Origin of the sequence: Pseudomonas putida (assembly GCF_028682395.1) — a bacterium.
Lineage (GTDB): Bacteria > Pseudomonadota > Gammaproteobacteria > Pseudomonadales > Pseudomonadaceae > Aquipseudomonas > Aquipseudomonas putida_AB.
This window is the reverse complement of record NZ_JANHLC010000002.1, coordinates 226527-283123: the sequence shown is the minus strand read 5'-3', so window position 1 is coordinate 283123 and position 56597 is coordinate 226527. Positions and strand designations below refer to the sequence as shown.

Below are 56597 nucleotides of genomic sequence, written 5' to 3'. Positions count from 1 at the left end.
CGAGAGCTTCGACAAATCCGGTCCAGCCGCTTTCGCGGACGGACACAGACCAGGCAAAGAGAAAGAGGGCTTCGATATCGAAGATCACGAAGAGCATCGCGACCAGATAGAATTTGGCTGAGAGCCGCAAGCGGGCGCCACCTGTAGGTAGCATGCCGGACTCGAACGGTTCGTTTTTGCTGCGGCCCCAGGCTTTTGACCCGAGGAGGCTGGAGACACCGAGCATGAAGGCGCAGAGGCCGACAACGCCGAGAAGGAAAATGGCAAAGCCCCAGTTGTGGGCCATGAGTCCTGTCGCTTCGGGCATGCTGGTAATCCTTAACAGAGAGCAAAGGTCTCTGAGCTTGAAAAAGTAATAAAGCAGTGACGATATGTCGCAGCGCAATCAATCCCGGTGATTTTATGGGTAAACACCGAGCAAGTAAATTTTCTAGGGCGAAATTATTTATTGAAATAAGGACATAGGGTTCGCCAAAAGCCCTGTGGGTCAGGCCCTGCGGGCATTAGCGGGGCTTTTGTTAAATAACTTTTGTGGTTGTTGTAATGAATAAAGCTTGGTCTAAATGATAATCAGTATTGTTTGCGTTGGTTTTAATCCACCCATCGCAGGCGCATCGGGAAGTTGCCTTAATATAGTAGCTTGCGAACTAGTTGCCTGCCGCTTTTAACTGTTTTTTCCGCGCCCCGGGGTGCGTTGGGTCAACGCTTCGGCGCTTATCGTCGATCTGTTTGCAGGCGCCGTGCGCCTCATGGAATGCCGAGCGGGCAATCGCCAGGCTAAAAAAAACGCCCCGAACCAGTCGGGGCGTTAGTTTTTCAGGCGTTCCAGTGGTTGTTTACACGTCCTGGCGCGGCCTGTTGACGATCAATCAGTGGAACTGTTCTTCTTCGGTCGAGCCGGTCAGGGCGGTAACCGAGGACGAGCCACCCTGGATGACGGTGGTCATGTCGTCGAAGTAGCCGGTGCCTACTTCCTGCTGGTGCGCCACGAAGGTGTAGCCTTTGGCGGCGTCAGCGAATTCCTGCTCTTGCAGTTTCACGTAGGCGGTCATGTCGTTGCGGGCGTAGTCGTGCGCCAGGTTGAACATGCTGTGCCACATGTTGTGGATGCCCGCCAGGGTGATGAACTGGTGCTTGTAACCCATGGCCGACAGTTCGCGCTGGAACTTGGCGATGGTCGCGTCGTCCAGGTTTTTCTTCCAGTTGAAGGAAGGCGAGCAGTTGTAGGACAGCAGTTGGTCCGGGTATTCCTTCTTGATCGCTTCGGCGAAGCGACGAGCCTCGTCCAGGTCCGGCTTGGCGGTTTCGCACCAGATCAGGTCGGCATATGGCGCGTAAGCCAGGCCGCGAGCGATGGCTTGGTCCAGGCCGGCGCGCACTTTGTAGAAACCTTCCTGGGTACGGGTGCCAGTCACGAACGGCTGGTCGTACGGGTCGCAGTCGGAAGTCAGCAGGTCAGCAGCGTTGGCGTCGGTACGGGCCAGGATGATGGTCGGTACACCGGCAACGTCGGCAGCCAGACGAGCCGCGGTCAGCTTTTGTACGGCTTCCTGGGTTGGAACCAGTACCTTGCCGCCCATGTGGCCGCATTTCTTCACGGAAGCCAGCTGGTCTTCGAAGTGAACGCCGGCGGCGCCTGCTTCGATCATGCTCTTCATCAGCTCGTAGGCGTTCAGTACGCCGCCGAAACCGGCTTCGGCGTCAGCCACGATCGGTGCGAAGTAGTCGATGTAGCCTGCGTCGCCCGGGTTTTTACCGGCTTTCCACTGGATCTGGTCGGCACGACGGAACGAGTTGTTGATGCGCTTGACCACGGTCGGTACGGAATCGACTGGGTACAGCGATTGGTCAGGGTACATCGATTCGGCGGAGTTGTTGTCCGCAGCTACTTGCCAGCCGGACAGGTAGATCGCCTGGATGCCAGCCTTGACTTGTTGTACAGCCTGGCCGCCGGTCAGGGCGCCCATGCAGTTGACGAAATCTTTCTCTGGGCGGAAAGCCGGCTTGGCGCCCTGGGTCACCAGGTTCCAGAGCTTCTCGGCACCCATGCGGGCCAGAGTGTGCTCAGGTTGAACCGAACCACGCAGACGAACGACGTCGGCAGCGGAGTAGGTGCGAGTCACGCCTTTCCAGCGCGGGTTTTCAGCCCAGTCTTTTTCAAGGGCTGCAATTTGCTGTTCGCGTGTCAGTGCCATGGAGATAAACCTCGTCGCATAGGTCTTGGGTGGAAAATTCCTTGCTCCGCCCCGTGCGCCTGATTTGAAAGGGCTGCACATTGGGTTGCTCGCTGACCAGAAGCTGGGTGGTCAAGTCGGTTTGGCGGGGTGGGCGACGGTTGAACGATGGGCTCGAGAATGGAAGAGCAGGTAAGGGCGAATCTGTCGGGCGCAGCCGGGCGTCGTGGGCCTGGTTGACGAACTGCAGAAGTATTGCCGGACTACCTAATTACGCTTCCGTCCCTCGGGACAACTTCGTTCCAGTCGCAACCTCGTCAAACGGCCTTGTGGGCTGTACAGACACGGATCGGCTCAGTTGGGTAGCTTAGAGACGGTCCGAAGGCCCTTGCCAGGGCCCCTGATTAGCGGGAGCGGGGCCATCATGCCTCCGCTTTTTTGCCTCGTCAAATGTTTTGTAGTGCTTTTTTTATGGCACTACATCTTTGGTCTAATACGACTCATCAGTCAGTTCTGGGCTTGCTAGTCCAGCGTCTCGACTTTGACCCGCAAGGTCATGTCATCGCGGCCCTGGGTCGAGTAGCGCTGGGCGATCCCCTGCTGGTCAGCCTGGTTCTGGCGATTGACGCCGGCCAGGGTGATCCACTCGCCAAGGCGTCCGCTGACTTTTGTGTCGGTACTTTGCACGTTCACTACATCCGGGCGTTCCTGGCTCATGCGGTCGCGGTTGGTGGTGATGCTCAGGTGCACGATATCGCCGGTCACGCTGGCAGTGACGTAGAAACCCTGGGTGACGTTGCGGTATTGGGTCTGGTTGATCGGACGACCATAGGCGTCGAGCTGGGTGCTGGTCAGTGGCACGCTCTGGCCGACCTGGATCAGTGCCGGCGAGCCTTCGCTGGCCTGGACCTGCTGGATACCGCCATCGCGGCTGTCGGTGCTGCGGTTGATGATGCGTGTCTGCGCGCGACCATCGACGCCACCGTTGCCGGCACTGATCGAGCCATTGACGCTGTAACCGCGTTGGTCCTGGGTAGTGTTCTCGCTGGTATCGACGGTGATCAGCAGGCGCTTGGGGGCGGTGTCCAGTTGTGTGAGCAGGGTGCGCAGCTCGTCGATTTTTGCCGGCTCGGCGTTGACGATCAGTTGGTTGCCATAGGCGCTGACGCTGCCGTCCTTGCCGAGAAAAGACTGGGCTACGGGCAGCAGGTCGCTGCTGGTGCGGTAGTGCAGGGGCAGGATCTGGGTGGCGGCACTGGCGCTGAAGCTGCATGCCGCCAGCAGGCCGATCAGGAAGGTGCGTAGGGACATGTCCGTTATCTCCGTATTCGAGGTTATGAGTGTGCCAGTTTCTCGGCAGCATGGCAGGGCAAGTTGAATCCCGGATGGCAAAACGCCCCAAGGGCGTAAGCCGTTGGGGCGTCAGGATTGCCAGTGTTTTCGGGATGGGCCCGAACCCTGGCTTCAGGCGGCGTCGCGGACCATGTCGACGTGAGGGATGCCGGCCTCGAGAAACTCCTCGCTGACGATCCGAAAGCCCAGTCGCTCATAGAACGGCGTGGCGTGTACCTGGGCACTGAGCATCTGCTGTTTCAGGCCGCGCTTCTGGGCTTCATCGATAACGGCCTGCATCAGCGCATCGCCGACTTTGAGCCCGCGCCAATCCTTGAGGACCGAAACCCGGCCGATATGGCCGTCCGGCAACAGGCGTGCGGTGCCGATCGGGAAATCGCCCTCGAAAGCGAGAAAATGCACGGCGGTATCGTCGTCGGCGTCCCATTCCAGCTCGGGCGGCACCGACTGCTCAGCGATAAACACCGCCTCGCGGATGCGGCGCAATTCGGCATTGTCCTTGTGCCAGTCGGCGACTTCTACGTGGATTCTATTCATCGGCAAACCCCAGGCTTCCTTGCTTGACCAGCTCGCAGAGCAGGTTGCGTCCATCTTCGTCGGCCAACCATTGGCCGAGATTGTCGATATGCAGGGCGTCGGCCGCGCAGATCATTTTCAGCAGTTCGCGCAGCTTGCCCGGCAGCAGGCGGCTCTGGCCGCTGGCAAACAGCAGTAGATCGTCGTCGACTTCCGACCAGGCCAGGCGTGCACTTGGGTTGCGGATCAGGATGGCACCCTGTTGCAGGCCGTCGAGCAGGTCTTCTTCTTCGAGCTCGGGGCCGACCACGAGTTCCGGGTAGCGGGGCTCGGTCATGAACTGGCCAAACCAGGTCAGCAGCAGCCGTTCGTCGCTCATGTGCTCGGCGAGCAGCTTCTTGAGGCGATCGAGGGCGTCGTGCTGGATCTGGTGCGGGTCGCTGACCGGCTTGGCATCGGCGTCGGTGTAGCGCTCTTCGTTCGGCAGGAACTGGCAGAGGAAGTCGGTGAAGTGGGTCAGTACTTCAGCGGCACTTGGCGCGCGAAAGCCCACGGAGTAGGTCATGCATTCATCCACGGCGACGCCGCAGTGGGCCAGGCGCGGGGGCAGGTAGAGCATGTCGCCGGGCTCAAGGACCCATTCGGCCGTCTCTTCGAATTGCGCCAGGATGCGCAGGTCGGCATGCTCGATCAGCGGGCTGTCGGAGTCGCACATCTGGCCGATTTTCCAGTTGCGCTTGCCGTGCCCCTGCAACAGGAACACGTCGTAGTTATCGAAGTGCGGGCCCACGCTGCCGCCAGGCGCGGCGTAGCTGATCATCACATCGTCGATCCGCCAGCTGGGCAGAAAGCGGAAGTTCTCCAGCAGTTCGGCCACTTCCGGGACGAACTGATCGACGGCCTGGACCAGCAGGGTCCATTCGCTCTCCGGCAACTGGCTGAAGGCGTCTTCGGCGAAGGGGCCGCGACGCAGCTCCCAGGGGCGCTCGCCGTGTTCGATGATCAGGCGCGATTCGACTTCTTCTTCCAGGGCCAGGCCGGCCAGTTCGTCGGCATCGATCGGGCTTTCGAAGTCAGGGATGGCTTGACGGATCAGTAGCGGTTTCTTCTGCCAGTAGTCGCGCAGGAATTCTTGCGCAGTCAGGCCGCCCAGGAGTTGAAGAGGAGTGTCAGAATTCATGTGTAACCTATTGAAAAAAAGCATTTTTCAGACGGGAATAAAAACGCCCGGCGCGGCCGGGCGTCTTAGGGTGTGCGGTCGATCAGATGCGCTTGGCCTGTTCTACCGCGTTACCGATGTAGCTGGCCGGGGTGAGCTTCTTCAGCTCAGCCTTGGCTTCGGCCGGCATTTGCAGGCCATCGATAAAAGTCTGCAGCGCTTCGGGGCTGATGCCCTTGCCGCGAGTCAACTCTTTGAGTTTTTCGTAGGGGTTCTCGATGTTGTAGCGACGCATGACCGTCTGGATCGGCTCGGCCAGGACTTCCCAGCAGGCGTCCAGGTCGGCGGCGATGCGCTGCTCATTGAGTTCCAGCTTGCTGATGCCCTTGAGGCTGGCTTCATAGGCAATCACGCTATGGGCGAAGCCGACACCGAGGTTGCGCAGCACGGTGGAGTCGGTCAGGTCGCGCTGCCAGCGGGAGATCGGCAGTTTGCTGGCCAGGTGCTGGAACAGTGCGTTGGCGATGCCCAGATTGCCTTCGGAGTTTTCGAAGTCGATCGGGTTGACCTTGTGCGGCATGGTCGAGGAGCCGATTTCGCCGGCAATGGTGCGCTGCTTGAAGTAGCCCAGGGAGATGTAGCCCCAGATATCGCGATCGAAGTCGATCAGGATGGTGTTGAAGCGCGCAATGGCGTCGAACAGCTCCGCGATGTAGTCGTGGGGTTCGATCTGCGTGGTGTAAGGGTTGAAGCCCAGGCCCAGCTCGTCTTCGATAAAGGCGCGGGCATTGGCTTCCCAGTCGATCTGCGAGTAGGCCGACAGGTGGGCGTTGTAGTTGCCTACGGCGCCGTTGATCTTGCCCAGCAGTGGCACGGCGGCGACCTGGGCGATCTGGCGTTCGAGACGGTAGACGACGTTGGCCAGTTCCTTGCCCAGAGTGGTCGGCGAAGCCGGCTGGCCATGGGTGCGCGAGAGCATTGGCACGGCAGCGAAACGCTGGGCCAGTTCGCGGATTGATTCGGCAATCTGGCGCATCAGCGGCAGCAGCACGCCATCACGGCCTTCGCGCAGCATCAGGGCGTGGGACAGGTTGTTGATGTCCTCGCTGGTGCAGGCAAAGTGGATGAACTCGCTGACATTCGCCAGCTCGGGCAGCTTGGCGGCCTGCTCCTTGAGCAGGTACTCGACGGCTTTGACGTCGTGGTTGGTGGTGCGCTCGATCTCTTTGACGCGCTCGGCGTGTTCCAGAGAGAAGTTTTCGGCCAGGGTATTCAATACCGCATTGGCCTCGGCGGAGAATGCCGGTACTTCGGTGATCGCTTCATGAGCGGCCAGGCGCTGGAGCCAGCGCACTTCAACCATGACGCGAAAACGGATCAGGCCGTATTCGCTGAAAATAGGGCGCAGGGCCTGGGTTTTGCCGGCGTAGCGGCCGTCAACAGGGGAAACCGCAGTGAGCGAAGAGAGCTGCATGGGGTGTTCTCGGACAGTCGGGCAACGAAATGGGGCGCGTATCATACATGAAAAGAACCGCTGGTCCGTTGCCAACTGACCAGCGTCTTACGCGTTTGCAGCGGTTACAGCATCAGTGTTCGCTGCGCATCAGCGGGTACAGTTCCTTGAGCAGCTTGCGGCGGCTGAAGACCAGCTGCCAGCGATGGCCGCCCAATTGACGCCACAGGCGTGCCGAACGTATGCCGGCCAGCAGCAGGGCGCGAATTTTCGAGGCGTTGCTCGGTTGTTGCAGGTTGCGCATGTCGCCATGCACCTGGATACGTTGGCGCAGGGTGCTCAGGGTGTCCTGGTACAGCGCGCCACAGGCGGCGACCACGTTTTCATGGGCTGGGCCAAAGTGCTCGACCTGGGACTGGATCTGCGGCAGGCGTTTGCCGATCACCTCAAGCAGGTCGTCGCGCTTGGCCAACTGGCGCTCCAGGCCCAGCATCGACAGCGCGTAGCGCAGGGGTTCGCGCTGCAGCGTGCTCGGATCGCGCTCAAGGGCGCCAATCAGCGCCCGGTAACCTTCGCGCAGATTGAGATCATCGCCGCCGTAGACCTCCAGGGTGTCCTTGGGGTCGCGGATCAGCAGGCTGCCGAGCATGCAGGCCAGATCCGGTTCGCTGACCTGGCCGGTCTTGGCGATCTTGTCGACCAGCACTGCGGCGAGGAATACGCCGCCCAGTGCTGTCAGTTGTTCCTGGGTCGGGCTCATGGGCGCGAATCCTTGCTGTACCACGGCTCAGCCACTTCGATGACGCCACCGCCCAGGCAGATTTCGCCATCGTAGAACACCACGGACTGGCCGGGTGTTACGGCGCGCTGCGGCTCGTCAAACACCGCGCGATAGCCGTCAGCAGTCTTTTCCAGCGTGCAGGGCTGGTCGCTCTGGCGATAGCGAACCTTGGCGGTCAGGCGGCGCGGGCTGCTCAGGTCGACCGGGTTGACCCAGTAGATCTGCGAAGCGAGCAGGGCGCGGGAGAACAGCCATGGATGGTCGTTGCCCTGGCCGACGATCAGTTCGTTGTGTTCCAGGTCCTTGATCAGCACGTACCACGGCTCGTCGCTGGCGTCCTTGAGGCCGCCGATGCCCAGGCCCTGGCGCTGGCCAATGGTGTGGTACATCAGGCCGTGGTGACGGCCGATGACTTCGCCTTCGGTGGTCTTGATCTCGCCGGGCTGGGCCGGCAGGTACTGCTTGAGGAAGTCGCTGAAACGCCGCTCACCGATAAAGCAGATGCCGGTGGAGTCCTTCTTCTTCGCAGTCGCGAGATCGTGTTTCTCGGCGATGGCGCGCACCGCCGGCTTCTCCAACTCACCCACCGGGAACAGGGTCTTGGCAATCTGTTCGCCGCCGACGGCATGGAGGAAGTAGCTCTGGTCCTTGTTCGGGTCCAGGCCCTTGAGCAGTTCGGTGCGGCCGTCGATATCGCGGCGACGCACGTAGTGCCCAGTGGCGATCAGATCGGCGCCGAGCATCATCGCGTAGTCCAGGAAGGCCTTGAACTTGATTTCGCGGTTGCAGAGGATGTCCGGGTTGGGCGTGCGCCCGGCCTTGTATTCGGCCAGGAAGTGTTCGAACACATTGTCCCAGTACTCGGCGGCGAAGTTGGCGGTGTGCAGCTTAATGCCAATCTTGTCGCACACGGCCTGGGCGTCCGCCAGGTCGTCCATGGCGGTGCAGTATTCCGTTCCGTCGTCTTCTTCCCAGTTCTTCATGAACAGGCCTTCGACCTGGTACCCCTGCTCCATCAGCAGGAGGGCAGATACGGAAGAGTCCACGCCGCCGGACATGCCGACGATGACGCGCAGGTTTTCTGGGGCAGGGGAGGCTGGATCACGCATAGGGTTTCAATGAGTGTCTTTGAAAAAGGACGCGATTCTAGCAGGCCGCGGCCTTCAAGGCTAAAGAGAAGGGCGGATCAGTTCGAGGCTGTGCAGGCGACCGCTGGAATAATCGTCAAGGCATTGCCCGATCAGCTCGCTGCGCCAGTGTTCGCGCTGCGTCAGCAGTTCGTCGCGGGTCAGCCAGCGGGCTGCAATGATGCCGTCGTCCAGGGCGCGCTCGGGGTGGTGTTTGATTGGTTTGCCGGCAAAGCACACGCGCTGGTAGGTCACGCCATTGCTGGGGGCGGTGTACAGATAAATGCCGATAACCGCGGTCAGCTCGATGTCCCAGCCGGTTTCTTCAAGGGTCTCGCGGACGGCGGCGTCGAGCAGGCTCTCGTTGGGGTCGAGGTGGCCGGCGGGTTGGTTGAGCACGGCGCGGCCGTGTTTCAGTTCCTCGACGAACAGGAATCGGCCCTGGTCTTCGACAATTGTGGCGACGGTGATGTGGGGTTGCCATTCCATAAGGATTCCTCTTCGAATGCCTGCGTAGGTTGGGCTTGTCGGGACGGACAAGGCAATACCCGGCGGCGAGCGGCAGGCTCATACAGCGGGTCCATAAAAAACCCCGGAGCAAGTCCGGGGTTTTCGGTGTTGCCACGCCATCAGGCGTCAGCCGTTACTCAAGCCACCAGTGTCGCGATGGCGGCATTGAATACCTGGCTTGGGCGCATGACCTGGCGAGTCAGCTCGGGATTGGCCTGGTAGTAGCCGCCGATATCCACGGCCTTGCCCTGAACGGCGTTGAGCTCGGCGACGATGGTTGCTTCGTTCTCGGTCAGGGTGCTGGCCAGTGGGCTGAACTGCGCCTGCAGGGCAGCATCTTCGTTCTGCGCGGCCAGGGCTTGGGCCCAGTACAGCGCGAGGTAGAAGTGGCTGCCGCGGTTGTCGATATTGCCGACTTTGCGCGATGGCGATTTATTGTTATCCAGGAACTGGCCGGTGGCCTGGTCCAGGGTCTTGGCCAGCACCAGGGCTTTTGGGTTGCCGTAGGTGTTGCCCAGGTGCTCCAGGGAAGCGGCGAGGGCGAGGAACTCACCCAGCGAGTCCCAGCGCAGGAAGTTTTCTTCGAGCAGTTGCTGAACGTGCTTGGGCGCGGAGCCGCCGGCGCCGGTTTCGAACAGGCCGCCACCGTTCATCAGGGGCACGACCGAAAGCATTTTGGCGCTGGTGCCCAGTTCCATGATCGGGAACAGGTCGGTCAGGTAGTCGCGCAGTACGTTGCCGGTGACCGAAATGGTGTCCTGGCCCGCACGGATACGTTGCAGGGAGAAAGCCATTGCGTCGACAGGCGACATGATGCGGATGTCCAGGCCCGACGTGTCGTGGCCCTTGAGGTATTGCTGGACCTTCTCGATCACCACGCCATCGTGGGCGCGCATTGGGTCGAGCCAGAAAATCGCCGGGGTGTTGCTTGCACGAGCGCGGTTGACGGCCAGTTTGACCCAGTCCTGGACCGGGGCATCCTTGGTCTGGCACATGCGCCAGATATCGCCGGCTTCAACGTTCTGTTCCAGCAGCAGGCGGCCTTGGCCGTCGGTGACGCGGACAACGCCGTCGGCTTTGATCTGGAAGGTCTTGTCGTGCGAGCCGTACTCTTCGGCTTTTTTCGCCATCAGGCCGACGTTAGGTACGCTGCCCATGGTCGTCGGGTCGAAGGCGCCATGTTGCTTGCAATCCTGGATCACCGCCTGGTAGATGGTGGCGTAGCAACGATCCGGGATCACGGCCTTGGTGTCGTGCAGTTGGCCGTCGGTACCCCACATCTTGCCCGAATCGCGGATCATCGCCGGCATCGAGGCGTCGACGATAACGTCGCTCGGCACGTGCAGGTTGGTGATGCCCTTGTCGGAGTTGACCATGGCCAGCGCCGGGCGCACGGCGTAGACCGCCTGGATATCCGCTTCGATCTGCGCTTGCTGCTCGGCCGGAAGGGCCTTGATGCGTGCGTACAGGTCGCCGATGCCGTTGTTCAGGTTGAAGCCGATTTCGGCCAGGACGGCAGCGTGCTTGTCCAGGGCGTCTTTATAGAACTCGGCGACGATCTGGCCGAACATGATCGGGTCGGAGACTTTCATCATGGTGGCTTTCAGGTGGACTGAAAGCAGTACGCCTTGTTGCTTGGCGTCTTCGATCTGGGCGGCGATGAACTGGCGCAGGGCTTTCTTGCTCATGACGGCGCAATCGATGATCTCGCCGGCTTGCACGGCGGTCTTTGCCTTCAGGACGGTGCTGGTGCCGTCTTGAGCGATCAGTTCGATTTTGACGCTGTCGGCGCTTTCAATCAGTGCGGCTTTTTCGCTGCCGTAGAAGTCGCCGTCCTGCATGTGGGCGACGTGGGACTTGGAGTCCGAGCTCCAGGCGCCCATTTTGTGCGGGTGCTTGCGGGCATAGTTCTTGACCGACAGTGGAGCGCGGCGGTCCGAGTTGCCTTCGCGCAGTACCGGGTTCACGGCGCTGCCCTTGATCTTGTCGTAGCGTGCGCGGGTGTCTTTGTCGGCGTCGGTGGTCGGCGCTTCCGGGTAGTCCGGGAGGTCGAAGCCGTGGGCCTGCAGTTCCTGGATCGCGGCCTGGAGCTGTGGGACCGAGGCGCTGATGTTCGGCAGCTTGATGATATTGGCTTCAGGGGTCACGGCCAGTTCGCCCAGTTCGGCGAGGTGGTCCGCTACAGCGTGTGAGCCCAGTCGTTCAGGGAAGCTGGCGAGAATGCGGCCAGCCAGGGAGATGTCCCGGGTCTCGACGGCAATGTCGGCGCAAGCGGTGAACGCTTCGACGATAGGGAGCAGCGAATAGGTGGCGAGGGCTGGAGCTTCGTCGGTGAAGGTGTAGATGATCTTCGAACGGGTGGGCATATTCGGATTAACTCTCTTCTTTGCTGAGCGTGCTCAGAGTCTCGAGATGCGCAGGGTAGGCGCTTTCGTTCAACGTCATCCTTGAGCTGAAAGTCGAGGTTTCTTGGCGGTGATGTTGGGTGCATCAGTAGAGCGTCAAGCGGCCGGGCTACGATAGCGGCCCTGCCTTCTCAAGGCCTGAAGGCCTGTTGCAGACGGGTCGGTCCGCGTGACTCTTTGGTCACCGGAGCATTATACATAGGTCTTTGGTATTACGCCGAGGGTTGCGCTACTTCAGTGGTCATCCATTGGTCTATAAGGTCTCGGCGCCAGAGGCGCTGTACCATGGCACCTCCAGGCTGGATTTTGTCTGTTTCCCCGTTGCCTTCGAGCTTGTGGGCATTGAAGAATGCTGACCGGACGCAGATGAGTGGAACATGTGGTTTCCGTCCAGATTCAACTGGGTTACGCTCGAAGGCAGGCACGAAGTTCAATCCACACAACGGAGTTCAGCATGGGATACCAGAAGATTCAGGTTCCAGCAGTCGGCGACAAAATCACCGTCAACGCAGACCATTCTCTCAATGTTCCTAACAACCCGATCATTCCTTTCATCGAGGGTGATGGTATCGGTGTCGATATCAGTCCCGTCATGATCAAGGTTGTCGATGCTGCTGTGAAGAAGGCCTACGGCGGCGAGCGCAAAATCTCCTGGATGGAGGTTTACGCCGGCGAGAAGGCTACCCAGGTTTATGATCAGGACACTTGGCTGCCCCAGGAAACGCTGGACGCTGTCAAAGATTACGTCGTTTCCATCAAGGGCCCGCTGACCACGCCGGTCGGTGGCGGTATTCGTTCGCTGAACGTTGCCTTGCGCCAGCAACTGGACCTGTATGTGTGCCTGCGCCCCGTGCGCTGGTTTGAAGGCGTGCCAAGCCCGGTCAAGAAGCCAGGCGATGTCGACATGACCATCTTCCGTGAGAACTCCGAAGACATCTATGCCGGTATCGAGTGGAAAGCCGGTTCGCCGGAAGCGACCAAGGTCATCAAGTTCCTGAAAGAAGAAATGGGCGTCACCAAGATCCGTTTCGATCAGGATTGCGGTATTGGCGTCAAGCCGGTCTCCAAGGAAGGCACCAAGCGCCTGGCGCGCAAGGCGCTGCAGTATGTCGTCGATAACGATCGCGACTCGCTGACCATCGTGCACAAAGGCAACATCATGAAGTTCACCGAAGGTGCCTTCAAAGAGTGGGCCTACGAGATCGCTGCCGATGAGTTCGGTGCGACCTTGCTCGATGGCGGTCCTTGGATGCAGTTCAAGAACCCGAAAACCGGCAAGAATGTCATCGTCAAGGACGCCATCGCCGATGCGATGCTCCAGCAGATCCTGCTGCGTCCGGCAGAATACGATGTCATCGCGACCCTGAACCTCAACGGCGACTACCTGTCCGACGCCCTGGCGGCCGAAGTGGGCGGTATCGGTATCGCACCGGGTGCGAACCTGTCCGACACTGTGGCGATGTTCGAAGCGACCCATGGTACTGCGCCGAAATACGCCGGCAAGGACCAGGTCAACCCGGGTTCGCTGATCCTGTCTGCCGAGATGATGCTGCGTCACATGGGTTGGACCGAAGCGGCCGACCTGATTATCAAAGGCACCAACGGCGCTATCTCGGCCAAGACCGTGACCTATGACTTCGAACGCTTGATGGATGGCGCGACACTGCTGTCTTCGTCGGCGTTCGGCGATGCGCTGATCTCCCATATGTAAGCTGAGTCGCGCTAAAGCAAACCGCCCGGCTCAAGCGATTGAGGCCGGGCGGTTTGTCTTTGGGGTGTCGGAGGGGTCAGGCTGTGGCGTTGAGTGCATCGCTGGCGAGTGCCGGGCTGATGGCGCGGGCGAAGGAGATTTTCACCGCGTGCAGCCCTTTGGGGCCCTGGATCACCTCGAAAGCCACCGGCTGTCCTGCCTTGAGGGTCTTGTAGCCATCCATTTCGATGGCAGAGTAGTGGGCGAACAGGTCTTCATCCTTGCCATCTTCATTAATGAAGCCATACCCTTTGGCATTGTTGAACCACTTGACCTTACCGCTTAGCATGCTCATATCCCTCTGCAAAGGACTCCAACACTGGAGTATCATCCCGATCAACCGCGCGCCAGCCTAAAGTAGGGTTGACTGCACGGACCTTTTCACCCCCAAGTGGGCTCTATTGGTTGTAACACCGTTTTGCCGATAGTCAAGGTCATGGGGATGCCGAGTTGAAAACCGACCCAGGCGCCCCCACCACTGTATTCGCACAACTCACGAACCTTTCTCTCCATGCATGCAAATAGCCAGATTCGACTAACATTCAATCAGGATCGCCCGGATTTTCACGACGACGATTCCGCTGGCTTGGCCGTACAGGAAGCCAAGCCTGCTTTGCAGGCGCCGCCGATGTACAAGGTGATTTTGTTCAACGATGACTACACGCCAATGGATTTTGTCGTCGAGGTGCTCGAGGTGTTCTTCAACCTCAACCGTGAGCTGGCGACCAAGGTTATGCTGGCCGTTCATACAGAAGGACGGGCAGTATGCGGATTGTTTACCCGCGACATTGCCGAGACCAAGGCTATGCAGGTCAATCAGTACGCCCGTGAAAGCCAGCATCCGCTACTCTGTGAAATCGAGAAGGACGGTTAACGCCGACCACTTGGGTATGAGGTGAAGCCATGTTAAACCGCGAACTCGAAGTCACCCTCAATCTCGCCTTCAAGGAGGCGCGCTCCAAACGCCATGAGTTCATGACGGTCGAGCATCTCCTGTTGGCTCTTTTGGATAATGAGGCTGCCGCCACCGTTTTGCGTGCCTGCGGCGCAAACCTCGATAAGCTGCGGCACGATCTGCAGGAGTTTATCGACTCCACCACGCCACTGATTCCCGTCCACGATGAAGACCGCGAAACCCAGCCAACCCTGGGCTTTCAGCGCGTGCTGCAGCGTGCGGTGTTCCATGTACAGAGCTCCGGCAAGCGCGAAGTCACCGGTGCCAATGTGCTGGTCGCCATCTTCAGCGAGCAGGAAAGCCAGGCAGTATTCCTGCTTAAACAACAAAGCGTCGCGCGTATCGATGTGGTCAATTACATCGCTCATGGCATTTCCAAAGTGCCCGGGCATGGTGATCATTCCGAAGGCGAGCAGGAAATGCAGGATGAAGAGGGCGGCGAGTCGTCGGCCTCGAGCAATCCGCTGGATGCCTATGCCAGTAATTTGAACGAACTGGCGCGCCAGGGGCGGATCGACCCTCTGGTCGGGCGTGAAATGGAAGTCGAACGGGTTGCGCAGATCCTGGCTCGGCGGCGCAAGAACAACCCGTTGCTGGTCGGTGAGGCCGGTGTCGGTAAAACCGCCATCGCTGAAGGGCTGGCCAAGCGGATTGTCGATGGCCAGGTGCCCGATCTGTTGACCAATAGCGTGGTCTATTCACTGGACCTGGGCGCATTGCTGGCAGGTACCAAGTACCGCGGTGATTTCGAGAAACGTTTCAAGGCGCTGCTCGGCGAACTGAAAAAACGTCCGCAGGCCATCCTGTTTATCGATGAAATCCACACCATCATCGGCGCCGGTGCGGCCTCCGGTGGCGTCATGGATGCGTCGAACCTGCTTAAGCCGTTGCTGTCTTCGGGTGATATCCGCTGCATCGGCTCGACCACGTTCCAGGAGTTCCGCGGCATCTTCGAAAAGGACCGGGCCCTGGCGCGCCGCTTCCAGAAAGTTGATGTCTCCGAGCCTTCGGTCGAGGACACCATTGGCATCCTGCGGGGGCTCAAGGGGCGTTTCGAGCAGCATCACAATATCGAGTACAGCGACGAGGCATTGCGTGCCGCCGCCGAGCTTGCCTCGCGCTACATCAATGATCGGCATATGCCGGACAAGGCCATCGATGTGATCGATGAAGCGGGCGCCTACCAGCGTCTGCAGCCTGTCGAGAAGCGTGTCAAACGTATTGAAGTGCCACAGGTCGAGGATATCGTTGCGAAAATCGCCCGGATTCCGCCTAAGCACGTCAGCAGTTCCGACAAGGAACTGCTGCGTAATCTTGAGCGTGACCTGAAGCTCACTGTGTTCGGCCAGGATGCGGCGATCGATTCGCTGTCGACGGCCATCAAGCTGTCGCGGGCGGGGCTCAAATCGCCGGATAAACCCGTTGGTTCGTTCCTGTTCGCCGGCCCTACGGGTGTCGGCAAGACCGAAGCGGCACGGCAATTGGCCAAGGCGCTGGGTGTCGAGCTGATTCGCTTCGACATGTCCGAGTATATGGAGCGCCATACCGTCTCGCGCCTTATTGGCGCACCACCAGGGTATGTCGGTTTCGACCAGGGCGGGCTGCTGACCGAGGCGATCACCAAGCAACCGCACTGTGTCTTGCTGCTCGATGAAATCGAGAAGGCGCATCCGGAAGTCTTCAACCTGCTTTTGCAGGTCATGGACCACGGCACGCTGACCGACAACAACGGGCGCAAGGCGGATTTCCGCAATGTCATCGTCATCATGACCACCAATGCCGGTGCCGAAACGGCAGCGCGAGCTTCCATCGGGTTCTCCCATCAGGATCACTCTTCCGATGCGATGGAAGTGATCAAGAAGGCATTCACGCCGGAGTTCCGCAACCGTCTGGACACCATTATCCAGTTTGGTCGCCTCAGTCATGAGGTTATCAAGAGCGTGGTGGACAAGTTCCTTACCGAGCTTCAGGCGCAGTTGGAAGACAAGCGTGTGCAGCTTGAGGTAACGGACGCGGCGCGCAGTTGGCTGGCGGCTGGCGGTTATGACGAGGCCATGGGCGCGCGGCCGATGGCGCGGCTGATCCAGGACAAGATCAAGCGTCCGCTTGCAGAAGAGATTCTCTTCGGTGAACTGGCTGATCATGGTGGCGTCGTGCATATCGATATCAAGGACGGTGAGTTGACCTTTGATTTCGAAACGACGGCCGAGATGGCTTGAGCCATAGGGGATGAGTTTGCTCGCGATGCCGCAGGGCTCGCGAGCAAACTCGCTTCAGGCGCTAGGCTGCTCACATAAATGACACGCACACAAAAACGCCCGGCAATGCCGGGCGTTTTGTATTGACTTGATTAGCGAGCGCGGTAAGTGATGCGCCCTTTGCTCAAGTCATAGGGCGTCAGCTCGACGCGCACTTTGTCACCGGTAAGAATACGAATGTAGTTCTTGCGCATCTTGCCGGAGATATGCGCGGTTACGACGTGCCCATTTTCCAACTCCACGCGAAACATGGTGTTGGGCAGGGTGTCGACGACAGTGCCTTCCATTTCGAAGCTGTCTTCTTTCGACATGCAGTAAAGCCCTCGGTGTCCAGTGAATGGCCCGGTGCAACTGCGCCAGGCAAAAGCGGCGTGCATTGTGCCCGAAAAAGGGGTGTCAAGCCAAGAGCTTCTAGTTAAGAGTGACCCAGCGCTGGTTTATAAGCAGCTCAATCGGGCGATATTGGGTTTTATAATTCATTTTTTTGCAGTTTTTGATCCAGTATCCAAGGTAAACCGCATCCAGTTTCAGTCGTAGCGCCTCGCCAATCTGCCAGAGAATCGCGAAGCGCCCCAGGCTGCGGCGCTCTTCATCAGGATCGTAGAAGGTATAGACCGCCGAGAGGCCGTTGGGCAGCAGGTCGGTGACGGCAACGGCGACCAGGCGTTCGCCCAGGCGAAACTCGTAGAAGGTCGAGAATGGCAGGTCGCGAACCAGGAATGTCGAAAATTGCTCGCGACTGGGCGGGTACATGTCGCCGTCGGCATGGCGTTGTTCGATGTAGCGCTGATACAGGTCGAAATGCTCTTCACTGAATCCGGGCTTGGCGGCCCGGACCTGCAGGTCGCTATTGCGCTTGAGAATGCGCTTTTGCTGGCGGTTGGGCAGAAACTGGCCGACGGGGATCCGCGCCGGCACGCAGGCATTGCAGTTCTGGCAATGCGGCCGGTAAAGGTGGTCGCCGCTGCGGCGAAAGCCCATTTCTGACAAATCCGCATAGACGTGCACGTCCATCGGCTGGCTAGGGTCGAGGAACAGCGTAGTGGCCTGTTCTTCGGGCAGATAGCTGCAGGCGTGGGGTTGAGTGGCATAGAACTTCAAGCGCGCCAACTCGGTCATGATCGGCCCTCGGAATAAGCTTTGAATAAGTGTAAGCCAGGCTGGTAAAAGTCGCCTATCAAACCCAGGTAGCCGTATTGGGCAGGTCCAGGTGAGCCTTTAGATAGTCGGCGAATACTTTTCGGGGAATGGCTCGGGCGCCCAGGCTGTGCAGATGCTCGGTTGGCATCTGGCAGTCGATCAGCACGAAACCGGCGTTTTCCAGGTGCTCGACAAGCCTGGCGAAACCGAACTTGGACGCGTTGTCAGCGCGGCTGAACATGGATTCGCCGAAAAACAGCTGGCCCATGGCCAGGCCATACAGTCCGCCGACTAACTCACCTTGGTCCCAGACCTCGACCGAGTGGGCGTGCCCGCGCCGATGCAGTTCCAGGTAGGCGTCCTGCATGGCTTGGGTGATCCAGGTGCTGTCTGCATAGGGGCGGGGCTGGGCGCAGGCATGGATCACCGCGGCAAAGTCCTGGTCAAAGGTGACCTGGTAGCGCTGTTGGCGCAAAAGCTTGCCCAGGCTGCGGGAGATATGCAGTTCGTTGGGGAAGAGCACGGTGCGTGGGTCTGGAGACCACCAGAGAATCGGCTGGCCTTCGGCGAACCACGGGAAGCAGCCGTGCCGATAGGCCTGGACCAGCCGGTCGGCCGACAAGTCGCCACCCGCGGCGAGCAGGCCGTTGGGGTCGCGTAGGGCTTTTTCCAGTGGGGGGAAAGTCAAGCTGTTGCGATTCAACCAGGTCAGCATGGTAGTGGGGCTTGGCAGTGGGCGGGGCGAGGGGAATAACTAGAGATCCCTGCACCGGTGATCATGATCTGGGGAGGCGCTATGGAGCGCTGCGCTCACCCCCGCGGGAAAACTCGCCGTGCTTGCAACTACAGGGCGCAAGTGCGGTCGTAGACGGTCACTATTGCCAATCCTGCGACAGGTTTGCAAGTCAGTGCCCCGAAAGCTTGGTCAAGCTTGCAAAACACCGCATAAGCCTTTGTCACAAAAGAGAATGCATGCTCAAATTGAGGCGTACAAAAGGTGTTTTTGGCTATGCTACACCCTAGTCAACGCGGCGTGGCATGGTTCGGGCAAATCCGTACAATGGCACTCGCAAACCCTGGGGATTGTACAAGGTTGCGGTATTGGGCCTATGTTGCGCGTCAGAGCGCTTGTATAAAAATGTGTGTATGGCAGAGCCGGCTTGGCTGACCTGTTAATTTTCAACCGTCCGGTAGGGGCGGTATTGTGTAGTCAATCCATTGTTGGGCGCGCCTTTGGCGCAGGAAAAGAAGCGTTTTGAAGAAATCCACAGCAACATCCAAACCCGTCGTGCCACTTTGGCGCCAGCAACTGCACTACCGGCTCAAGGAAGGTGCGTTGATTGCCATTGGTGCACTGTGCCTGTTCCTGATGATGGCACTCCTGACCTATGGCAAGGACGATCCGGGCTGGAGCCACAACAGCAAGATTGACGACGTGCAGAATTTCGGCGGCCCTGCGGGCTCCTACAGCGCCGATATCCTGTTTATGGTGCTGGGTTATTTCGCCTATATTTTTCCGCTACTGCTGGCCATCAAGACCTACCAGATCTTCCGCCAGCGGCATGAGCCGTGGCAGTGGAGCGGCTGGCTGTTTTCCTGGCGCCTGATCGGCCTGGTCTTTCTGGTGCTGTCCGGTGCGGCCCTGGCTCATATCCATTTCCATACGCCGACCGGCCTGCCTGCCGGGGCGGGTGGCGCACTGGGCGAAAGCCTTGGCGACCTGGCCAAAAACGCCCTGAATATCCAGGGCAGTACCCTGATGTTCATCGCCTTGTTCCTGTTTGGCTTGACCGTGTTTACCGACCTGTCGTGGTTCAAGGTCATGGACGTGACCGGCAAAATCACCCTGGACCTCTTCGAGCTGTTCCAGGGCGCCGCCAACCGTTGGTGGGAGGCGCGCAACGAGCGTAAGCAACTGGTCGCGCAACTGCGTGATGTCGATACCCGTGTCAGCGAAGTGGTCGCCCCGGCAGTCGCGGATCGCCGCGAGCAAGCCAAGGCCAAGGAACGCCTGATCGAACGCGAGCAGGCGTTGACCAAGCATATGTCCGAGCGGGAAAAACACATTCCGGCCGTGATTGCGCCTGCCCCCGTCAAGGCACCCGAGCCCAGCAAGCGCGTGCAGAAAGAAAAACAGGCGCCGCTCTTTGTCGACAGTGCAATCGAAGGCACCCTGCCACCGATTTCGATCCTCGATCCGGCAGAAAAGAAACAGCTCAATTACTCCCCCGAATCCCTGGCTGCCGTTGGCCATCTGCTGGAAATCAAGCTCAAGGAGTTCGGGGTTGAAGTGAGCGTCGACTCGATTCATCCCGGGCCGGTCATTACCCGTTATGAAATCCAGCCGGCCGCGGGCGTCAAGGTCAGCCGTATTGCCAACCTGGCCAAGGACCTGGCGCGCTCTTTGGCGGTGACCAGTGTTCGGGTCGTGGAAGTGATTCCCGGCAAGACGACTGTCGGCATCGAGATCCCGAACGAAGACCGCCAGATCGTGCGCTTCTCCGAGGTGCTTGAGTCGTCCGAGTATGACGACGCCAAGTCACCGGTGACCCTGGCCCTGGGCCATGATATTGGCGGCAAGCCGGTCATTACCGACCTGGCGAAGATGCCGCACTTGTTGGTGGCCGGTACGACCGGTTCCGGTAAGTCCGTGGGTGTTAACGCAATGATCCTGTCGATCTTGTTCAAGTCGGGTCCCGAGGACGCGAAACTGATCATGATCGACCCGAAAATGCTCGAGCTGTCGATATACGAAGGCATTCCGCACCTGCTGTGCCCTGTGGTCACCGACATGAAGGATGCCGCCAACGCGCTGCGCTGGAGCGTGGCTGAGATGGAGCGGCGCTACAAGCTGATGGCGGCCATGGGCGTACGTAACCTGGCGGGCTTCAACCGCAAGGTCAAGGATGCGGAAGAAGCAGGCACGCCGCTGACAGACCCGATGTACCGGCGCGAAAGCATTCACGACGAAGCGCCGCTGCTCAAAACCTTGCCGACCATCGTGGTGGTGGTCGACGAGTTCGCCGACATGATGATGATCGTCGGCAAGAAAGTTGAAGAGTTGATTGCGCGTATCGCCCAGAAGGCGCGGGCAGCGGGCATCCACCTGATTCTCGCGACCCAGCGTCCATCGGTGGATGTGATCACCGGCCTGATCAAGGCGAACATACCGACTCGCATGGCGTTCCAGGTATCAAGCAAGATCGACTCGCGAACCATTATCGACCAGGGCGGCGCCGAGCAATTGCTGGGCCATGGTGACATGCTCTACATGCCGCCAGGTACCAGCCTGCCGATCCGGGTCCATGGCGCGTTCGTCTCCGACGACGAGGTTCACCGCGTGGTCGAAGCCTGGAAACTGCGCGGCGCTCCTGACTACAACGACGATATCCTCAATGGCGTAGAGGAAGCCGGTAGCGGCTTTGACGGTGGTGGCGAGGGCAGTGATGACAGCGAAAGCGATGCCCTTTACGACGAAGCTGTACAGTTCGTCCTGGAAAGCCGCCGAGCGTCCATCTCCGCCGTACAACGCAAATTGAAGATCGGTTACAACCGGGCCGCCCGGATGATCGAGGCCATGGAAATGGCTGGCGTCGTGACGGCAATGAATACCAACGGCTCGCGCGAAGTACTGGCGCCGGGCCCGATGCGCGACTGACCGGCGGGCCTGGTTCCACGCCTGCCGCTACTCACCCGTTTTCAATGAGGATTCCCATGCGTCTTATCCGCATGCTGTTGCTGCCGGTTCTGGCCTTTTCTACGTTCTCGGCCCATGCCGACGACAAGGATGTGGCGCGTTTGACCCAATTGCTTGAAAAGTCGCAGACCCTGACGGCGCGCTTTTCCCAACTGACCCTGGACGGCAGTGGCACCCAGTTACAGGAAACCACCGGTGAAATGGCCCTGCAGCGGCCCGGCTTGTTCTACTGGCACACCGATGCGCCGCAAGAGCAATTGATGGTTTCGGATGGCAAGAAGGTCTCGCTGTGGGACCCGGACCTTGAGCAGGTCACCATCAAGAACCTGGACCAACGCCTGACTCAGACCCCGGCCTTGCTGTTGTCCGGTGATGTTTCGAAAATCAGCGAGAGCTTCGACATCAGTGCCAAGGAGGCGGGCGGAGTCATCGACTTCGTGCTCAAGCCAAAATCCAAGGACACGCTGTTTGATAGCCTGCGCCTTTCGTTTCGCAACGGTGCGGTCAACGATATGCAGTTGGTGGACAGTGTCGGCCAGCGCACGAATATCCTCTTTACCGGGGTCAAGGCCAATGAGCCGATCGCCGCCTCCAAGTTCAAGTTCGACATTCCGCCAGGGGCTGATGTGATTCAAGAGTAATCACTGCGCCAATACGAGGTTTCAAGCACTGCCCATGGATCTGTTTCGTAGCGACCCGATTGCTCAACCCCTGGCTGCGCGCTTGCGCCCGGCCAACCTGGACGAGTACGTCGGTCAGGAGCACTTGCTGGCCCGTGGCAAGCCGCTGCGTGAGGCATTGGAGCAGGGTGCGCTGCACTCCATGATCTTCTGGGGGCCGCCTGGCGTTGGCAAGACCACGCTGGCGCGCTTGCTGGCCAAGGTTTCCGATGCTCATTTTGAAACCGTCTCGGCGGTGCTGGCGGGCGTCAAGGAAATCCGCCAGGCGGTGGAGATCGCCAAGCAGCAGGCCGGCCAGTACGGCAGGCGGACGATCCTGTTCGTCGATGAAGTCCACCGCTTCAACAAGTCCCAGCAGGACGCATTTCTGCCTTATGTGGAAGATGGCACGCTGATTTTTATCGGTGCCACTACGGAAAACCCTTCTTTCGAGCTGAACAACGCCTTGCTTTCCCGGGCACGGGTCTACGTGCTCAAAAGCCTGGATGAGGTCGCGCTGCAAAAGTTGGTAAACCGCGCGCTGACGGAAGAGCGCGGCCTGGGTAAGCGGCAACTGACGCTGGAGGACGAGGGCTTCAAGATGTTGCTGGCCGCCGCCGACGGTGATGGTCGGCGCCTGCTGAACCTGCTGGAAAATGCCTCAGACCTGGCCGAAGACGGCACGCCAATTAGTGTCGAATTGCTGCAAAGCCTGCTGGGCGACACTCGGCGGCGTTTCGACAAGGGCGGGGAAGCCTTCTATGACCAGATTTCCGCGTTGCACAAATCGGTGCGCGGCTCCAATGCCGACGGCGCGCTGTACTGGTTCGCACGCATGCTCGACGGTGGCTGTGACCCGCTTTATCTGGCGCGCCGGGTGGTGCGCATGGCCAGCGAGGATATCGGCAATGCCGATCCTCGCGCATTGAGCCTGTGCCTGGCCGCCTGGGATGTGCAGGAGCGCCTGGGCAGCCCCGAGGGCGAGCTGGCGGTCGCCCAGGCCATTACCTACCTGGCGTGCGCGCCGAAAAGCAATGCGGTGTACATGGGCTTCAAGGCCGCCATGCGCAGCGCTGCCGAACATGGCTCCCTGGAAGTCCCGCTGCATCTGCGTAATGCGCCGACCAAGCTGATGAAACAGCTCGGCTACGGCGATGAGTACCGCTACGCCCATGATGAGCCGGACGCCTACGCGGCGGGCGAAGACTATTTCCCCGAGGCGTTGGAGCCGCAGCCGTTCTATCAGCCGGTCCCGCGCGGGCTGGAATTGAAGATCGGCGAGAAGCTCAAGCACCTCGCGGCGTTGGATCGGCAAAGCCCAAGACAGCGGAGAAAGCCATGATCGGACTGATCGCGGCAGTGGCGGCTGGTGGTGTGGCGGGTACGTTACTGCGTTTTGCCACGGGTAACTGGATCAATGCCAATTGGCCGCGGCACTTCTATAGCGCGACGTTGGCCGTTAATATCGTGGGCTGTTTGCTGATTGGTGTCCTGTACGGGCTGTTTCTGGTGCGCCCGGAAGTGCCAATTGAAGTGCGTGCCGGGTTGATGGTGGGATTCCTCGGCGGCCTGACAACTTTTTCATCCTTTTCACTGGATACGGTACGCCTGCTCGAAAGCGGGCAGGTGCTGCTGGCCTTGGGCTATGCGGCTATTAGCGTATTCGGCGGGCTGCTCGCGACCTGGGCTGGCCTGTCTCTGACCAAACTTTGATAGACGAGAAACCGATATGCTCGATTCCAAACTGTTACGTAGCAACCTACAGGACGTAGCGGATCGCCTGGCATCCCGTGGCTTCAGCCTGGATGTGGTGCGCATTGAAGAGCTGGAAAGCCAGCGTAAAGTGGTGCAGACCCGCACCGAGCAATTGCAGGCCGAGCGCAATGCGGTTTCCAAGAGCATCGGTCAGGCCAAGCAGCGCGGCGAAGATATCGCTCCGCTGATGGCTAGCGTCGAGACCATGGGCAATGAGCTGACCGAAGGCAAGGCTGCACTGGACGCGATCCAGGTCGAGTTGGATTCGATCCTGATGACCCTGCCTAACCTGCCTGATGCGTCGGTCCCGGTAGGCGCCGATGAAGAGGGCAACGTGGAGGTGCGTCGCTGGGGTAGCCCGAGCGCGTTCGATTTCCCGGTCAAGGATCACGTAGCGCTGGGCGAGCAGTATGGCTGGCTCGACTTTGAAACCGCCGCCAAGCTTTCCGGCGCGCGCTTTGCGTTGCTGCGCGGGCCTATTGCCCGTCTGCATCGTGCGCTGGCCCAATTCATGATCAACCTGCATATCAACGAGCATGGCTACGAAGAGGCCTACACGCCTTATCTGGTTCAGGCGCCGGCCCTGCAGGGCACCGGCCAGTTGCCGAAGTTCGAGGAAGATCTGTTCAAGATCACCCGTGAAGGTGAAGCGGATCTGTACCTGATCCCTACCGCTGAAGTGTCGCTGACCAATATCGTCGCCGGTGAGATCCTCGATCAGAAGTCGCTGCCGCTGAAATTTGTCGCACACACGCCGTGCTTCCGTAGCGAAGCCGGTGCATCCGGTCGCGATACCCGCGGCATGATTCGCCAGCACCAATTCGACAAGGTCGAAATGGTCCAGATCGTCGAACCGAGCCAGTCCCAGGCGGCGCTGGAAAGCCTGACCGGCAATGCCGAGAAGGTCTTGCAACTGCTGGAACTGCCATACCGCGTGCTGTCGCTGTGCACCGGTGATATGGGCTTCAGTGCGGTCAAGACCTATGACCTGGAAGTGTGGATCCCAAGCCAGGACAAGTACCGCGAAATTTCCTCGTGCTCGAACTGCGGTGACTTCCAGGCCCGTCGGATGCAGGCCCGTTGGCGCAACCCGGAAACCGGCAAGCCCGAGCTGGTGCACACCCTCAATGGCTCTGGCCTGGCAGTCGGTCGCACCTTGGTCGCGGTGCTTGAGAACTATCAGCAGGCTGATGGCTCGATCCGCGTACCGGCGGTACTCAAGCCCTACATGGGCGGCCTTGAGGTCATCGGCTAAATGGAATTTTTGCCGCTGTTTCACAACCTGCGCGGCAGTCGGGTGCTGGTGGTCGGAGGCGGTGAGATTGCCTTGCGCAAATCTCGCCTGCTGGCCGATGCCGGCGCGGTGTTGCGGGTTGTCGCTCCCGAAATCGAGCAGCAGCTCAATGCGCTGGTGCGCGATAGCGGTGGCGAAGGGCTGTTGCGCGGCTATGTCGAGTCTGATCTTGACGGTTGTGTCCTGGTCATTGCCGCCACGGACGACGAGCTGCTCAATGCGCTGGTCTCCAGCCAGGCCCGGCAGCGTTGCGTGCCGGTCAATGTCGTCGATGCGCCGGCGCTGTGCAGCGTGATTTTCCCGGCAATCGTCGACCGTTCGCCGTTGGTGATCGCGGTGTCCAGCGGCGGCGATGCCCCGGTATTGGCGCGTTTGATCCGCGCCAAGCTCGAAGCCTGGATTCCCCCGGCCTATGGGCAGCTGGCAGGCCTGGCGGCACGTTTTCGTCGGCAAGTGAAAGACCTGTTTCCTGCCGTGCAACAGCGGCGGGCGTTCTGGGAAGAGGTCTTCCAGGGGCCCATAGCTGATCGTCAACTCGCCGGGCAGGGCAGCGAAGCAGAGCGTTTGTTGCAGGCCAAGATCAATGGCGCGCCTCCGGATGCGCGGGGCGAGGTGTATCTGGTCGGAGCGGGCCCTGGCGATCCGGATTTGCTGACCTTCAAGGCCTTGCGCCTGATGCAGCAAGCAGACGTGGTGCTATATGACCGTTTGGTGGCGCCGGCGATTCTGGAGCTGTGCCGTCGTGATGCCGAGCGTGTCTATGTCGGCAAGCGCCGGGCCGACCATGCCTTGCCCCAGGACCAGATCAACGAGCAGTTGGTGGCGCTGGCCAGGCAGGGTAAGCGCGTGGTGCGCCTCAAGGGCGGCGATCCGTTTATTTTCGGTCGCGGCGGCGAGGAAATCGAGGAACTGGCGGCCCACGGTATTCCTTTCCAGGTCGTGCCGGGGATTACCGCCGCTACTGGTTGTGCTGCGTATGCCGGGATTCCATTGACCCACCGTGATTACGCGCAATCCGTGCGCTTTGTCACCGGGCATCTGAAGGACGGCTCGACGGACCTGCCTTGGGCCGAGCTGGTCGCCCCGGCACAGACGCTGGTGTTCTATATGGGCCTGGTGGGATTGCCGATTATCTGCGCGCAGCTGATTGCTCATGGTCGTTCGGCGCAGACGCCGGCAGCCCTGGTGCAGCAGGGCACTACCGCCAATCAGCGGGTATTTACCGGGACCCTGGGGGATCTGTCGGAGTTGGTGGCCAAGCATGAGGTCCATGCGCCAACACTGATTATTGTCGGTGAAGTGGTCCAGTTGCGTGAAAAGCTCGCTTGGTTCGAAGGCGCGCAAGCTAAGGCCTGATCGAATGTAGGAGCGCGCGGGCTCGCGAAACGTTTAGACGTTGATCGCGAGCTTGCTCGCTCCGGCAAAGGTTTTTGATTACTTCAGCCAAATACCTTTGCCGTCCAGGCGCTCCCGGTCGTGATTGACACTGAAATCCTGCAGCGGTCCTTTGGGCACTATGCCGGTAGGATTGATGGTGCGGTGGCTTGCGTAGTAGTGGTGCTTGATATGGGCAAAGTCCACAGTCTCTGCAACGCCGTGCCATTGATACAGTTCACGTAGCCAGTTCGACAGGTTGGGGTATTCGGCAATTCTGTGCAGATTGCATTTGAAGTGGCCGTAATACACCGCATCGAAACGAATCAGCGTGGTGAACAGCCGTATATCGGCTTCAGTCAGGTATTCCCCGGCCAGATAACGCTGTTGATCCAGCAAACCCTCGATCTGTTCCAGCTCGCTGAATACGTCATCGAACGCGTCTTCATAAGCTTGCTGCGTGGTGGCGAAGCCTGCCCGATAGACACCGTTGTTCAAGGCCGGGTAGATGCGTGCATTCATTGTATCGATGGTCGGGCGCAGGGCTGGCGGATAGAGGTCGAGGCGATTGTCGGTCAGCCCGTCGAACGCCTCATTGAACATGCGGATGATCTCTGCCGATTCGTTGCTGACAATGCGCTGGCGTTGTGTGTCCCAGAGCAGGGGGACCGTAACGCGGCCACTGTAGTCGGGCGTATCGGCGGTGTAGCGCTGATGCAGGTAGCTCAGGTTGTCCAGGCGGTCGCCGGTCGAGCCATGAGCCGGATCGAAGGTCCAGCCGTTTTCGCGCATCAGCCAGCTTACGACCGAGACATCGACCAGCTTATCCAGGCCCTTGAGCTTGCGCAGGATCAGGGTGCGATGGGCCCAGGGGCACGCCAAGGACACATATAAGTGATAGCGGCCCGCTTCGGCGGCAAAGCCTCCTTCGCCACTCGGCCCGGGGCGGCCGTCGGCGGTCAGCCAGTGGCGGCGTTGTGCCTGTTCGCGCTGGAAGGCGCCGTCTTTGCTGCTTTCATACCACTGATCATGCCAGTGTCCTTCAATCAGCAGGCCCATTGCAGGCTCCTTGGCTCATTTGCATTAGCTTGCAGTGTAAGAGCCTGGGTTCGAACGAATAGCGCAAAACATGGCACTTTACAATCGATTAAATCGATCGATCGCGTGCCTCCCAGTATTGATTTGCCAATTCGAAGGCCTGCTCGCGAGGCGTGCCCAGGCCGCGCAGGGCCAGTGCCATGGTCGACAGTAGGGCCAGCTGCGGATAACTGTCCTCGATTTCCCCGCGCCAGAGTGCGCTCAGTTGCTGAGGGTCAAGAGCGGCGGGCTTTACATGCCGTTGAGCCGAAAGGGCTGGCCACTCTTCATCCCAATTGACGCCTCCCTGAGTGCCATACAGGTGGCTGGCGCTGTCGGGGTTGACCTCGATCTCACCGCCGTCGCCCTTGATCACGATGGCGGTATCGCCAAGCAGCTGGCTGGCCTCGCGGTGCACGGCCTGATAGCCCGGATGGAAGATGCTTTGCAGGGCGCAGCGTGCAGCCAGAGGGTTGAGCACCCGCGCCAGCGAGTGAATCGGCGAGCGTAGGCCGAGAATATTGCGCAGGTCGATCATGCGCTGCAGTTGCGGCGCCCAGTCGACCAGCGGTGCAAAGGCGATCCCTTGGTTACTCAGGGCGGTCTCTACGGCCTGCCAGTTGCGGCACAACGGAATCCCTAACGGCTCAAGCAGTTGTTCGCTGTAGAGCCGGCCTGCGGTGTGGGCGCCGCCGCCGTGCATCAAGATGCGAATGCCTTGCTGGGCCAGGCATTTGGCGGCCAGCAGGTACCAGGGCAGGTGGCGTTTCTTGCCGGCATAAGTCGGCCAGTCCAGATCGGCCTTCAGTCCGGCCGGGGCCTGCAGGCGTTCGCGCACGGCTTCGGTAAAGCCGGCCAACTCCTCCGGGCTTTCTTCCTTGTGCCGCAGTAGCATCAGAAAGGCGCCGAGCTGAGTGTCCTCAACCTTCCCGTCCAGCAGCATGCCCATGGCTTCGCGGGCCTCTGCGCGCGTCAGATGGCGAGCGCCACGCTTGCCCTTGCCGAGAATACGGACAAACTCGGCAAAGGGGTGTTCGGCGGGTGTTTCGAGCAGCAGGGGAGATGGGCGGGTCATAGACAATTGGTCGGCTTGGGCAGGCCCGCCAGTTTGGCGGCCAGTTTGGCGGGCGTGCCCTTGAACAGCCGGTTGAGATGCAGGCTATTGCCCTTATCCGGACCGAGTTTCAGGGCGGTGTATTTGATCAGCGGCCGCGTGGCCGGGGAGAGTTGAAACTCTTGATAGAAACCACGCAGCAGCTCGAGGATTTCCCAGTGTTCAGGGCTCAGATCGATCTCTTCCCGGGCGGCGAGCGCGCGGGCGACCTCGGCTGACCAGTCGGCCAGATCGAGTAGATAGCCGTCCTTGTCCAGCCTGATTTCGCGTCCGTTGAGGGGCAAAGTGTTCATAGCCAGGTATTGACCTTGGTGTAACGGAGCGACAGTTCGACAAACGTTGCGTAATCCACGCGCGTCGCCCAGTCCGGGCACTCCAGGCCGCGTGCCTGGAGGTCTTCATCAAGAATAAACAGGCTCAGGCGAGCGTGTTGCTGCTCCAGGGCATCGCAAGGCAAGCTGTGAGGTTGCACGGCATAGACCGCATCGCCACAGAGCAGCAGCGCATCTTCTGTGCCTAGCAGGCGTAGGCAACTGCTCAGGCGGCTGTCTGTAAACGGCGAGTGAGAGAGAACATGCAAGGTCGACATTAGAGGGTGATCACTTGGTCATAACGGTCGATAAGTGCGCCGATTTCGTCAGCCGGCAGCACCTTTATGGTTTCGGCGTCAAGACCGGCTGGCAGTATCGCGCGGTCTGCCAGGCTGTCCTTGCAGGCAAACAGATCCTCGACGCCAAACAGTGACAAGGCTTGCAGGTTGGCCGTCAGGTCTTTCTGTTGCAGGGCGCCGGCATTTTGGCCAGGCATCAACTGGAAAACGCCGTCGTCCATAAACAGCAGGCCGATGGGCAAGTCGAAGGCGCCGCCAGCCAGTGCGATATCCAGTGCTTCACGTGCGCCAGGCCCGGACCAAGGCGCCTGGCGGCTGATGATCAGAAGAGATTGGAGCATGTTATGGCCCTCCAAAGCAGATCAGGCGGTCAGCGGCCTGCACGGCATCGTGCAATTGCCCCAGTCCGGACAGCTCCCAGGGGGCGTCGAGATTGGCGGCCGGCCGCTGGTAGCGCTGGGCTTCTTCATGATTGAGCACCCCACGGCGCAGGGCCGCAGCGATGCAGACGATGCCATCAAGCTTGTGTTCATTGACAAAGTCAGACCATTGCTGCGCCGTGTCCTGCTCGTCCTGAGGCGTCACGATACTGTTTGAAGCGCTGTGCACTCCATCCTGGTAGAAGAACAGGCGCACAATCTCGTGCCCGCTGGCCAGGACGGCTTGAGCGAAGCGCAGGGCGCGGCGCGAGGAGGGCGCGTGGGGCGCTGAATACAAGGCAATGGCGAACTTCATGGAGGGCTCGATCGGCAAACATGCCGCCATGATAAGGCCAGAACCCTCAAGAAGCTAAATTGCGGATAAGAAAAAGCCCGCCGAAGCGGGCTCTGTACTGGGTGCTTGAATCAGTCGTCGCGGCCCATGATGCCGAACAGCTGCAGCAGGCTGATAAACAGGTTGTAGATCGATACATACAGGCTGATGGTTGCCATGATGTAGTTGCGCTCGCCGCCATGGATGATGGCGCTGGTCTGGAACAGAATGCAGACCGAGGAAAACAGCACGAAGCCGGCGCTGATTGCCAGTTGCAGGCCGCTGATCTGGAAGAAGAAGCTTGCCAGCATGGCACCCAGCAGGACGAAGAAACCGGCGGTGATAAAGCCGCTGAGGAAGCTCATGTCCTTGCGAGTGATCAGCACATAGGCCGAGAGGCCGCCGAACACCAGCGCGGTCATGGCAAACGCGGAGCTGACAACTTCAGCGCCGCCCTGCATGCCCAGATAGCGGTTGAGGATAGGGCCGAGCAGAAAGCCCATGAAACCGGTCAAAGCGAAGGCCGAAACCAGACCCCAGGCCGAATCGCGCAACTTGTTGGTCAGGAAGAACAGACCATAGAAGCCGATCAGTACCACGAAAATATTCGGATAGCCGACGCGCATCTGCTGGGCGACGAAGGCCATGACGCCACTGAACGCGAGAGTGAGCGCCAGAAGGCTGTAGGTATTGCGCAGGACGCGGCTAACTTCTAGCTGCTCAGCCTGCACGCTGTGGTTAACGGCGTAATCCTGTTCGCGCATGGCGACACTCCTTTGGGTTTTGAAATGTTAAGTCGCAAAAGATCATAACAGAGGCTCTGTAACAAGCTATCACGAGAGTTTGACAGTGTATTTCATTCGGGTATTATGGCGCCCGCAACGCAATAGGAGGTGTGGCCGAGTGGTTTAAGGCAACGGTCTTGAAAACCGTCGACTGTAACAGGTCCATGAGTTCGAATCCCATCGCCTCCGCCATATTTGTAACGTCAAAGCCCTGATCTTTCAGGGCTTTTTCGTTTCCGGGGTTTGAGTTTTTGTCCCCCCGAAAACCGAATCGTTTCCGCATCTTTTACATCGTTTCCGCAACTGCCCGCTAAATCGACCTCATCGCGTCGGTTTTACAATTTCTCCTACGCGACGGTACCTGCTGCTGGCGGCGGCCTATCGCCATCGCGAACTGCTGGTGCTGGGGCAAACCCTCAATGAACTGCCGGACCGCCACCTGCTGACCTTGTTGGCCAGCATCACCGTACCACCGAGGATCTGATATGGCCTGGCGTGAACCTGGGGCGGGAGATCTGGACCGGCGCATCACCGTGCGCCGGTGCATGGATGTGCCGGCCGCCGATATGGGCCTGGACTCGGTGTTTTCCGAGCCCAAACGGCGCTGGGCCAGGATCGAACCGGTGGGCAGCGCAACCTATGCGGCGGGTGTGCAGACCGATAGCAAAGTCACACACCGCATCACCCTGCGCTGGCTGGTCGGCATTACCGATGCCCATGCAGTGCTGCACGGGAAAACGCTGTACCGGATCCGGCGCAGCAGCGATATGAACGGCACCCATCGTTTTACCCTGCTGGAAGTCGAGGAGCTGGGTCAGGCTCGGAGTGGAGGCAGTATCTATGGCTAACTCGGCATCGGTGGAGGGCTATCTGCACTTCGAGGGCTTTGACAGCTTCGAGCGCGATGCCTTCGACCGCAAGAAAGTACGCGCCGGGATGCGCAAGGCCGGGAAGCTGGTCACGCAACGGGCGCAACTGAACCTGGCTTTGTCCCGCGGCCAGGCAGGCTACCCGGCGAACCGGACTGGGGCCTTGCTGCACTCGATCAACTTCAAGGTGTCCAGGGCGGGTTTTATGGTCAAGGTCGCGCCTCGCAAAACCAGTGCCATGAAAGCGTTTTATCCGGCCTACCTACACTATGGGGTCAAGCAGGGTGGACGGCTGAAGGCGCTGGCTCCCGGAAAGGGCAAGGGTAAGTCCAATCGCCGGGCCAAGGGCGATCGAGCCGCGGCCCTGGCTCAGCGCGCCTCGGGCGGGTGGCGTATTACACCGCGGGAAAACTACGTGGCGGATGCGCTGCAGGATTCTAGACGCGAAGTCCGCGACATCCTGAAAACTGCATTTGGACAGGCACTTTCCAGATAGTCGTCTAGAGTAGTCGCCAATCGAAGAGCTTTTGGAGCCCTTTGTTAAGGGGGAGCGCCTAATAAGGGCTGAGATATAGTTTTTACAGTTTTGTTGTGCGTGGAATGGATAAGGCCATTCTAAATGGTAGTGTTGTCAGGAAGTCATTTGATAAAAGGAAGTATCATATGTCGGGGCATGATCTTGTTGTTTGTATTTGGTCTATTAATACGCAATATGTACAGAGTATGACTCTGTTGGCTAGGCAGATAGCTTTACGGGATGCCGTAATTGCTGCGTATAATGTCGTTAAGGCGATAGGTGGTATAAGCCCAAAGCCATGGGGGGTATTCATAGCGCCAGAATATCTGTTTGCCCATCCATCAGTTAATGGTTCACATGTTTATGGGGAGCAGCGACATCTGGAGCAGGGCGATAAAGAAAGACTTCTAGAGTGGCTGAAGTTAGTTAGCGCAGCCTGCGAAGGTATGATTATAGTTCCGGGAACAGTTGCATGGCAAAAACCTGCGGAACGCCCTGTTGTAAATCCGCCAGCTCCTCCAGGTACAAAACCTTTCAGTCGGACTGAAAAAGCATTTGGCGCTTTACTTCAGCATGCCAATCGATTCTTTGCAGGAGATCTTGACGCACAGCTAAGCAGTGCCTCCGGAAACCAAAATGCACTTACAACGGGCGCGAAAATGGTTTCTTTATTACTTGCTCCAGCAAATACACTGAAATTTGCCCGTAATACTGCCTATGTTTTATACGACGGTAGGCTGCTGCTTAAATATAATAAGGGCTCGGATTTTCATGAGGTGCTTACGGGTTTGACAGTAATACATATCCCCGGCTGTAAACCTGGTGTGTTCAGTGTTCGGCCTGAAGGAGGGGGGCGTGACATAAAATTTGGGGTCGAGATATGCTTGGATCATATGTTTCATACATTGGGGCATTCTATTCCGCCTGATGATTCGGTTGATGTTCATCTGCTGGTTTCTGCCTATGTTGCTCCATGGTTGACGGTGAGTGGAGTTTCAATGTCTGGGTATGTCATACATGCCAGTTCTAATGCAAGCTATTCAGGGGTTTATAGGAATGGGCATTCTTTTTTTGGTGCGGCATGTGGCCAGCAGTTAGCAATTCCGGGCTACGGCGATTACCAGCTGAACTATTATGGGATTCATGTGGCTCTTGATCCGGCTATCAGTGCGGTCCCACCGCTTTCTGCAAGCGTGGGACAGCCTTGATGAGAATGAAATTGCGGAAGTTAGGAGTAGTGTGGATGATGAGAAACATCAGTGATCCAAGACTACTTATTAGATGACTTGATACTGGTAGATACATATTGGAGGGCGTTCATTAATAATTGATTACTCCTTCAAGATCTCTCCTGACCCTTAACTGAAAACCTCGCATATGCGAGGTTTTTTTTCGCCTGGATAAACTCACCATGCTCATCACCCCGCTAGTCGCACAACTGCGCCAGTACGGCCCCGACTTCTCGGGTCGCGTGGCCGCCGGGATCGATTTCGAAGCCGTGGCCAACAGCGCCAAGCTCAATCACCCCTAGGCCTACGTCATCTACACCGGCGATAGCGCCGGCGCTTAGGGCTGAACAGAGGCCTGCTGTTCTTGCAAACACTTGGCCACAACCTTTAGCAAGTCGTTGTCGGGGTGCTGCGCAAGACTCGCCCGGGTAGCCCGTAGGGCCTTGTCCAACTGGCCGATATGCCAGGCATCGGCAATGCGCAACAGCGCGTAGCACTGGGTCAACTCACTGAAACCGCGCAGGTTGTGAGCGCAGATGCTGCTGTCGAAGCCGGGATCGGGCTGGCGCCAGTGCTCGCCATACAGGCTTGCCAGCCAGACCTCCGGAGCTCGCAGGGTCCAGACTCGCCCTGCAGGGCTATCGCTCAGTTGCAGTTGCATCAGAGGGTAGTCGGTCAGGCGGTTCCAGTGCGGCGGGATGCCGGGCATCCAGAAACCACCGACACAGCCCCCCTTAACGCCGTCCTCGGCGAAGGCACACAGATCCAGAGTCAGACCGCTGTCCGGATAAACGAAGGAGCGCGGGTTGCTCAGGCCGTTGGAGCAATCCAGCTCACGCCAGCCGTGCTTCTGCACACTGTGGATGGCTGCCGGCAGTTCCGGCCAGGGCAGGCCGATGTCGATGTCTTTGTCGCCGGGCAGCAGGCGGCCTTCACGGACCAGACCGAGCAGGGTGCCGGCGGTGGCGAAGGCATGGACACCATCGGCCGCCAGCTGCGCCAGGGTTTTCCAGAGCGTGGCCAGGTCCTGCTCTGTGCAGCTACGCTGTACCGGCTGTGCGGTCGGTGGCGCCATGGCGGTGCGCTGACACAGCAACTGGAGCACCTGCTTGAGAGTGGCAAGCGCTTCGGACAGGCGACCCTGAGTTTGCAGCAGGGTTGCCCAGAGCTTGAGCAGATCGATGTCCTGGGGCGCGCCTGGCACCAAGGGAGCCAGCAGTGAGTGGGCCTGTTGATAGCGTCCGCAGTTGCGCAGACTGCGGGCCAGCAGCAGGGTCATTTTGCGGTTGCCGGGGTGGTTCTGCAGGCCCTGGCAGAGTACCTCGATGGCCTCATTTTCCCGTGTCGAGCGGCTGAGGGCCTGGGCCCAGGCGATGCAGGCGGTGGCTGACTGCGGCTGCTCTGACCAGGCCTGCTGAAGGGGGGGGATGTCTGTCATGGAGGGGACCGGAAATACGGGGAAGTATGCATCTCTGGCAAACACAATGGCCACGCGCATGTCGTGGCCTTTGGCATCTCCCCGCAGCAGTTTAGAAGGCCCAGCGAGCCTTGAGCGTTGCGCCCTGGTTGGTGAAGTCGCTGCGTACTTCGGCATCGTAACGCAGGCTGACCTCGGTGCCGCTGGGTAGGGTGTGGCTCAGCCCCATGCCTGCGCGCGCGAGCCAGGGTTCCAGATCCATGCCAGTGGTCTTGAAGGCCGCGCCCGGTGCGCCTGTGTAGGTGGAGACGATGGCGCTGTCTTCGTCGATCACGTCATAACCGGCGCCCAGGTTGACACTGGCAACGGTGGCCTGATTCAACTGGTAGTCCAGCTTGCCGTCCACACTCAGCAGCAGTTCTTCGGCATCGTTGCGATCGACATCCAGGTTGAGGGCGCCAGCGCCTTTCTCCTGATAGGCCTCGCTCTCGATCCAGGTGTAATCGGCGCGTGCCGACGGGATGAAGGTCAACTGCTCGGACAGACGCAGACGGTGGCCGATACCGATCCCGGCATGGACGTTGTAGCCGTCGTAGTCGGCCTTGGCGCTGGCATCGGCGAAGGGCATGTGGCGCTCGCTGTTGATACGGCTCTGGCCGCCGTCGAGCTGGAAGTTCAGCTCGGTATTAGCGTCAAGAGCATGGCTGCCATAGCCAATCAGCTGGAAGGTGTCGATATCGGCGCTCTGCGGGGCGACATGCGAGTCACTGTTCAGGTTGGTCTGTGCATAGGCGAAGGCCAGGCCCAGGCGGCTGTGTTCGCTGACGGCGGCGTCGCTGCCGATGGCCAGGCCCTGAGTGTTGGCGTCATAGCCACCGAGGCCGTTACGCTCGCCCTGATCGGCCCAGGCACCGAAAGTCTTGATCCATAGGTTGTCGTCAGTCACCGCATCGCCGGAGGACAGGCCGCTGTTGCTGGCCTGGCGGGCCTGCACCACGCGGTTGACATTGCTGAGGGTGTCGCCGATAGCGTTACCGGCGCTGCCGGCGACAGTAGGCAGGGTCTGAGAGACGGCGTCGGAGACTGCCTGATCGGATGTCAGACTGACGAAGTGGCCGGCCAGTTCACCGCCCGGGTTGTTGCTGATGATCTTGTCCAGCACCTTGGCGGCGCCCACGGCCGGAGTGTTGCCCAGGCCGGTGACAATGCCCTCGATAAGGTTATTGCCGGGGTTCGCTGCGGCGCTGATGGTCAGATCGACGGTATTGCCATCCTTGACCGCACCGAAGTCGAATAGCACGGAGTTGTCGCTGACGGCGAAGGTGCCATCGCTGTTCAGGGTGCCGGCGCTAAGCACGTCCTGCAGGCTGGCAACGCTGAAGTTGTAATTGGGGTTGCTGACATTCACCGCGATCTTGGCATTGCTGGCCAGTTCGGCCGTGCCGTCGACCACCAGCTTGCCGTAGCTGCTGTCGCTGGCGACGCTGATCTTCAGGGTGCCGCTGGTGGCCTGGTTGTAGTCACCGTGAATGCTGCCGCTTACGCCGGCGGCCAGGCTCAGGGTGCCGGCATTGCTGAAGCCATTGTAGGCGGTGAAGCCATCGCTCAAAACTCCGCTGCTGGAGATGCCGTTGGACATCTTCAGTGTGGCGCCGTCGGCAATGGTAAAACTGCGCACGCTGAAGGCGTTGCTGCTGCTGAATACGCTGCCAGCAGTTACGGTGACATTGGTGTTTTCTGCACGCACATCGCCAAGCATGCGGGCCGTGTCATCACCCTCGATATAGATGGTGTCCAGCCTGGAGGAATAGTCCGTGTCGAAGATGGAGTAGAGGTCGCCCTGGATGGTGCCGCTGTTGGTGAGGGTTACAAGCCGGGCGTTGCTGTCGAGAAGGACGCCGTTCTCGCCGCCTTTGATGAGGCCGCCAGCCTGGTTATTGACCCCCTCCACCCGGCTATAGATCAGATGCATTCCGTTGTCTGAGCCCTGGATGGTTCCGGAGTTACGGATCTCGTTACTGACGTAGGCACCTTCCAGGTAGACGCCGGCGCCTGATTGGCCTCGGATTGCTCCGCTGTTGTTCAGGCTGCCGATCTCGTAGCTCAAGATCGAGATGCCAAAGCTGTCACTGAGGATCTGGCCGCTGTTGTCGATCTGTGTAGCGATATTGCCTGACCCATACAGGAGGATGCCTGTAGATCCGCCCTGAATGCTGCCGCTGTTGATGATCCGATCGATGTCGCTATTGGCGAAGATGGCATCACCCGGTGCGTCGATACTCCCAGTCTTGCTGATAGTAACGCTGCCGCCGCTAATCAGCCCGCAGTTAACACCGCTGCTGGGCGTGGAGATAGTGGTGTTTAGGGCCGAGCACAGATCGGGTGCCCCCAGGGCACTCTGGCTGGCGACCAGCAGGCCTGATCCGGCGGCGGCCAGCAGCAGGCGGGCGCCGCTGCACTTGCCGCCTGCGCTGGCGTGTTCATCGGCGACCACAAAGGCCTGACAGGCGTGGCTCCAGATGATACGGAATGCCCTGTTCATACTGCTCCTCGACTGGCCGTTGCCGGCCATGGTGGAAATGACCGCGCGACTCTAGCCGAAGAGAGTTGGGCTCAAACTGAGCAATTCTGAGCACAGGGTCAGATATCAGGCATGCAGGCTGGCCTGGGCATAGAAGCAATAGCCTTGGTTGCGCACGTTGCCCACGCCTCTATCTACCTTGAACCACTCGAAAGTATCGGCCGGCTCGCTTTGCCGAAGCGCCACCTGTTCAGCCCGCTCCATGGGTGTGGAACGATCGAGCCATTGTTGATATCTGCGACGCAGACAAGCGCGATTGGGTGCTCCGCAACACGGATGTGGCTGAGGTATGGGGCGTCGGGCGCAAGATGAAAGTTCACCTGGAAGAACTGGGCATCCGTTCGACGATGGACCTGGCGCGGGCCGCCCCGGGCATGTTGCGCAGCAAGTTCAGCGTGGTGATCGAGAAAACTGCCCGGGCGCTGGCCGGTACCGCCTGCCTCGAGCTGGACGAGCCGGATCCGCCCAAGCAGGAAATCTGCTGTAGCCGGATGTTCGGCAAGCGTCTCAAAGACCTGGCACCTATAAAGGAAGCGGTGGCCACCTACATGATGCGAGCCTCGGAAAAACTCCGGGCCCAGGGCTCGCTGTGCAAAAAGGTCCGCGTCAGCATCCGGACCGGCATGTTCAATCCGGAGGAGGCCCAATACGCCAAGGGCGTGGTGGTTGACCTGCCGTATCCGACCGACGACGTGCGGCTGCTCTCAAGCGCGTCGCCAGCAGGCTTGATCGTGACGACAGAAAACCCTCACCAAAAGGAAGGAAAGTATTAATACCACGCATAAGAACACCGGTTTTTTAGATGTGTTTGCTCGCACGAACATCATTAATCAAATCGGCGTTCTTGTTTCTGTGTTTCCCGGGATTCCGTGAAGAACCAAAAAGCCCCACACAGGCGGGCCGAATGTCGGGCGGGGGGCAAATTAACCGGCATGGATGGGTGTAGATCGAAAAATGAAAGAGCCCTGCACGAAGCCGGGCTTGGGTGCCTTCGATATTGAACAGCCGAGCAGGTTCTGCCCTAGTAGGAGACTGGAAAGGGAAGGAAGTATCACTGTATCACTACGGCTCAAGGGCTCTAGGTTGACTCTTTCTCGATAATCGAAGCAATATCTTTAAAGTCTATTGTGTAGTCGATATTGGTATTGTGGGTGTCATCCATTCGATCCCTGAAACTGTAGGTCCATTCGGATTGTTTGCCGGTCTTTAGGAATTGCTCAAAAGCGCGTCGGATGTTTGCTGGCCCGGGCCCTCCTAGTGGACGGTGCGTGAATTGGATCTCGGCCCCTGACTTGTATCTCACCGAAAATTGGATTGCCATGGTTCCTCCATTATCGCCATCAATCTACGTTGCCTGAAGCGTAGTCCAAGTTTGAAGGGAGGTATGAGATCGGAGAGGCTTAGTGTGGATACAAGAAGCCCGGCGCCACGGACAGTCTGAGTATGGGTATCAGAACGAAGTTACGATTGCCTGGGCCAGCTGCATATCGGACATGACAGGCGATGTGTAGGTTGAGCGATAGTACCGGGACGCCTGCTCAAACTCCGCGCCGCGAATCTCGCCGTCCGAGCCGATGAACGCCAGTGCGTCAGTCTTGGCTGACTTAAAATACTCTGGAATTTCCGAGGTAATAGCCGTGGGCGCTGAGATGATCACTGCGGGCACGATAGTGGTGATCATGAGCGCGCCTTGGAACGGGTTGTTGTTTTCGGCTGCAATGGCCTGAGTGCTGCTCAGCACCATGACGGCGATTGCCAGGGGCTTCCATGAGATCATGCTTCGATGCTTCCATTGCGGTAGAGGGCGCCAGGGTAGCAGAGCAGGGGAGCGCCAGATACAAGAAGCCCGGCGCTGGGCCGGGCTTGGCTGTCGTAGGAGTCAGAGCCTAACGGTGCTTGTTCTTGTATTTGTGCTTGTTGTTGCCTTTGTGCTTCTTGCCGTCCGATCGATGATTGCTCTGATCATCCGCCAGGTTATTACCCAGCGCGCCACCTGCAGCTCCGCCGAGACCAGCTCCAATGGTCGAGCCAGTTGAACCGCCGAGGCGATTACCTATGAGTGATCCGCCAGCAGAACCGACTCCGCCGCCAATCGCGGCTTCTGCTCTATTTCCCTTTTGAGCACCCACTGCTCCACCGGCGGCACCGCCTAGGCCTGCGCCAATGGCTGCGCCAGTTGAGCCGCCAAGCTGTTGACCTACGATATTGCCAAGTGCGCCACCAACTCCGCCTCCAACAGCGGCTGTGCCATCCCCAGCGGCCATCGTACCCTGTGAAATCAGGACACCCAAAGCTAGGGCGGGTAGTGTCATTTTCATTTTGTGAACCTCTATGGGTTGTCAGCAGGCGCTCACGGTTTGATACGCGCCTAGCATTAGGATTAGAACAAAAGCTCGAAGTTCTATACGGATGGTGCCCTGAGGCGAATTGCTGTCACCAGGTATGCCTTGATGGCCTCGGCTACGGAGCACCTCTGCTGGCAGACGGCAGTTCAGGAGAGGGTGGGAGGGCAGAAACAAGAAGCCCGGCGCTGGCCGGGTTTTCTGGTCTGTTCGGTCTGGAGGTGAGAGCTTGGTAGGGGCCAAGTCTCAGCCGGAACTGGTGCTTTAGAGCTTTGACGCTGCAGCGTTAACTTCGAGCTCCTGAGCCCTTACTGCTTTCTCGATTACAGCCTTGTTAGTGAAGACGGCAGAGCTTTGCTCCCCATTGTAGCTGTAGAACTCTAAAGTGAGAGATACAGATTTACCCGACCAGGAAAGAATTTCGTTCGGATGTTTAGACGTCGCTTGGTCCGGATTATGAACACTACTTTCTGGAGACATTACCCGCCTAAATTATTGTCCACTAAGCGTGGGGAAGCCACATTGTGGCACAGAGAGGCAGAAGCACCTTTGCTGAAATTGGCAAAATCACTCCACTCAAGCTAACGTATTTAGATGTGTAGCCGTAATTAAATTTAATAGGTGCTGCAGTAGCAATGCATTCAAGGGAACCGAAAAATTAATCAAACTTTAAAAGGAATTTATGGCATGCGCCAGATGCTCCAGGAAACGTATGGTGAAATTATAAAATCAGTTGGGAAAAGGTCGGCCGGTATCCTTAAGGCGGTAGCCTATCCTGAAGGAACAGTGAAGCCTGGCGTTATTAGCGTAGCTGTAGGGCTTGCTTCTAAGAGACCTATAATAAAAGCTGATCTAGCGAAGCCCTTTACGCTAAGTCAATATCTTGCTGCAGAAGGAATAGTTTTATATGTAGGAATGTCTCCAGGAATGGCTCACAATTTCGCTTATAGAAATGGACTTGGGGGAAGGGTTAAATACAGGCCAGGTTCACAAGAATTTAAAAAATTTATTGAGGCTAGCTTGAGCCCAATCGCTCCAGTCATCTTTTGCCCTGCGCAACCAAGGCCCGAGGGGCCTAGAGAGGAAGATGATCAGGTGTCGTTCATTGGCGGAAGCCATGTGGCGAACGCAGGTTGCGCGGAAAAGCAAATTATGTTTGGAGTGATGGAGGTTGGTAGCGGAGGTTTGTTAGGCATCAGCAATACGTCCTTCCCAGATCCAGAAGTCCCAGACAAGAGTTTGTATAGCTACATGAAGAAAAAGAGGGATGGTACTTTCTATATTTGCCCGTGTACAACCTGTCAAATAAGGCTGGATTACTACGGGATCAAGAATCTAGATTTGGAATAATTAAGTAAAAGTTTAATTTTAGTTTTTATTAGTTGCTCGGGGCGGTAAGTATTTTTGCTGGGCGTATGGGCTGAGCTGCAGCGCAGCAGGATTGCAAGGAGAGCAGCAGAGCGGAGCGAGGGGATGCAAATGCCCGCCTATCGGCGGGTTTACCGTTTAATGTGCAATAACCGTCCCAACAGCTTTTACGGGTAGGCTGGGACGATCGTTGCCTGCTCGATAAGCCAATCGATAAGCAAGGCTATTTCAGGGATGTCACGACTATCTTCGTTGCAGATGCAGAAGTAATCCATCCCCGTCGGCACTTTCAGGGCAAAGGGCTGCACCAGGCGGCCCTCATCCAAGTCGCGTGACGAGTTGATCTCGTCGCTGAGTGCTACGCCATAGCCATCTCGAGCGGCTTGCAGGGCGATACCGAGGTCTTCCAGATGGACATCGGCATCCCCCGGATAGGGCAAGCGCGCTTCGAGCAACCAGCGTCGCCATTGAGTTCCGTCATCTTCATGCAAGAGGCGGTGGTGGATCAGGTCGGACGGTTGCTTGAGCGCATGAGGGCCGCGCAGCAATTGCGGGCAGCAGACCGGAAACATATGCAGGTTCTGCAAGGGGCGCCACCAGAAACCCTCCCAGGTCGGGGCGTCGTAGAGTACGGCGATATCGGCCCTGCGCCAGTCAACCTCACTGATATCGTCGGCCGTAATGACGCGCAGCTGAATGTGCGGATGTTCTGCGCGAAAGGCGAACAGCTTCGGCACCAGCCAGGACGCGCCAAAAATCGGCTCCGTGGAAATAGTCAGAACTTTCGCCGCCGGCTCCTGGAAGTGCTCCTCGGATATCTGTCGCACCCCTTCGGTGATTTCGCCGATGCCTCGCGCAACCGAGCGTTGTAGTGCCAAGCCACGCTCCGTCAGCACCAAGTGGCGGCCCTGCTTGTAGAACAGATCGATACCGAGTGAGCCCTGTAACGCCCTTATCTGCTGGCTGACTGCACCCGCGGTGACATGTAGCTCAGCGGCGGCTGCGCCGACATGGCCCAGCCTCGCAACACATTCAAAGACGCGAAACGCATGCAGCGGAGGCAAGGCCATGGGGTTCTACCGTTTAGTTTTATTGACTAGATTTTTGGTGATTTATATAGATTGATTGTGTTTCGAGCAACCGCAAATATTCACCGAAGTGAGGCCAACGACAACAATTCAAAAGGTGACTCCATGAACGACAAGCTAGAACAGCCGGGGAACTGCCCCTATGCGAGGTCGAACTCGTTGTCTGGGCGTACCATCAGCACAGGAGTCGACAGCCTGCGTACCTTGCTGCTGATGGTGTTGGTACTGCTGGCTGGCCCAGCGCTGGCCACCGAGCGGGTGGTACAGGTTTACGCCTGGGCGGAATATATCGGCCCTGAAACCCTGAAAAAATTCGAGGCCGAAACGGGCATCAAGGTCCAGTACGACACCTTCGACAGTGCGGACGTGCTGGAAACCAAGCTGCTGACCGGACGCAGTGGCTACGACGTTGTCGTCCCCAGCATCGCCATGCTCGATCGGCTTATTCAGGCCAAGGCATTGCAGACTACTAGTCTGCAGCAGATGCCCCATATCGATGACTTGGACCCGCAGTTGCTTGCCCAACTGACGGCTGTCGATCCGGGCAATCACTTCGCGGTCCCTTACACCTGGGGCACCGTGGGCTTGGCATTCAACCGCCAGGACGTCGATAAGCGCATTGCCAACCCACCGCTGAACAGCCTGGATCTGCTGTTCAAGGCGGACTATGCGAGCCAGCTGAAAGACTGCGGCATCTCGCTGATAGACGCGCCTCAAGAGGTGATCAGCATCGCACTGCACTACCTGGGTAAACCGCCCTTCAGCAAGAACCCCGCCGATCTTCGCGCAGTTCAGGAACTGTTCGTCAAATTGCGCCCTGCGGTTCGCTCTATCTCGACGGGGACGCAAAGCACGGACCTGGCCAATGGCGACCTCTGTATGGCACTGACCTATAGCGGCGATGCGGTGCTGGCGAAAAGCCAGGCCATGGCCGCTAACAAGCCGTTCAGCATCGAATACTCGGCCCCTCGGGAAGGTACGCTGACCTGGGTCGATACCCTGGCCATTCCGGCTGATGCGCCCCATCCGCAAGCGGCCAAAGCCTTTATCGAGTTCATCACCCGGCCCGAGTCGATGGCCGAACTCACCAGCAGCTTCTTCTTTGCCAATGCCAACTTGGCCACCATCGCGCTACTGGAGGCCAACATTGCCGCCGACCCCGCTATTTATCCCCCGGAAAACGTGCGCGACAGATTGTTCGGCGAACAACCCTTGCCCCTGCGCACCCTGCGCGAACGCACGCGTGTCTGGACCAACTTCCGTAACCAGCATTGAGACTCCCATGACAGACGACAATCCAATAATCGACCAGGCGATGACGCGTGACAGCCTATATGGCACCGCGGGTGAGCCAACCTACGGTGGTATCACCAGCTTTATGCGGCGTCGCTATACCCGCGATCTGCGTGGTGTGGATATCGCCATCAGCGGCATCCCCTTCGACACCGCCACCAGCAATCGTCCTGGCAGCCGTTTTGGACCGAGAGCCATTCGCGAGGCCTCGGTGCAGTCGGCCTGGGCTCGCCACTGGCCTTGGGAGTTTGACCCGTTCGACGTGTTGGCCTGCGTCGATTACGGCGACTGCTATTTCGACTATGGCACGCCAGAGCAGACTCCGGCGGCGATCAGGGCTCATGCCGAACGGATTCTGGCGGCGGGCAGCGCAATGCTTACGCTGGGCGGTGACCATTTCATCAGCTATCCGCTGCTGCAAGCACATGCGGCCAAGTTTGGTCCGCTGTCTCTGATCCATTTCGATGCGCACCATGACCTGGAGTGCGACGGCGAGGACAAGCGCATCGACCACGGCTCGATGTTCTACCATGCCGTCCGCGAGGGGCTGGTTGACCCCGCACGCTCCATCCAGATTGGCCAGCGCACCAGCCAAGATGACGTCATGGGCTTTCAGGTGCTGAACGCCAGCGCGGTGCATGAACATTCGACCAAGGAGCTGGCGGAGATTATTCGGGCGCGCGTTGGCGATCACCCGGTCTACCTAACCTTCGATATCGACTGCCTCGACCCGGCGTTTGCCCCAGGCACAGGCACGCCCGTATGCGGAGGCCTATCGAGCTATCAGGCCTTGGCGACTCTACGTGGCCTGCGTGGTATCAACCTGATCGGTATGGACGTGGTGGAGGTGGCCCCCCCCTATGATCACGCCGAGATCACCGCGCTGGCCGGGGCCGCAGTGGCCATGGAGATGATATGCCTGTATGCCGCGCGGCATAAACTTTAAGCCAGTGGTCTGGGCAGCTGTCCGGCAAGAAATGCTTCGCAGCTGCCCACGCTATGCGATCCTGGGCGTCTTGTAGGGTGGGCAAGCTTGACTTGTCCAGCGGCTGCTGCGGCAGACCGTTTGGGGGCGAAAACGGCAGGTCGCGAGCGACCGCTTTTGGCCGATTCTGTTGAAAAAGTCGGACTTTCAAATGGCCTGAACTCAGGCACAACCACCACCGGAGCACCTACTCACTACATTGAGTGGTTTTTCGGCCCTTCGGTGATCTTTGCTGCTCTGTTATTGGGTTAATTTGAGGTTTTTTGCTGAGTGCAGGCGCACCTATCCCCTGACTGGCGGTCCTTGAGATGAAAATTTGGCCTGCCGTCGCAGGTTCTGCACCGCTGCGGCCAGCGTGAATTCATCCGTCGCGCCACCCAGTGGAAATCGATGCTCGAAAAACTGTCGTTCTTGCGCTCGGTTTTGTCCCACACCGGCACATGCGGCTCGATGCCTTTTTCCTCCACCATCCAGGCCAGCATCGGCGCGGTATCGTGAGCGGTATCGCCAATGAGGCGTTCCGGCTTGAAGTAGAACTGCGCTTCAACTCGTTCGATCATTGTTTTGGTGCTCTCGACTTTTGCGGTTCGATGAGCTGGTGTGGGTGCCACGTCCATGATCACGCCGTGCTCGGTATCGATCAGATAATTCCTGGAGTGAGCGTAAAAAGCTGGGCCGCCTGGAGCAACGGTCCAGCGGGCCTGAGGATCCGTCAGCGACAGTAGCGTTTCGGCCAGAGCCTCTTCATCGAGGCGTCATGCATGAGTGTTCATCTAGAGAGTTGATATAGTGGATAGTTAGAAGGATGAGGAACTCCCTGCTTCCGTTGAGGCTTACTTTGCGATGGCGGCTAGTAAGGCTCACTGTGCTTTTGCTGTGGTTGGGATGAACCACCTTCGCTGCCAGTCTCAGTAGATAGCTTGGTGTCATGAGCGTGTGCTGATCGATGATTGCCTGTTGAATTTGCCAATGATGAATCAAACGAACATGAGCGATGTCCCTCAGCCTTATCGCAATCACTGGACAGTTTTTTTAATCTTTCTGCGCCTGGGTCTGACCTCTTTCGGCGGACCAATCGCCCATCTGGGTTACTTCCGAGAAGAGTTCGTAGTGCGTCGACAGTGGCTAAGCGAGCGCCGTTATGCGGACTTGGTCACCCTATGCCAGTTTCTGCCGGGGCCAGCAAGTAGTCAGGTGGGTATCGCGCTTGGGCTATCTCGCTCGGGCTATGGTGGTGCCCTTGCTGCGTGGATGGGATTCACTTTACCTTCAGCTATTGCCCTGGTCTTCTTCGCGCTAGGCATTGCCAGTAATGGAGATGCCATACCCGCTGGCATGCTGCGAGGTTTGAAGGTGGTAGCCGTGGCGGTGGTCGCACAAGCGGTATGGGGGATGGCGCGCAACCTGTGCCCCGATGCTCCGCGTAAATTCATTATGCTGGCAGCGACCTGCTTCGTACTGCTCATGCCGTCGGCGTTAGGGCAACTGGGTGTCATGGCTCTTGGGGCGGCGGCGGGTCTGTTGCTGCTCAAGCCCCCGCCAGGTGATGCCCATGATCCATCGCCAGTTTGCATCCGGCATCGTGTTGGCCTGTTTTGTCTGATTCTGTTTTTTGCTCTGCTGCTCGGACTGCCGCTCCTGGCAACATGGTTCCCAAGTCAGATGCTATCGATGGTGAGTGTCTTCTACCGTGCCGGCTCGTTGGTATTTGGCGGCGGGCATTTGGTGCTACCCCTTTTGCAGGCAGAGGTCGTACCTTCTGAGTGGGTCGACAATGATGTATTTTTGGCCGGCTATGGAGCTGCGCAGGCCGTCCCTGGGCCGCTGTTCACCTTCGCGGCATTTCTAGGTGCTTCGATGAACCAAGCGCCCAGCGGTTGGTTTGGGGGGCTGATCTGCCTGTTAGCGATCTTCGTGCCTTCGTTCTTATTGGTAGTGGGCGCTTTACCGTTCTGGGAGCATTTGCGCCACAGCGTCCGCACGCAAGCAGCGCTGCTGGGCACCAATGCGGCGGTGGTCGGTCTGTTGCTTGCCACGCTCTATCAGCCGGTGTGGACGACTGCGATTCACGCACCACAGGACTTCGCCCTGGCACTCGTGGCATTGGTTGCACTATTTTGGAAGCTACCGCCTTGGTTGGTAGTGCTCGGCAGCGCTGTCTTGGGCGGGCTATTGAGTATCGCCTCGTGAGTGCAAAACTAGTGATTGATGTCCGCCAATGGTTGATTGCGCGTAGCCGAGTAATGACTAAGAGTGAAGACTCTTGAGCGTTGGGGCATTGTCCAGCCATGCTTCGAACTGGCTGGCTGGCAGGGGCTTGCTGATCAGGTAGCCTTGGCCCGTATCGCAACCGGCCTTTTGCAGAAACTCCAATTGCTCGACTGTTTCGATCCCTTCCGCGGTCACGGTAAAACCCAAGGCATGCCCTAAATCGATGATTGCTTGCGTGATGGAGATGTAGGCTGCGTCATAGGGTAGGTCGGAAATAAATGTCCGATCAACTTTCAGATTATCGATGGGTAGGTCTTTCAAATAGGCCAAGGAGGAGTAGCCGGTGCCAAAGTCATCTATCGCTACCGTAACTCCCATCCGTTGCAGTTGCCCCAGAACTGTTTTCATCAGTTCTTGATGGTTCATGACTAAGCTTTCCGTCACCTCTATTTCCAATGACTGAGGTGGTAGGTTATGGCGCTGTAATGTTTGCCTTACCGTTTCCACGAAGTCGCTTCGTTCGATTTGTAATACGGCCACATTGATGGCCATCCGCTGGATGAATCGTCCGCTATCACGCCAATGTCTGGCCTGGTTGCATACTTGGTCGAGTATCCATTCACCAATCGGAATTATTAGTCCCGTGCGCTCAGCCAGTGGAATGAAATCCACTGGGGAGACCAGCCCAAGCTGCGGATTTCGCCACCTGATCAACGCTTCAGCACCATTGATAAACCCAGTTGCAAGGTCGAATTGGGGTTGATACCAAACTTCAAGTTCATTGCCATCCAAGGCATTACGCAAAGCACTCTCAAGGGCAATTCTGGCCTTGATAACTGTTGTCATTTGCGCTTGATAAAAACGGTAGTCATTGCGACCGGATTCTTTGGCTGCGTACATCGCCGTGTCAGACTGGGTAAGCAGGGTTTGTGCCGCTACAGCATTTTCCGGGCACATTGCTACGCCAATACTCGCGGTTATCAATATTGAGGTTCCCTTCAGATCGAAAGATTGATGAAAGGCCTGCAAAATTTTTTGCACTATAGGAATAGCATCTGTAGCCTCGTGCAAGTCGTAGAGTATGAATGCAAACTCATCTCCTCCTAGGCGAGCAACAATATCGCCAGCCCTGACTGCCGCTCTGAGGCGAAGAGCCGTTTGCTGCAATAGCAAATCCCCCATTGGGTGGCCCAAGCTGTCATTGACCTGCTTAAAACCATCCATATCCAGAGTAAGCACAGCAAGGCTGTTGTTTTGCTGGACCGCTCGCTCGATGGCTTGCGTCAGATGCTTGTAAAAAAATCCCCTATTAGGCAGCTCTGTTACGGAATCGAAATGGGCAAGGCGCTCTAATTCAAGCTTCACTTTCTCTCGTTCAGAGATGTCGCGCACTATGGCGTAATTTACATTTTCGTGAGCCAGTTGCACTGCACATAATGTGACCTCGGCAGGGAAAATACTGTTGTCGGAGCGTTTGTACAGCCATTCGAAGTGTAACGATCCTTCTTGATGAACTTTAGCCAGGAAAAACGAGACCTTATCGGTGGACCTCTGTCCATCTGCCTGAAACTCAGGGGATATATCTATAATTTTGGTAACTTGAAATGATTCGCTATCGAAGCCCAGCATCTTTAAGGCGGCAGCGTTGGCAAAGTTTATTTTTCCATCATCGGTTACAATCCAGATCGGATTTGGAGAGTGTTCAAATAATGCGCGAAAACGATCTTCACTTTGTGCCAGTGAGGATTTCATGATCTGTCGTTCGTTGCTTTCACCCAGTAGCTCTGCGTTACGTAGGCGAATCAGTCGGTGGCTTAAAGTGAGCTGAAAGGCAAAAATGCTCAGCAGAATAGTACTGAAAAGTCCCATCATAAATAATGAAGAGTCAAGCAGTGAGATGGCTGACCATCCGCCAAATGGTTTTCCTGCCAATTGCCAACTTCCGCCAGGGATGTTGACAGATACAAGAATCGGTTGATCTTCGAACAGGGCGGGGGTTCCCTGAATGATGTCGCCTGTTTCTCCCTGTCCATCTTTACCACGAAGAGCGAGATCAAGGCCTTTCGTATCGTACATGCCACTGACCTGTAAGAGTCTATTAAGGTCCGCGACGACTGAAATACTGCCCCAATATACCTGGTGCCTATCATGATCTGAGAGGAAGATAGGGCGACGATAGATCAGTCCCCGCCCGCCTTGATAGAGTTGCAGCGGCCCTGCAATAACGGGGGATTTTAGCTGATGGGCTTTTTCTAATAAAGGATATTGATTGGCTAGGCTTCGATAATCCAAGCCAATGATTTTTTCATTCCCCTCCAGCGGGTAAACATCACTTACAATATCATTGGGTGCCAGTGCGACATGACGAATATAAGGCGCAGTATTGATCGCGCTTTTCATCATGATGCGCAAGTGCTCTGGGGAGATAAAACCATTTGCACTCAGCAGCTGCGCAATGCCTTCGGTCTCGCTGAACGCGAAGCGAATATGCTTTTCTAACTGTGCGCCTAAACCGCCTATTTCTAAACCAATTTTAATGCGCTCAATATTTCGTTGGCGCTCGTTTTCGAGCTTTCCCACAGCATAGGAAAGCATTGTTCCTATGAGTAACACTCCGATGGGTAAAAAAAATGAGCTGATAAAACGATCCAGGAACCTGGTAATCAGCGGAGCACCGTTCATACATATACTCATTCATGTTTTCTGGAGTAAGCCAAGAGCAGGTGCACTGTGGATGACGTTGCCTATGCTTGTCGGTGGGATCTCCACACTGCTTTACGATGCCCTGCAGTCATCTAGGAAAGCGAACCGCGCATTCTTTTTTCGAGGTCCCATTCGACAACACCATGGACATTTAGGATCCAATCTTAAGGTTGTGCTCGAGGCGGTTGATCGCATGTGCTAGGGGACACTCAGATGTTTATCGACTGGCTCGCAGATTAATTGAGTAACAGAATGTTTTTTGCAGCCACGCTGAGCTCTAACGCGGATAAACCCTATTCAGCAGCTTGGGCAGTTTGATCTTGGTCTCGTGAACCGTGCGATTATTCCCTGGCTGGAATGGATAACGTCGCCCTCAAACCACCTTCTGCCCGGTTTACCAGTTCGATACGTCCGTTCAAGCGCATGGCGATTGTGTTGACGATGGTGAGCCCCAACCCGGCGCCTTGCACCGTGCCACGGCTGTAGAAACGCTCAAACAATCGCTCTCTACAAGACTCATCAATTCCCGGTCCCTCGTCATCGACGGTCAAATGACAGAAACCATCAGCCCGGCTAAGTTGCACAGTGATTGCCCCGTATTCGGGAGAGAAGTTGGCGGCGTTGGTGATCAGGTTGTTCAGCGCGATATCGATGGCGGCGGGGGTGGCGAAGACGTGAAATGGCTGGTCGCTGACGTCGAATATCAGTTCAAGGTTTTTGCTCAATAACCACGGTGTCAGTTGCACGAGGCTGTTGCGCACGGTTTCGCTGAGGTCGATGCGTTGCAGCGGCGGGGGATTGGGTTTGGGTTCCAGCCGCGCCATGGTCAGTAGCTGGTTGACCAGTCGGCTGGTGCGATCGACGCCTGAGATAAGAAAGGCCAGCGATTCGCGCCGCTCCTCTTCGGTGCCTGCCTCCAGCAGGTTTTGCGCATGCACCCGCAGTACAGCGAGTGGCGTACGCATTTCGTGGGCAGCGTCGGCGATAAAGCGTCGTTCGCGACCAAGCACCTCTTGAATCTGCGCGAGCATGCGGTTGAGCGCCGCTTGCATGGGCTCAAGTTCGCGGGGCAACGGTGCCAACTGCAATGGCTCAAGTGAACCGCTGTGGCGGGCACGTAGGGTCTCGGCCATGTTTGCCAAGGGCTTTAGGCCCCAGCCTATGGCGAGCCAGACCATTGCCGCGAGCAGCAAACTGCCGACGATATTCGGCCATAGCGTATGACGTACGATGCGGTCGACCAGATCCGTGCGCACGTCATCGCGCTCGCCAACCCAGATGCGCATGCCGTTTTGTGGGTCTTCAAGGAGAAATGCGCGCCAATTGCGATGGTTTAAATCCACCACATCACTGAAGCCAGGTTGCGTCGGTGGTGAACTGAAGGTCGGCGCGCTGGCGGTGTGTACCAATACCTCACCACCAGGGCTCCATACCTGGAAAGCAATTTTGCGTTCGTAAGGATGACCGTCGCCGTGCGGCACCGCTTCGCCCAGTGCGGTATTGAAGGCCCGGTACAGTTCGGCGTGCTGCTGGGTCGCCAGCGGCATGCGCATCACGCCTTGCAATAAGCGCGCGTTCTGCGCCAGTTGAGCATCGTAAACCTCGGCGATCTCATGGTTACTATCGTATAGGTTAAAGCTGCTCAGCACCGCCAGGCCGGCCAACAATAGGCCAATGATCAGTGTCAACGTACGGCGGCGGATCGACGTCATCAGCGCTCCTCCACTAGATAACCCACACCCCGAATAGTGCGGATCAGCTCCGGCGAGAACTTCTTGCGCAGATGATAGATGTGGACTTCCAGCGTGTTACTTTCCGCTTCTTCACTCCAACCATAGAGCAGTTGAATCAGTTGATCGCGCGTCATCACCCGGCCCGGAGGTGAGAGCAGTTCATGTAGCAGCTGATACTCCTTGGGCGTCAGTGCCACGGGCTGGCCCTGGTAGCTGACCTGTTGGGTGCTGGGGTTGAGGCTGATACCGGCGTGTTCGATCAGTGCTTGTGCGCGCCCGGCACTGCGCCGCAACAACGCTCGCAATCGCGCCTTGAGTTCGGCCAGGTCGAACGGTTTGATCAGGTAGTCGTCGGCACCGGCATCCAGCCCGGCGATGCGATCTTCGGTCGCATCGCGGGCGGTGAGAATCAACACCGGCAGGTTTGAGCCGCTGTCGCGCAGGCGCCGCAGTACTTCGAGGCCGTCCATGCGCGGCAAGCCGAGATCCAGCACAGCGACATCGAACGTTTCGCTGAGCAGGGCATGCAGCGCGCTGCTGCCATCCTTGAGCCAATCCACGGTGTAGCCCTCGCGCGCCAACGCTTGATGAATGCCTTCACCTAGCGCCACATCATCCTCAATCAATAATAAACGCACGTGGCCCCCTGTCAGTCGAGTTTCTTGTTGACGTCCACCAGCAGAGCGGCGATCTCTTGGCGGCGGCCGCTATCTGCCGTTTCACGGCCAGGACGCGGTGCCGCTTGCAGGGCTTTTTGCAGCGCTACTTTTGCTTGAGCGTAGCGCTTCTGACGGTAGAGGTGATCGCCCCAAAAGTACAGGCTATCGATGCCGTCGGGGTTGAGCTGCAGCGCCTGCTTGAGCAATTGTTCAGCTTGGTCGCTGTCGCCGAAACCGATAGGCCAGCCGGGCACCCGATCATATAACGCCGCCAAGCTGGTATAGGCCGAGCCTTGCAGTGCCTTGGGGTCGAGGCTCAGGGATTTCTCCAGGTCGGCCTTGGCTGTCTTGGCTTTGCCCAGCGCTGCGAGCCCACCTTCGGCACCGGCCCAACTGCTGGTGACAATGCCTTTCCAGATCCAGGCTTCGGCCTGCGCCGGGTGTTGCGCAGTGAACGCTTGGGTTTCGCTGGACAACCGCTCGAACGCGGCGGCGCGCTGATCTTGCGCCACTTCATATTGGATGTGCGCCCAGCTTTGTTGAATGCTGCTCAGTTGCTGCTGCTCGGCAGCCTCCAGCGCCCAGACGCTTTGGCTGAGGGCTGCGATGAATAGGCACGCGACGATTTTTTTCATGGGTCGAGGGTCTCATTGTCGGGTTTTTCGCTGAAGCGGCGGATCAGGGGTAACTGCTTGCGCAGGCCTCTATCGACCAGATGCGGCAGTAGATTGTTAAGGCGCACAAAGAAGCGCTCGGGCCAGCCCATATAAAGGTCGCGGCGGTCACCGGCAATCGCGTGGATCACCGCCGAGGCCACGGTTTGCGGATCATCGACGTTGGCCTTGAGGGCATCGTTCAGGGCTTGCGCCGCCGCACTGTTCATCGAGGTGCGGGTGGCCCGCGGTGCGACGTAGAGCACGTTGACTCGGGTGTCGGCCAGCTCTCGGCGCAACGCTTCGGAAAACCCGCGTAGGGCAAACTTGGTCGCGCAATAGCTGGTGTAGCCGGCGTAGCCGATCGAGCCATAGGTCGAGCCGACGTTGACTACCATGGCGCTGTCGGCCTGCTGGAGCTGCGGCAGCAATAGCTTGGTTAGGCATATCGGAGCGCTGATGTTCACCGCAAGCATCGCATTGATATCACTGTCGTCGAGCTGTTCGAGCATGGCGAAGTGATTTACCCCGGCGGCGTTGATCAGCAGGTTGACGCCGCCAATCGCTTCGGCGGCGGCGACTACTTTGCGTCGGTCGCGTAGGAACGTCAGGTCAGCCGCGACCCAGCACAGGCTGTCAGGGTAGCGTTTGAGCAGCGGCGCCAAGGCTTCCTGATGCCGCGACACGGCCAATACCCGAGCGCCGGCGGCGCATAAGGCTGCGGCGATAGCCATGCCGATACCGCCACTGGCTCCGGTCAAGACCACTCGCGCGTTACGCAACTGCATGTTCGGTCTCCGCGTCACGCGGCAGGCCACGAAACATGTCGGTGTACAGTCGGTATACAACTTTTGAAGCATGAATGACTGCCGCTTGATCCTCCGGATCTTCCAACTGATTCATCAGGCGGCGATAGGTTTGCATGTGCGCAATGTCGAGCGAACCATGAGAGCTCAGGTAGCTAAAGGCGGTTTCCGGTAACGCCAGGCGTTCGCGAATGCTCCCCGCTGCGTGTGTGGCCAGGGCGATGCTGGTGCCTTCAAGGACATTGACCATGCCGAACAGACCCACCGGGTTGCCTCGGGCGATCAGGTCATAAAGGAAGCTCACCATCAGCTCAATCGGCAGCGAAGGCTGGCCATCAAGCACGGCCTCGCGATCACCTCCGCAGGCCGCAATGTCATTGAGCACCCATTGTTCGTGGCCGTATTCGTCTTCGATGTACTCGCACACGGCTTTGCGCAACCATTCCAGACGCGTCGGCAAACGCGCACCGCAGGCCATCATCAACGGCACGGTGTGGCGTACGTGATAGTAGGCCTGTGCAAGAAAAGCCCGATAGCTATCGATACTGACTTTACCCTGCAACGCATCGAGAATGATTGGCAGGTTGAACAGCTCTTGGCGTTCACGCTGTGTGGCTTCTTGCAGGGTGTCGAAAAAATTCATGATGCGGACTCCTCCCGGGGAACGGATTCGGTCAATTGGGCGTGGTACTGGGCGACGATGGTGTCGCGGCGTGGGCGGCCATTGGCGGTAAGGAAGCCATTGGCGGCGCTGAAGGGTTGTGGCAGGCGCGTCCACTGATGGACCTGGGCGTAATCGGGCAACGCCTCGTTGGCCTCGGCGACGGCAGCGGCAAGTTCAGCATCGGTACAGTCCGGGCGATGCGGCCAGAGCAGAGCGTGATTGCGCGGCAACGACTCGCCGTAAACGAACGCCTGGGCGATATGGCGGCGCTGGGTCAGCTCGGATTCAACCCATTCCGGGTTGACGTTGCGCCCGTAACTGGTGACGAACTGATGCTTCTTGCGGCCCTTGAGATAAAGAAAACCTTCCGGGTCGAACTCGCCCAGGTCGCCGCTCGGCCACCACTCATCGGTGTACGGTGCGTCGCCCAGATAAGCGAGCAACGCCGAGCCCTTGACCAGCACTTCACCGTCCTCGGCCAACCGCACTTCGACATGGGGCAGGGGACGACCGACGCTGCCGGGGCGTTGTGCGCCGGGGCGATTGAGGCATACCACCGAGGCGCATTCGGATAAACCGTAACCTTCGAATACCGGTAGGCCGACCCGTTGCGCACGGTGCAGCAAATCTTCGGACACACGTGCACCACCGACCGCCGCAAAGCGCAGGGTTTGCGGGGCGAAGGCCTTCTGTTCGGCGGCACTGACCAGCATCAGTAACAGTTGTGGGACGAGAATAAGGCTTTGCGGCGCACGTCCGGCGAGATAGCCCAACAGGTGCGGGGCATCGACGCCACTGGCGCCCTGAATGCCGAGGGTATTCTGGCTCGGCAAACTGAGCATCGCACCGGCATACAGCGCGGCATAACAGCCGAGATTCTCCAGCAGAATTGCTAATGGCAGCAGCGCCAAGTGGTGATGCGGGCTGGTGGGCTTGCTCGCCTGATCCAGCTCTCGTGCGACCCGCAACAGGCTGTCGGCACTCAGGCAAACACCTTTCGGCGTGCCGGTTGTGCCGGATGTGAAGGTCAACTTCGCAGTGCCCATCGGCATCGGCCTTTGGCTGCTGAAGGCCTTGCACCAAAACTCGCCGCATTGCTCATAGCCGGCCGCGCGCAATTCGGGTTCCAGCTCCGGTTCGGCGATCACCCGTTCGGCCTGGCTCTGCTCCAGACAATGGGCGCGTTGTGCTGCGCTGAAAAACGGTGGCAGCGTTACGCAGGTCAACCCTTCGAACAACACCGCAAGGTCCCAGAGCATCGCATCGACGCCGTTGTCCAGCGCCAGTGCGACGACTTGCACCTGCTCATCGCGCAGGCGTTCCTGGCGATACAGCACTTCTGCATACACGGTGGCGTAATCGAGTTTCAGCGTGTCGCCCCACAGTGCGGTCGCGCTGTCATTGCGCTGGGCATGCTCGCGCAAGGTTTCCTGAAAGCGTTGCAGTTCAAGCGACATGGCAGGCTCCTTCAATCGAGGTTGGCAAACCCAGGCGGCTGAACAGGCCGCTGTTGCGTAGGTGGACGAACCCTGCGCGGATGTTGCCAACGTGCACCCAGGGTTTACTTTCGTAATAGCTACCCCAATGTTGACGCTCGTCACCCAGTCGATCCGGATCGGCGGCGCACAACGTCGCGGGTTCCAGGCCGAGACGATGGAAGCTGTTGACCAGTCCGATATTGCCAGTGAACGTCACCCATTCCAGGCCGCCCATGGCCAGCAGATAGGTGATGGCGATGATGCTCAGACGTGCGCTGCCGGTGTTGCTGGCCGCCAGGTTGCCCACCTCGACAATGGTGTTTCGGTCGACCGAGTGATCAGCTACGGCGCTGATCAAAGGTTCGATCGGTTCGTCCAGATAGCGCTCTAGAAACAGCGGCTCAAGTTGCGCGCGACGCACGCCGGCCACCGCGCACAACTGGCCGTCAGCGCTATGCACACCGAACAGCTCGGGCATGAAGTGGCGGATGTCGGCGCCGTAGGTCTTGCGGAATCGCTGCTGGATAAAGGTTTCGAACGTCGCTCGTAAAGCGTCGTTCGGCAACACACCCGTCAGGGTCAACGGTAGCGCCTCGGCTTGGCCGAAATGCAAGGGCAGGGGGATGTTCCAGTCAAAATCGGGCATGGGCAGAACGCCTCCCTTAGTGGGGTTGAGCGAAGTATCCAAGCGATTTCTTAACGAAGTCTGAAGGTGAAAGAAGATTAATCTGAGGGTTGATCTTCAGGTTCTCTTAAGGCCGGACGAGTAGGGTAAGTCGGCCGGTTAAAGGCAATCGGATCGATCGTCCCTTACAACAATCAAAAGGCGCTTCTTATGACCCGCGACACCGCTGTAACCCGATATGGAAAACTTTCAATCACCCTGCACTGGCTGATGCTGGCGCTGTTCATTGGCGTGTATGCCAGTGTCGAAATCAAGGGTTTTTTGCCCAGAGGCAGCGAAGCGCGCGGGCTATTCATGGGCTTGCACGGCCTGTTTGGAGCAAGCATCTTCGCCCTGGTCTGGGTGCGCCTGATCGGGCGCCTAAGCCCACGGCCACCGATCACCCCAGAACCACCGGCCTGGCAGGCCGCTATCGCGCATCTGACACATCTTGCGCTGTACGGGCTGATGCTCGCCACGCCCATCCTCGCCTGGCTGATGCTCGCCGCTGGCGACAAGCCGTTCCCATACTTCGGCTTCCACCTGCCGGCTCCGGTAGCCGTTGATCCAGACTTCGCCAAACAGCTCAAGTACTGGCATGAACTGATTGGCACTATGGGTTACTGGTTGATTGGTGT

At 58.4% G+C, this 56597-nt stretch carries 51 protein-coding genes, 1 tRNA gene and 3 pseudogenes (2 of these 55 cut by a window edge); 19 read left to right on the top strand and 36 right to left on the bottom strand.

Features of this window, described 5'->3' with window-relative positions; translation table 11 throughout:
• The 10 genes from NPS46_RS06615 to NPS46_RS06570 form a co-directional block, all read right to left on the bottom strand.
• Positions 1-307, bottom strand: the 5' portion of a protein-coding gene (locus NPS46_RS06615; protein WP_274105630.1) for an NADH-quinone oxidoreductase subunit A. The gene continues 107 nt to the left of window position 1, outside the view; only the first 307 of its 414 coding nucleotides appear in the window; its start codon is at positions 305-307; its stop codon lies off the left edge, out of view.
• Between the two features lie 562 nt (positions 308-869).
• A complete protein-coding gene (aceA, locus tag NPS46_RS06610; RefSeq protein ID WP_274105629.1) occupies positions 870-2195 on the bottom strand; it encodes an isocitrate lyase in 1326 nt (441 codons plus the stop codon).
• 501 nt (positions 2196-2696) lie between these two features.
• The gene (locus tag NPS46_RS06605; RefSeq protein ID WP_274105628.1) at positions 2697-3485 is read right to left on the bottom strand and encodes a secretin N-terminal domain-containing protein; all 789 of its coding nucleotides are present in this window, start codon (positions 3483-3485) and stop codon (positions 2697-2699) included.
• 153 nt (positions 3486-3638) lie between these two features.
• Positions 3639-4064, bottom strand: a complete 426-nt coding sequence (locus NPS46_RS06600; RefSeq protein ID WP_274105627.1) for a GNAT family N-acetyltransferase — start codon at positions 4062-4064, stop codon at positions 3639-3641.
• Positions 4057-5223: a cupin domain-containing protein gene (locus tag NPS46_RS06595; RefSeq protein WP_274105626.1), complete on the bottom strand. Its 1167-nt coding sequence runs from the start codon at positions 5221-5223 to the stop codon at positions 4057-4059. Before NPS46_RS06595 ends, NPS46_RS06600 begins: the two co-directional genes overlap by 8 nt.
• An 82-nt stretch (positions 5224-5305) precedes the next feature.
• Positions 5306-6676: an adenylosuccinate lyase gene (purB, locus tag NPS46_RS06590; RefSeq protein WP_274105625.1), complete on the bottom strand. Its 1371-nt coding sequence runs from the start codon at positions 6674-6676 to the stop codon at positions 5306-5308.
• Between the two features lie 112 nt (positions 6677-6788).
• Positions 6789-7415 carry a high frequency lysogenization protein HflD gene (gene hflD / locus NPS46_RS06585; RefSeq protein ID WP_274105624.1) on the bottom strand — a complete coding sequence of 209 codons (627 nt, stop codon included), beginning with the start codon at positions 7413-7415 and terminating at the stop codon, positions 6789-6791.
• Positions 7412-8545, bottom strand: a complete 1134-nt coding sequence (gene mnmA, locus NPS46_RS06580; RefSeq protein ID WP_274105623.1) for a tRNA 2-thiouridine(34) synthase MnmA — start codon at positions 8543-8545, stop codon at positions 7412-7414. Before mnmA ends, hflD begins: the two co-directional genes overlap by 4 nt.
• A 60-nt stretch (positions 8546-8605) precedes the next feature.
• A complete protein-coding gene (locus NPS46_RS06575; protein WP_274105622.1) occupies positions 8606-9052 on the bottom strand; it encodes an NUDIX hydrolase in 447 nt (148 codons plus the stop codon).
• A gap of 158 nt (positions 9053-9210) precedes the next feature.
• Entirely contained in the window at positions 9211-11439 is a 2229-nt protein-coding gene (locus NPS46_RS06570; protein ID WP_274105621.1) for an NADP-dependent isocitrate dehydrogenase, read from the bottom strand.
• 493 nt (positions 11440-11932) lie between these two features.
• Here NPS46_RS06570 and icd point away from each other — a divergent pair, with 493 nt between their 5' ends.
• Positions 11933-13189, top strand: coding sequence for an NADP-dependent isocitrate dehydrogenase (gene icd, locus NPS46_RS06565; protein ID WP_274105620.1), 1257 nt, complete (start codon positions 11933-11935; stop codon positions 13187-13189).
• A gap of 76 nt (positions 13190-13265) precedes the next feature.
• Here icd and cspD read toward each other — a convergent pair whose 3' ends face one another.
• Positions 13266-13517 (bottom strand): cold shock domain-containing protein CspD, encoded by a 252-nt coding sequence (cspD, locus tag NPS46_RS06560; protein WP_274105619.1) that lies wholly within the window; start codon positions 13515-13517, stop codon positions 13266-13268.
• A 222-nt stretch (positions 13518-13739) separates the two neighbouring features.
• Here cspD and clpS point away from each other — a divergent pair, with 222 nt between their 5' ends.
• The gene (gene clpS, locus NPS46_RS06555; RefSeq protein ID WP_274105618.1) at positions 13740-14102 is read left to right on the top strand and encodes an ATP-dependent Clp protease adapter ClpS; all 363 of its coding nucleotides are present in this window, start codon (positions 13740-13742) and stop codon (positions 14100-14102) included.
• A gap of 29 nt (positions 14103-14131) precedes the next feature.
• The gene (gene clpA, locus NPS46_RS06550) at positions 14132-16402 is read left to right on the top strand and encodes an ATP-dependent Clp protease ATP-binding subunit ClpA (RefSeq protein ID WP_274105617.1); all 2271 of its coding nucleotides are present in this window, start codon (positions 14132-14134) and stop codon (positions 16400-16402) included.
• Positions 16403-16533: 131 nt separating this feature from the next.
• Here the strand turns inward: clpA and infA are convergent, their stop codons facing one another.
• The 3 genes from infA to aat all read right to left on the bottom strand — a co-directional run bounded on the left by infA (position 16534) and on the right by aat (position 18296).
• Complete coding sequence (gene infA, locus NPS46_RS06545) at positions 16534-16752, bottom strand: translation initiation factor IF-1 (RefSeq protein WP_002553999.1); 219 nt, start codon at positions 16750-16752, stop codon at positions 16534-16536.
• Positions 16753-16852: 100 nt separating this feature from the next.
• Positions 16853-17560 carry an arginyltransferase gene (locus NPS46_RS06540; RefSeq protein WP_274105616.1) on the bottom strand — a complete coding sequence of 236 codons (708 nt, stop codon included), beginning with the start codon at positions 17558-17560 and terminating at the stop codon, positions 16853-16855.
• A gap of 58 nt (positions 17561-17618) precedes the next feature.
• Entirely contained in the window at positions 17619-18296 is a 678-nt protein-coding gene (gene aat, locus NPS46_RS06535; RefSeq protein ID WP_274105615.1) for a leucyl/phenylalanyl-tRNA--protein transferase, read from the bottom strand.
• 540 nt (positions 18297-18836) lie between these two features.
• On the opposite strand from aat, the gene ftsK reads away from it, so the two are divergent.
• The 6 genes from ftsK to cysG are packed head-to-tail and all read left to right on the top strand — an operon-like array spanning position 18837 to position 26342.
• Positions 18837-21239 (top strand): DNA translocase FtsK, encoded by a 2403-nt coding sequence (gene ftsK, locus NPS46_RS06530; protein WP_274105614.1) that lies wholly within the window; start codon positions 18837-18839, stop codon positions 21237-21239.
• Positions 21240-21295: 56 nt separating this feature from the next.
• Positions 21296-21919 (top strand): outer membrane lipoprotein chaperone LolA, encoded by a 624-nt coding sequence (lolA, locus tag NPS46_RS06525; protein ID WP_274105613.1) that lies wholly within the window; start codon positions 21296-21298, stop codon positions 21917-21919.
• Positions 21920-21953: 34 nt separating this feature from the next.
• Positions 21954-23279, top strand: a complete 1326-nt coding sequence (locus NPS46_RS06520; RefSeq protein ID WP_274105612.1) for a replication-associated recombination protein A — start codon at positions 21954-21956, stop codon at positions 23277-23279.
• Complete coding sequence (crcB, locus tag NPS46_RS06515) at positions 23276-23650, top strand: fluoride efflux transporter CrcB (RefSeq protein WP_274105611.1); 375 nt, start codon at positions 23276-23278, stop codon at positions 23648-23650. Before NPS46_RS06520 ends, crcB begins: the two co-directional genes overlap by 4 nt.
• A gap of 16 nt (positions 23651-23666) precedes the next feature.
• The gene (gene serS / locus NPS46_RS06510; RefSeq protein WP_274105610.1) at positions 23667-24947 is read left to right on the top strand and encodes a serine--tRNA ligase; all 1281 of its coding nucleotides are present in this window, start codon (positions 23667-23669) and stop codon (positions 24945-24947) included.
• Entirely contained in the window at positions 24948-26342 is a 1395-nt protein-coding gene (cysG, locus tag NPS46_RS06505) for a siroheme synthase CysG (RefSeq protein ID WP_274105609.1), read from the top strand.
• 78 nt (positions 26343-26420) lie between these two features.
• Here the strand turns inward: cysG and NPS46_RS06500 are convergent, their stop codons facing one another.
• The 7 genes from NPS46_RS06500 to NPS46_RS06470 all read right to left on the bottom strand — a co-directional run bounded on the left by NPS46_RS06500 (position 26421) and on the right by NPS46_RS06470 (position 30678).
• Positions 26421-27419: a glutathione S-transferase family protein gene (locus tag NPS46_RS06500; RefSeq protein WP_274105608.1), complete on the bottom strand. Its 999-nt coding sequence runs from the start codon at positions 27417-27419 to the stop codon at positions 26421-26423.
• Positions 27420-27507: 88 nt separating this feature from the next.
• The gene (locus NPS46_RS06495) at positions 27508-28512 is read right to left on the bottom strand and encodes a glycosyl transferase family protein (RefSeq protein WP_274105607.1); all 1005 of its coding nucleotides are present in this window, start codon (positions 28510-28512) and stop codon (positions 27508-27510) included.
• Positions 28509-28844 (bottom strand): TusE/DsrC/DsvC family sulfur relay protein, encoded by a 336-nt coding sequence (locus NPS46_RS06490; protein WP_274105606.1) that lies wholly within the window; start codon positions 28842-28844, stop codon positions 28509-28511. Before NPS46_RS06490 ends, NPS46_RS06495 begins: the two co-directional genes overlap by 4 nt.
• Positions 28841-29140 (bottom strand): sulfurtransferase complex subunit TusB, encoded by a 300-nt coding sequence (gene tusB / locus NPS46_RS06485; RefSeq protein WP_274105605.1) that lies wholly within the window; start codon positions 29138-29140, stop codon positions 28841-28843. Before tusB ends, NPS46_RS06490 begins: the two co-directional genes overlap by 4 nt.
• Positions 29140-29502 (bottom strand): sulfurtransferase complex subunit TusC, encoded by a 363-nt coding sequence (gene tusC, locus NPS46_RS06480; protein WP_274105604.1) that lies wholly within the window; start codon positions 29500-29502, stop codon positions 29140-29142. Before tusC ends, tusB begins: the two co-directional genes overlap by 1 nt.
• Position 29503: 1 nt before the next feature.
• On the bottom strand, positions 29504-29896 hold the full coding sequence (gene tusD, locus NPS46_RS06475) for a sulfurtransferase complex subunit TusD (RefSeq protein ID WP_274105603.1): 393 nt from the start codon (positions 29894-29896) through the stop codon (positions 29504-29506).
• 110 nt (positions 29897-30006) lie between these two features.
• Positions 30007-30678, bottom strand: a complete 672-nt coding sequence (locus NPS46_RS06470; RefSeq protein WP_274105602.1) for a Bax inhibitor-1/YccA family protein — start codon at positions 30676-30678, stop codon at positions 30007-30009.
• A gap of 125 nt (positions 30679-30803) precedes the next feature.
• Between NPS46_RS06470 and NPS46_RS06465 the strand changes: the two genes are divergently transcribed.
• The 4 genes from NPS46_RS06465 (at position 30804) to NPS46_RS06450 (ending at position 33293) form a co-directional block, all read left to right on the top strand.
• Positions 30804-30891, top strand: a tRNA-Ser gene (locus NPS46_RS06465).
• Positions 30892-31184: 293 nt separating this feature from the next.
• The gene (locus tag NPS46_RS06460) at positions 31185-31547 is read left to right on the top strand and encodes a phage head closure protein (RefSeq protein WP_274105601.1); all 363 of its coding nucleotides are present in this window, start codon (positions 31185-31187) and stop codon (positions 31545-31547) included.
• Positions 31540-32064, top strand: coding sequence for a hypothetical protein (locus tag NPS46_RS06455; RefSeq protein ID WP_274105600.1), 525 nt, complete (start codon positions 31540-31542; stop codon positions 32062-32064). The genes NPS46_RS06460 and NPS46_RS06455 overlap by 8 nt, the downstream gene beginning before the upstream one ends.
• A 104-nt stretch (positions 32065-32168) precedes the next feature.
• Entirely contained in the window at positions 32169-33293 is a 1125-nt protein-coding gene (locus NPS46_RS06450; protein WP_274105599.1) for a hypothetical protein, read from the top strand.
• 358 nt (positions 33294-33651) lie between these two features.
• Here NPS46_RS06450 and NPS46_RS06445 read toward each other — a convergent pair whose 3' ends face one another.
• The 3 genes and pseudogenes from NPS46_RS06445 to NPS46_RS06435 all read right to left on the bottom strand — a co-directional run.
• A complete protein-coding gene (locus NPS46_RS06445) occupies positions 33652-34752 on the bottom strand; it encodes a tetratricopeptide repeat protein (RefSeq protein ID WP_274105598.1) in 1101 nt (366 codons plus the stop codon).
• Between the two features lie 91 nt (positions 34753-34843).
• Positions 34844-37273, bottom strand: coding sequence for an autotransporter domain-containing protein (locus NPS46_RS06440; RefSeq protein ID WP_274105597.1), 2430 nt, complete (start codon positions 37271-37273; stop codon positions 34844-34846).
• 105 nt (positions 37274-37378) lie between these two features.
• A pseudogene (locus tag NPS46_RS06435) lies at positions 37379-37543 on the bottom strand (DUF159 family protein); the annotation flags it as partial.
• Here NPS46_RS06435 and NPS46_RS06430 point away from each other — a divergent pair.
• Positions 37537-38028: pseudogene (locus NPS46_RS06430) on the top strand (DNA polymerase V subunit UmuC); the annotation flags it as partial. The pseudogenes NPS46_RS06435 and NPS46_RS06430 overlap by 7 nt on opposite strands.
• A gap of 734 nt (positions 38029-38762) precedes the next feature.
• Here the strand turns inward: NPS46_RS06430 and NPS46_RS06425 are convergent.
• Together NPS46_RS06425 and NPS46_RS06420 are read right to left on the bottom strand one after the other, a co-directional pair.
• On the bottom strand, positions 38763-39089 hold the full coding sequence (locus tag NPS46_RS06425; RefSeq protein ID WP_274105596.1) for a DUF2388 domain-containing protein: 327 nt from the start codon (positions 39087-39089) through the stop codon (positions 38763-38765).
• Between the two features lie 109 nt (positions 39090-39198).
• Positions 39199-39630: a glycine zipper domain-containing protein gene (locus NPS46_RS06420; protein ID WP_274105595.1), complete on the bottom strand. Its 432-nt coding sequence runs from the start codon at positions 39628-39630 to the stop codon at positions 39199-39201.
• A gap of 711 nt (positions 39631-40341) precedes the next feature.
• Between NPS46_RS06420 and NPS46_RS06415 the strand changes: the two genes are divergently transcribed.
• A complete protein-coding gene (locus NPS46_RS06415) occupies positions 40342-41004 on the top strand; it encodes a hypothetical protein (protein ID WP_274105594.1) in 663 nt (220 codons plus the stop codon).
• Positions 41005-41189: 185 nt separating this feature from the next.
• On the opposite strand, the gene NPS46_RS06410 is transcribed toward NPS46_RS06415, so the two are convergent.
• A complete protein-coding gene (locus NPS46_RS06410; RefSeq protein WP_274105593.1) occupies positions 41190-42092 on the bottom strand; it encodes a LysR substrate-binding domain-containing protein in 903 nt (300 codons plus the stop codon).
• 231 nt (positions 42093-42323) lie between these two features.
• Here NPS46_RS06410 and NPS46_RS06405 point away from each other — a divergent pair, with 231 nt between their 5' ends.
• Together NPS46_RS06405 and speB are read left to right on the top strand one after the other, a co-directional pair.
• A complete protein-coding gene (locus NPS46_RS06405; RefSeq protein WP_274106029.1) occupies positions 42324-43385 on the top strand; it encodes an extracellular solute-binding protein in 1062 nt (353 codons plus the stop codon).
• Positions 43386-43392: 7 nt separating this feature from the next.
• Positions 43393-44349: an agmatinase gene (speB, locus tag NPS46_RS06400; RefSeq protein ID WP_274105592.1), complete on the top strand. Its 957-nt coding sequence runs from the start codon at positions 43393-43395 to the stop codon at positions 44347-44349.
• A 386-nt stretch (positions 44350-44735) separates the two neighbouring features.
• Here speB and NPS46_RS06395 read toward each other — a convergent pair.
• Positions 44736-45140 (bottom strand): annotated as a pseudogene (locus tag NPS46_RS06395) (transposase); the annotation flags it as partial.
• Positions 45141-45375: 235 nt separating this feature from the next.
• Between NPS46_RS06395 and chrA the strand changes: the two are divergent.
• Positions 45376-46578 carry a chromate efflux transporter gene (gene chrA, locus NPS46_RS06390; protein WP_274106027.1) on the top strand — a complete coding sequence of 401 codons (1203 nt, stop codon included), beginning with the start codon at positions 45376-45378 and terminating at the stop codon, positions 46576-46578.
• Between the two features lie 57 nt (positions 46579-46635).
• On the opposite strand, the gene NPS46_RS06385 is transcribed toward chrA, so the two are convergent.
• The 8 genes from NPS46_RS06385 to NPS46_RS06350 all read right to left on the bottom strand — a co-directional run bounded on the left by NPS46_RS06385 (position 46636) and on the right by NPS46_RS06350 (position 55941).
• Positions 46636-49281, bottom strand: a complete 2646-nt coding sequence (locus NPS46_RS06385) for a bifunctional diguanylate cyclase/phosphodiesterase (protein ID WP_274105591.1) — start codon at positions 49279-49281, stop codon at positions 46636-46638.
• Positions 49282-49643: 362 nt separating this feature from the next.
• The gene (locus tag NPS46_RS06380; protein ID WP_274105590.1) at positions 49644-51014 is read right to left on the bottom strand and encodes a sensor histidine kinase; all 1371 of its coding nucleotides are present in this window, start codon (positions 51012-51014) and stop codon (positions 49644-49646) included.
• Positions 51014-51673 (bottom strand): response regulator, encoded by a 660-nt coding sequence (locus NPS46_RS06375; protein ID WP_274105589.1) that lies wholly within the window; start codon positions 51671-51673, stop codon positions 51014-51016. The genes NPS46_RS06380 and NPS46_RS06375 overlap by 1 nt, the downstream gene beginning before the upstream one ends.
• 11 nt (positions 51674-51684) lie before the next feature.
• A complete protein-coding gene (locus tag NPS46_RS06370; RefSeq protein WP_274105588.1) occupies positions 51685-52329 on the bottom strand; it encodes a tetratricopeptide repeat protein in 645 nt (214 codons plus the stop codon).
• The gene (locus NPS46_RS06365; RefSeq protein WP_274105587.1) at positions 52326-53135 is read right to left on the bottom strand and encodes an SDR family oxidoreductase; all 810 of its coding nucleotides are present in this window, start codon (positions 53133-53135) and stop codon (positions 52326-52328) included. The genes NPS46_RS06370 and NPS46_RS06365 overlap by 4 nt, the downstream gene beginning before the upstream one ends.
• The gene (locus tag NPS46_RS06360) at positions 53122-53796 is read right to left on the bottom strand and encodes a TenA family transcriptional regulator (protein ID WP_274105586.1); all 675 of its coding nucleotides are present in this window, start codon (positions 53794-53796) and stop codon (positions 53122-53124) included. Before NPS46_RS06360 ends, NPS46_RS06365 begins: the two co-directional genes overlap by 14 nt.
• The gene (locus tag NPS46_RS06355; protein ID WP_274105585.1) at positions 53793-55274 is read right to left on the bottom strand and encodes an AMP-binding protein; all 1482 of its coding nucleotides are present in this window, start codon (positions 55272-55274) and stop codon (positions 53793-53795) included. The genes NPS46_RS06360 and NPS46_RS06355 overlap by 4 nt, the downstream gene beginning before the upstream one ends.
• Positions 55264-55941 (bottom strand): thermostable hemolysin, encoded by a 678-nt coding sequence (locus tag NPS46_RS06350; protein WP_274105584.1) that lies wholly within the window; start codon positions 55939-55941, stop codon positions 55264-55266. Before NPS46_RS06350 ends, NPS46_RS06355 begins: the two co-directional genes overlap by 11 nt.
• 189 nt (positions 55942-56130) lie before the next feature.
• Between NPS46_RS06350 and NPS46_RS06345 the strand changes: the two genes are divergently transcribed.
• A protein-coding gene (locus tag NPS46_RS06345) for a cytochrome b (protein WP_274105583.1) crosses the window boundary here: on the top strand, positions 56131-56597 show its 5' portion. It continues 79 nt past the right edge of the window; 467 of the gene's 546 nt are visible here — the first part of the coding sequence; the start codon lies at positions 56131-56133; its stop codon lies beyond the right edge, outside the window.

Coding starts and splice junctions, on each gene's coding strand:
- NPS46_RS06540 (WP_274105616.1), bottom strand. CDS start 17,560: ATGACCGAGTTGGCGCGCTTGAAGTTCTATGCCACTCAACCCCACGCC.
- NPS46_RS06420 (WP_274105595.1), bottom strand. CDS start 39,630: ATGAAAATGACACTACCCGCCCTAGCTTTGGGTGTCCTGATTTCACAG.
- NPS46_RS06570 (WP_274105621.1), bottom strand. CDS start 11,439: ATGCCCACCCGTTCGAAGATCATCTACACCTTCACCGACGAAGCTCCA.
- tusB (WP_274105605.1), bottom strand. CDS start 29,140: ATGTCGACCTTGCATGTTCTCTCTCACTCGCCGTTTACAGACAGCCGC.
- NPS46_RS06350 (WP_274105584.1), bottom strand. CDS start 55,941: ATGCCCGATTTTGACTGGAACATCCCCCTGCCCTTGCATTTCGGCCAA.
- cspD (WP_274105619.1), bottom strand. CDS start 13,517: ATGCTAAGCGGTAAGGTCAAGTGGTTCAACAATGCCAAAGGGTATGGC.
- crcB (WP_274105611.1), top strand. CDS start 23,276: ATGATCGGACTGATCGCGGCAGTGGCGGCTGGTGGTGTGGCGGGTACG.
- NPS46_RS06600 (WP_274105627.1), bottom strand. CDS start 4,064: ATGAATAGAATCCACGTAGAAGTCGCCGACTGGCACAAGGACAATGCC.
- NPS46_RS06605 (WP_274105628.1), bottom strand. CDS start 3,485: ATGTCCCTACGCACCTTCCTGATCGGCCTGCTGGCGGCATGCAGCTTC.
- NPS46_RS06495 (WP_274105607.1), bottom strand. CDS start 28,512: ATGACCCGCCCATCTCCCCTGCTGCTCGAAACACCCGCCGAACACCCC.
- lolA (WP_274105613.1), top strand. CDS start 21,296: ATGCGTCTTATCCGCATGCTGTTGCTGCCGGTTCTGGCCTTTTCTACG.
- NPS46_RS06365 (WP_274105587.1), bottom strand. CDS start 53,135: ATGCAGTTGCGTAACGCGCGAGTGGTCTTGACCGGAGCCAGTGGCGGT.
- serS (WP_274105610.1), top strand. CDS start 23,667: ATGCTCGATTCCAAACTGTTACGTAGCAACCTACAGGACGTAGCGGAT.
- NPS46_RS06385 (WP_274105591.1), bottom strand. CDS start 49,281: ATGAACGGTGCTCCGCTGATTACCAGGTTCCTGGATCGTTTTATCAGC.
- NPS46_RS06355 (WP_274105585.1), bottom strand. CDS start 55,274: ATGTCGCTTGAACTGCAACGCTTTCAGGAAACCTTGCGCGAGCATGCC.
- NPS46_RS06455 (WP_274105600.1), top strand. CDS start 31,540: ATGGCTAACTCGGCATCGGTGGAGGGCTATCTGCACTTCGAGGGCTTT.
- NPS46_RS06425 (WP_274105596.1), bottom strand. CDS start 39,089: ATGATCTCATGGAAGCCCCTGGCAATCGCCGTCATGGTGCTGAGCAGC.
- aceA (WP_274105629.1), bottom strand. CDS start 2,195: ATGGCACTGACACGCGAACAGCAAATTGCAGCCCTTGAAAAAGACTGG.
- chrA (WP_274106027.1), top strand. CDS start 45,376: ATGAGCGATGTCCCTCAGCCTTATCGCAATCACTGGACAGTTTTTTTA.
- NPS46_RS06410 (WP_274105593.1), bottom strand. CDS start 42,092: ATGGCCTTGCCTCCGCTGCATGCGTTTCGCGTCTTTGAATGTGTTGCG.
- clpS (WP_274105618.1), top strand. CDS start 13,740: ATGCATGCAAATAGCCAGATTCGACTAACATTCAATCAGGATCGCCCG.
- NPS46_RS06450 (WP_274105599.1), top strand. CDS start 32,169: ATGGATAAGGCCATTCTAAATGGTAGTGTTGTCAGGAAGTCATTTGAT.
- NPS46_RS06440 (WP_274105597.1), bottom strand. CDS start 37,273: ATGAACAGGGCATTCCGTATCATCTGGAGCCACGCCTGTCAGGCCTTT.
- NPS46_RS06415 (WP_274105594.1), top strand. CDS start 40,342: ATGCGCCAGATGCTCCAGGAAACGTATGGTGAAATTATAAAATCAGTT.
- NPS46_RS06575 (WP_274105622.1), bottom strand. CDS start 9,052: ATGGAATGGCAACCCCACATCACCGTCGCCACAATTGTCGAAGACCAG.
- NPS46_RS06470 (WP_274105602.1), bottom strand. CDS start 30,678: ATGCGCGAACAGGATTACGCCGTTAACCACAGCGTGCAGGCTGAGCAG.
- NPS46_RS06595 (WP_274105626.1), bottom strand. CDS start 5,223: ATGAATTCTGACACTCCTCTTCAACTCCTGGGCGGCCTGACTGCGCAA.
- aat (WP_274105615.1), bottom strand. CDS start 18,296: ATGCTGACCTGGTTGAATCGCAACAGCTTGACTTTCCCCCCACTGGAA.
- hflD (WP_274105624.1), bottom strand. CDS start 7,415: ATGAGCCCGACCCAGGAACAACTGACAGCACTGGGCGGCGTATTCCTC.
- speB (WP_274105592.1), top strand. CDS start 43,393: ATGACAGACGACAATCCAATAATCGACCAGGCGATGACGCGTGACAGC.
- mnmA (WP_274105623.1), bottom strand. CDS start 8,545: ATGCGTGATCCAGCCTCCCCTGCCCCAGAAAACCTGCGCGTCATCGTC.
- tusD (WP_274105603.1), bottom strand. CDS start 29,896: ATGAAGTTCGCCATTGCCTTGTATTCAGCGCCCCACGCGCCCTCCTCG.
- cysG (WP_274105609.1), top strand. CDS start 24,948: ATGGAATTTTTGCCGCTGTTTCACAACCTGCGCGGCAGTCGGGTGCTG.
- infA (WP_002553999.1), bottom strand. CDS start 16,752: ATGTCGAAAGAAGACAGCTTCGAAATGGAAGGCACTGTCGTCGACACC.
- NPS46_RS06500 (WP_274105608.1), bottom strand. CDS start 27,419: ATGGGCCTGCTGATTGAAGGACACTGGCATGATCAGTGGTATGAAAGC.
- NPS46_RS06520 (WP_274105612.1), top strand. CDS start 21,954: ATGGATCTGTTTCGTAGCGACCCGATTGCTCAACCCCTGGCTGCGCGC.
- NPS46_RS06380 (WP_274105590.1), bottom strand. CDS start 51,014: ATGACGTCGATCCGCCGCCGTACGTTGACACTGATCATTGGCCTATTG.
- NPS46_RS06445 (WP_274105598.1), bottom strand. CDS start 34,752: ATGACAGACATCCCCCCCCTTCAGCAGGCCTGGTCAGAGCAGCCGCAG.
- NPS46_RS06370 (WP_274105588.1), bottom strand. CDS start 52,329: ATGAAAAAAATCGTCGCGTGCCTATTCATCGCAGCCCTCAGCCAAAGC.
- NPS46_RS06360 (WP_274105586.1), bottom strand. CDS start 53,796: ATGAATTTTTTCGACACCCTGCAAGAAGCCACACAGCGTGAACGCCAA.
- NPS46_RS06490 (WP_274105606.1), bottom strand. CDS start 28,844: ATGAACACTTTGCCCCTCAACGGACGCGAAATCAGGCTGGACAAGGAC.
- NPS46_RS06460 (WP_274105601.1), top strand. CDS start 31,185: ATGGCCTGGCGTGAACCTGGGGCGGGAGATCTGGACCGGCGCATCACC.
- clpA (WP_274105617.1), top strand. CDS start 14,132: ATGTTAAACCGCGAACTCGAAGTCACCCTCAATCTCGCCTTCAAGGAG.
- NPS46_RS06405 (WP_274106029.1), top strand. CDS start 42,324: ATGGTGTTGGTACTGCTGGCTGGCCCAGCGCTGGCCACCGAGCGGGTG.
- purB (WP_274105625.1), bottom strand. CDS start 6,676: ATGCAGCTCTCTTCGCTCACTGCGGTTTCCCCTGTTGACGGCCGCTAC.
- tusC (WP_274105604.1), bottom strand. CDS start 29,502: ATGCTCCAATCTCTTCTGATCATCAGCCGCCAGGCGCCTTGGTCCGGG.
- icd (WP_274105620.1), top strand. CDS start 11,933: ATGGGATACCAGAAGATTCAGGTTCCAGCAGTCGGCGACAAAATCACC.